Genomic DNA, 57,671 nt, shown 5'->3' on the forward strand with positions numbered 1-57,671 from the left:
GTGCTGTAGATATTACACCACTAAGTACACTGAACAAACGTCAAGTTCGTCAGTTAGCTACACATATGGCTGTTCCTCAATCGATTCTGGATAAAGCTCCTTCTGCTGGGTTGTGGGAAGATCAGACAGACGAAGACGAACTAGGTATTACGTACAACGACAATAGTGACTATCTAGAAGGTAAAAGTATTGATCCAGCAGCAGCAGAGCGTCTTGAAAGTTATTACAAACGTACTGCTCACAAACGTGATCCAATTCCAGGAATCTAAATCATTATTAATATCTAATCAAGCCCCAACATAAGTATAGATTTTTTAAATATACATTAAAAACAGCGTTCTTTTACCTTAATCAAAGGTGGAAAGAACGCTGTTTTGTAGTTTTTTAGAGGAAGAACCAAATATCTGTATAGATCAATCCAAACGGCTACCGATCACGCTACGAATAAATGTACTGCTAGCTTCTAACGCTTGATCCAATTGAGCCGTCGAGCCAACAAATGGATGTTGTGTATTAAACATATGGTTACCGCCCTCAATAGCAACATAATTAATCGAAGGATTCGCATTTAATAACGTTTGCGAACCTTCCAGTAAGTGAGGATGATCTTCGGTTCCTTGTACAAGCATAATAGGCAAAGCGGCTTCTGTGATACGATGCAGTAGATCGTATTGTTCACGATGTTGTTCGATATCATCAATAATACTGCGATCCAGTGGCATCTGTTGACCTGTACGCGCATTGGTAATATAGCTTCTGCCCGCAGTGAGCATTTCTTTTTTCTGTTCGGTGGTAAAAAGACTTGGCAGATCGCTGATCCCGTTCCATGATAATACACCTGCAATCTGATCTGGATGATCCAGTGCATGAATCAGACTGGTTCCACCTCCACGACTATGTCCAAGTACAAATAAAGGCAATTCTTGATATTGTGGTTGTTCTTTTATATAATTCGTCAAGTTCGATAAATCTTCCAGTTCAAAACCATACGTATTATGAGCAAATAATTCAAGTTCTGTAAACTCTTCGGGTTGTTCGCCGATACCGTTATGTGAAAAGTTAAATGTAATCACATCACCAATACTGCTCAATTGCTGGGCAACATAAGGGAACATCCCCCAATCTTTAAATCCTTTATAACCATGAGCGATCAGAATAACAGCTCGTACTTCATGTTTAGCAGGGTAGCGAGTACAACGAATGACTGCCCCGTCTGCTCCGGGGATTGTGAATGAATTAGACATCATCATTACCTCCTTCTAATGATTACTTACCCAAAGAACTTGATCCTCAAAGCGCTTGGCAGTCAAAGTGTAAGCAATGGTACAATAGAAGTATGCGAAATTAGAATGTGCAGGAGGTACGTATTTTGATTTATGGTATAGGACATGATGTTCTTGAAATCAAACGAGTGACTACGATTGTTAGTGGTGCACATGGGCAAAAATTTATAGATCGTATTCTCACACCAGCCGAACGTCAGATTGCTCAGACCAAAGGAGCCAAATTATACGAATTTGTAGCTGGTCGGTTTGCTCTCAAAGAAGCGATTTCTAAAGCATTTGGCTGTGGAATTGGCGCTGTATTGAGTTTTGTTGATATTGAAATTGTACCGGATGCTACAGGCAAGCCTACGGTAACACTATCAGCTCAAGCATGGGAACGATTAGGGTTAAAAGATGAAGCTGACTATTACCAGATGCATGTCAGTATTTCTCATCAGACAGAACTTGCTTCTGCTTTTGCAGTGATTGAGAAAAGATAAAAAGATACAAAAGATCAATATACATTGAATATTATATAGCATCATATAAACAACACGATTCTACATCATATCTGGTCGAGTCAATATTCGATCACTGAAGGAGAGTATTATGTCTAATCTAGCATTACAACAAGAAGCCAAAATTTATTTTAGTCGTGAGTTGTTAGTGTGGTACGACGAGCACAAGCGTGATTTACCGTGGAGACGAAGCCGCAATCCTTACCATATCTGGATATCTGAAATTATGTTGCAACAGACGCGTGTTGAAACAGTGATTCCTTATTTCACTCGCTTTATTGAGAAATTCCCTACAGTAGAAGCATTGGCGACTGCACCGGAAGAAGAAGTGCTCAAAAGCTGGGAAGGGCTCGGTTATTACTCGCGTGCACGCAACCTACAAGCAGCAGCGCAACAAGTAGTAGAGCGCCATGAAGGCATTGTACCGAATACACCGGAAGAAATATCTGCACTTAAAGGAATAGGGCCTTACACAGCAGGTGCAGTCCTTAGTATCGCTTACGGTGTGCCTGTTCCAGCAGTCGATGGAAATGTGATGCGTGTCTTATCCAGATATTTCTGCTTGGAAGATGATATTGCCAAAGGGCCTACTAGAGTCAAAATGGAAGTGCTCGCTAAAGAGTTAATTCCACGTGGTCGTGCTTCGGATTTCAATCAAGCGTTAATGGAACTGGGTGCGATGGTATGTACGCCCAAATCACCAGGTTGTCTAACTTGTCCGGTGATGAAGCATTGTGAAGGTCGAATGAATGGTATGGAACTTATTTTGCCGATCAAAACCAAATCCAAACCACCACGCCCTGAACATCGCTTACTTGCTCTAATCGAAGGTACAGGCGAACGTGCAGGACAGGTATTGATTCGCCAGCGCCCTTCTACCGGCTTACTTGCACGTATGTGGGAATTACCTCATATTCTTGCTGACGATTCCAAAAAAGCAGGTGCAGGCGCTGACTTACCAGATACAGAAGCGATGAAACGTTTGACACATGGTATTCATAATGAAGGTGTAGATATTCAGCCGTTAGAACCCTGGATTACAGAAGAACATACATTTAGCCATATCCATTGGACGATGCGTGTATTCCGCTGTCATGAAGCTGGATTGCAGGCTACAGGTCAACATTCCGAAGAGACTGCTAACGATACAAGTTCTACAACACCGCCATTAGAAGCGACTCAAGGGTCTTTGAAAGAGATCGATCCTTTAGAATATGAACAAGCGACATTAGAACTCAAATTATCAGGTTCTACACCGGATAGCTTACAGAAGATCAAAAAACAACTTCAACTAGATGATACATTGATAGTGGAACATCAAGACGCAGTTGCCGAACATCCTGAAGTGTATCAAGCTGTTCCAAGCACGCTAGTCGGTGAAGCTTTTGCTTATGATTATCGCTGGATTACCGCAGACGATATGAAGAATTATGCTTTTCCTAATCTATTTCTCAAAATTCTACAACAGCATTTTGCCAAGTAAAAAGGAGCGATATAGCCATGATATCGTTAGAGGAAAGTGAACAATCATTAACCGAGCAAGAATGGCAGACCTTTGCTCAAAAGATAGAATATCCGTTACCCGAGTCATTCAAAGACTTTTATCTACAACATAATGGCGGTTATTTAGAAACGCTATTTGTAGATGGAGAAGAATACGCTCCGTTGATTCATGGATTTATGCCGATTACGCATGGTTCGTTTACGATAGAGCAGTTGATGATCGATATGCAGTATGCGTGGGATATATTGCAGGAGGTCTGTATTCCATTTGCTTCTGATCCCGGAGGAAATTCTTTTTTGTTAAGACTTTCTCCTAAACATTACGGCGAAGTGGTAGTCTGGTTAGAAGAAGATCAATCTATTATTTCTTGTCGCCCTTCCTTTGCTGAATTGCTGGATGATCTGCCTTATTATTAAGCGGGATCGCTTTGGTCATAGGAGACACTAGCGCTGTAATATGAATGTTTCAACGAGAAGATAACGTACAGTACCGATTTAGTGTTGTACGTTATTTTTGTTGTATCTATATGTATACTGATTTGGGTTAGCAGATGGACAGAGCAAATATAAAAGCAAGAAAGTGAAAGTTTTAGGCGAGAGTGTATTTTATAGTAAAGACAGATGGATTGTAATCAAGAAAAGAATACAGGAATTACATAGTACACAGAGAGATAACATTTTGGAGAAGATGGAGGTACACTATTATGAATCCCAAAGAGTTAGGAGCTTTATTGTTATTGGGTGCGTTGTGGGGAGCATCCTTTTTATTTATTCGTATAGCGGCTCCTGTATTGGGGCCGGTCTGGCTTATTGATCTGCGCGTATTGATTGCAGGTATCGTCTTGCTAATCTACGCGATAATTGTGCGCAAAATGCCGAATTTCCGAAAACAATGGAAATCGTATCTGATGTTGGGATTATTAAATGCAGTGATTCCATTTACTTTGATTGCTTATTCAGCGATTCATCTTAATGCGTCATTAACAGCGATTTTGAATGCAACAACACCGCTATTTACAGCAATTGTAGCGCGCTTTTGGCTAAATGAATTGTTATCTGTACGCAAAGTGATAGGTATTCTGGTCGGGCTTACAGGTGTGTGTGTTTTGATGGGGTGGAGTTCAGTTCCATTTACGGTTGAAGTCTGGTTATCGATTGGAGCTTCGTTAATGGCGGCTTTATTTTATGGGATTGGTGGAGTGTATACCAAGCTTACTTTTACCGGAACACCTCCGCTTGCTTTATCTATCGGACAGCAATTAAGTGCAGGCCTTATTCTTATTCCTTTTAGTATCGTTAGTGTACCGACAGCGCCTATTTCTTTGACGGTTATTCTAGCTGTCCTGGGACTAGCTGTATTATCGACTTCTATCGGATATTTATTATACTTTTATCTGGTCGAACGTGTAGGCCCTACCAAGACAGTGAGTGTTACGTTTTTAGTTCCATTGTTCGGTATTCTGTGGGGCGTATTGTTATTAAATGAACAGATAACAGTAGGAACGATTATAGGATTACTCGTGATTTTGGCAGGGATTATCTTAATGAATGGTATTCAGAAGCAGAAGAAAGTAGTCTAAATCAAAAAAAGACCTCATTGATTATAAACCAATCAAGAGGTCTTTTTGTCATGCTTATATAATCAAAAGATTAATTCTTATTTAGCAGCAGCGTAACGTTTGTTTACTGCATCCCAGTTGATTACATTCCAGAAAGCTGCAATGTAGTCAGGGCGTTTGTTTTGATATTTAAGGTAGTATGCATGTTCCCATACATCGATACCAAGCAATGGAGTAGCACCTTCCATAACCGGGCTATCTTGGTTAGGAGTACTTGTTACTGCCAATTTGCCATCTTTAACAACTAGCCAAGCCCAACCGCTACCAAAACGAGTAGTTGCTGCTTTAGCGAAGTCTTCTTTGAATTTTTCAAATCCACCTAGTTCACTATCGATTGCTGCTGCGATATCACCAGTAGGTGCGCCGCCAGCGTCAGGTCCGATAATTTCCCAGAAAAGACTGTGGTTGTAGTGTCCGCCACCATGGTTACGAACTGCTGTACGAATACCTTCAGGTACACTGTCCAGGTTGCTGATCAATTCTTCCAAGCTTTTGCTTTGCAATTCAGGAGCACTTTCCAAAGCGGTATTCAGACTAGTTACATATGTGTTGTGATGACGGTCATGGTGAATCATCATCGTTTGTTCGTCGATGTGTGGTTCCAGAGCGTTGTTAGGGTACGGTAATGCTGGTAATTCGAATGCCATTGTAAAATACCTCCCAGAATTTAGAATTCAGAAACGAAAGATAGCAGATAGAATAAGAAAAATGCAACTTACTAATCACTGCTAAAAACGGTTCCCTATGTAAATAAACATATTACACTCTATATTAAACCGTATATTTTTGACTAAATCAACTTTTATGTTTAGAAAGTTGATGTGGCGAGGGTTGAGAGCGATTTATTTTATTTGTCTACCCTTCCATTTTAACTCGCAGACGAGTCGAAAACACACGAAATATGACAAAAACTATAGTTAGGTTGCTTAGGTAGTGGTATACTAGATCTTGTGCTGCATATAACTTGAAATTGAGAGATAATAATTTGTATGAATATTTATAAGTGTTTATCTATAAATATGTTTGCTTATCCTTCCATTACCAAATTATGTTTAAGTTGGAATCGATAGGTGAAATACAGCGAAATTAAGCGCTTTCAAAAGAAAAATGGTGTAATCTGGCGAAAAATGTGGTTTAATTATCGTTGAGGTTATATTCTGCACATTTTTGCAGTTTTTTGTTGTCTTTTGGGCTATTTGTATTATTAGGATTTTATGCAATCCTTTACTGTTGGACGCATCGCTTTTATAAGCGGGTGTGCTTCTTTTTGTTTTTTTATAAGGGTGTACTTAATCAAGCTGATGAAAAGGGAGTTTGGAGTATGAATGTTCGTTCCTTTAAATTAAGTGATTTGAGTCTCGTTACAGAACTTTTGAAGGTAGCTTTATCGGAAGAATGTTACGAGAACACGATGGGACCATTCGCCACACAATTATCATGGGATTCCGAGCTAATCGTAGTAGCGGAACAAGGCGAAGAAATTGTAGGTCTATTAATCGGTACAATCGATCGGAATTTTGGTTGTTATTACCGCATCGCTGTACATCCTGATGTTAGACGCAGAGGTGTAGGTACAGCACTTGTCAAAGCTATGGAACAACGTTTTGAGCAACGCAATGTCAGTGGAATTATGGTCGCTGGCGATGAGCACAACAAGGCTGTATTACCACTTTACGAAGCAATGGGATATGGAGAAAATAAAGTCCTGAAGACTTTTGACAAACTCAGTATCGTTGCTGTTCATGCGTAAAGGTTAGAGAGAAGAATTTTATGTAATATCCACATATGAGCACATCTTGCCCTCCGAAACACGGATGGGAATAAAGATGTGCTTTTCTATATTTAGGGAGAATGTAAGGTATAATAAACATAGAACAGGATCAGATTTTAAATGAGGTGTATTATGTATTGGCGGGAATGGCTCAAGACGATGGTCTGGGCATTAATCATACTCGGAATATTAAATAGTTGGGTATTCAATATTTCAACAGTCAAAGGACAATCGATGCAACCTACACTTGTTCAACAAGAACGGTTGTTTATCAATAAATTAATTTATAAATTTCATTCACCTGCGCGTGGAGATGTTATTATTTTGCATGATCCGGTACTCGGTGCACAGCCTACATCCAAATTATTAGTTAAGCGAGTTGTAGCGATAGGTGGAGATACGATTGAGATACGTGATCATCAGGTCTATATCAATCAGATCAAGCAACAGGAACCTTATACAGATACTATAGTAGGCGATGCAGATTTGGCACCTATGACTGTGCGCGAAGGACAATATTATGTGATGGGTGATAATCGTCATCAAGGAATGAGCAAAGACAGCCGGATTTTTGGTACGATAGGATTGACGCAGATTGTCGGACGAGCAGATTTTATTATATGGCCGTTATCCCAAACGGCATTGTTATAGAGAGTATTAAAGGAGGTGACAGTGTATGACGCAGCAAGAAGTATTGCAACAATCAACAACCAGATGGGAACAGCTCAAGCTTGAAATTAAGCAGGCTGCGCCATCGCTGGGAATAGATGATGTAGGCTTTACGACAGCCGATCCTTTTTTGTATCTAAAAGGAGTCTTAGAAGAGCATCGTCGTAAAGGGCATGAATCTGGATTTGAAGAACCGGATATCGAGAAGCGGATTAATCCAAGTCTGGCACTAGAGGGAGCAAAGTCGATTATAGCGATCTCGGTCACCTATCATTCCAAAATGGAAAATCCACCAAAGTCAGAACCTGGACAATATCGGGGCATTATGGCACGTTCCGCTTGGGGCAGAGATTACCATTATGTTCTTCGTGATCGGATGCAGCGATTAGAAGATTTTATTCGTGAAAAAGTACCGGAAGCTCGTATTGAAAGTATGGTAGATACAGGTGTGTTATCCGACCGTGCAGTCGCTCAGCGTGCAGGGATCGGCTTTTACGGTAAAAATTGTGCAGTGATTTCACCTACATTGGGCTCATGGATATTTCTCGGTGATATGATCACTGATATTCCGTTTCCACCAGATACGCCGGTAACCGAAGATTGTGGGACATGCACCAAATGTATTGATGCTTGTCCAACAGGAGCACTGGTTGGGCCGGGACAATTGAACTCGCAAATCTGCGTTTCTTTTTTAACACAGACCAAAGGGATGTTGTCAGATGAACATATGCGCAAAATCGGCAATCGCTTATATGGTTGTGATACCTGTCAGATCGTGTGTCCTAAGAACAAAGGTAAGAACTGGAACCATCAAGAAGAACTCCGTCCTGATCCAGAAAAAGCCAAGCCGTTATTGTTACCGATGCTTGATCTTAGTAATCGTGAGTTCAAAGAACAATTTGGCGATACATCAGCCGCCTGGCGTGGCAAAAAGCCAATTCAACGTAATGTAGTGATTGCACTCGGCAATTTTCGCGATAAATCTGCTGTTCCCAAATTGACTGAATTACTGCATCGTGATCCCAGACCGGAGCTACGAGGAACTATTGCGTGGGCACTGAGCCGAATCGGTGGAGAATATGCGCTACAAGCTGTAACTCATGCATTAGCCAAAGAAACAGATCCAGAAGTGACAGCACGCTTGCTGACTGCTAAAGAAATACTGGAAGGAGAGGACAGATGATATCATCTCAACCAATAACGGGTGGTACAAACGCAATCACTCCTTTGTATTATGATGAAATTCAAGCGCCTACAGGGGTGATCACAATCACGACATCACTGAAAGGTATCTGTCGTTTAGATTTTAAAGCGTATGCCGATAATAAAGATAAGATGACACTCTGGGCCAATCGTTGGTATGGAGAACACCAGTATATTCACTCGCCTGTTCATTTACAGACAGCCGTCCAGCAATTGCATCAATATTTCGCCGAAAAGCGAGAGGTGTTTGATCTGTCGTTTGATTTGCAAGGTACAGAATTTCAACGTCGGGTATGGGAAGGTTTGTTAATGATCCCTTATGGAAAAGCTGTTTCTTATAAATGGATAGCAGAGCAGATCGGTCAACCTACAGCCGTACGAGCAGTAGGTGGGGCTAATAATCGCAATCCTATTCCACTGATTATTCCATGTCATCGTGTGATTGGGATGAATGGGCAGATGGTCGGCTATGGTAGTGGTCTGCCACTCAAAGAATGGTTGTTGCGTCTGGAAGGATATCATATTGAACCTGTACTTTTCTAATCCTATACAGCTCATATCCTAATATCGGTAAAGGAGACTTCCCATGAGGTACGTAAACATCGATAAAGTAGAGACAGGGCAATATTTAGGCAAAGCGATCTATTCCGGCAATGGAGCTATTTTGTTGTCTGCTGGCGTACAATTAACTGTCTATATGATCAATACGCTCAATCGTATCGGAGTCACTATGTTGTATATTCAAGACGAGAACTTTGCAGATGTAGAAATGGAAGAAGTACTCAGTGAAGCAACCAAACAGATGATGATTCGTGAAATGAGTGATACATTCGACGCTGTGCGTTCTGGCAAAGAATGGAGTCCTAACAAAGTTACGTTTAGTATAGAACAATTGCTTGAAGATATTACGGGCATGCGTGAAGTACAGATTCAACTAACCGATATCAAAACGCGTGATAATGTGCAGTATGTACATGCGATGAATGTCTGTTTATTATCAGCGATGATAGGTATGAATATGGGACTGAATCAGCATCAACTAAAAGATTTGGCAACCGGAGCGTTACTGCATGATGTAGGCAAATTTTCTAATCTGGCTGAAGATGATCTGGATATCGATTCCAAAAACCATCATACATGGCGCGGATTCGAATGGATCAAAACCAAACGGGAATTCAATCTAATGATCGCTCATATTGCGCTTCAACATCATGAACGAATTGATGGTAAAGGCAAGCCTCGCGGATTGAGTGAAGAAGAAATTCATATGTATGCCCGGATTGTAGCAGTAGCGAATATATACGATAACCTCATCACATCCAAAGAAAATGGTGGACAAGGGTTGCTACCGCATCAAGCGTGTGAAGAAATGATGGCTCAATCTGATCGGATGCTAGATCATGATGTGTTAGTGGAATTTACACGTATTATCTCGGTATATCCTAATGGTACAGGTGTACGATTATCGAACAAAGAAACAGGCGTTATCGTAAGACAGCATCGCGGATTACCGGGTCGCCCTGTAGTTCGCATTGTTAGCGGTAGTGGTGGCGATCTGGATGTCAAAGAAATTGATCTAGCAAATGCGACAACAACATTTATTGAAGCAGTAATGATGTAGCAAATAACGATTGAAAATGTTTGCTAAGCCGATAATGGAAATGTTATGATAAATGCTGTTCCTGCCTTTAATGGTAAAGGGAGTAGTGTACCCTTTATGAAGGAACTTCACACTATAATTCATCTACAGGGGTGGCAGTTATGACGTGGTTAAACTGGGTCATTCCAATCGTGACTTTAATTGTCGGTCTGATTGGCGGCTTTTTTATTGGTGCATATTATTTGCGCAAACAGATGGAAAAAATGCAAAACGATCCAGCCGCTTTGCAAAAAATGGCGAAGCAAATGGGTTACAACCTGAATGGTAAGCAGATGCAACAAGCACAACAAATGATGAAAAACAATACACAAGGTGGCAAAGCGCCTAAAGCTAAAATGCCTCCTATGGGTCGCGGCAATACAGGCAAACGTAGAAGATAACGAAGTCATCAGGTCCATAAAGACCTTGTAATGGAAAAAGGAGGTCACTATGGCTGGTATCAAAGATTATACCAATCTCGAAGTCGGTGAGAACCGCGCACAGATTGAAGACCATATCCGTCAGATTTTGAAATTGATCGGAGAAGATACAGAGCGTGAAGGATTGCTTGATACCCCTGCACGTGTCACTCGTATGTATGAAGAAATTTTTGCCGGTTATAGCGTAGATCCTAGAGAAGCGCTAGGTGTTACTTTTAACGAAAATCACGAAGAAATGGTTATCGTAAAAGACATTGTCTATTACAGTCAATGTGAACATCATATGGCTCCTTTTTTCGGCAAAGTTCATATCGGTTATGTACCAAGTGGCAAAATCGCTGGCTTGAGTAAATTCGCTCGTCTGGTTGAAGCAGTCAGTCGTCGTCTTCAAGTACAAGAACGTATTACTTCTCAAATCGCTGATATATTAGTGGAAGTACTTGATCCAACAGGCGTTATGGTTGTTGTGGAAGGTGAACATCTGTGCATGTGTGCACGAGGTGTCAAAAAGCCAGGTAGCAAAACGATCACTTCCGCAGTTCGTGGTGGATTCCGCACAGATGCTCCATTACGTGCCGAGTTTTTATCGTTGATTAAAGAATAAATGATTGTTTAAAAATGGTAGGGATGATGCTATTTGGCATTGTTCCTGCCATTTTTTTATGTAGAGGATAGACATAAACTGTTATAATACAATCATCAGAATCGACGAAATGAAGCGGAGGAATCATTGTGTCAGCAGAAAATCATCGACTTGCTATCCCTACATTAGTAGATCGCCCGATAGGTTTGGAACATGCGGTATGGATGGAGCGACCTTTGGTAGAGCAAGGGAATTCAATATTAGCACCGTTAGCATGGGAAGAATTGATGTGCCGTCAGGTGGGACAAGGGCATCCTCCTGTCGTACATATTTGGAGACATACCGATGGGATGGCGATTGGGCTACGTGATCGACGATTGACTTATGCGACACAAGCGATGGAACAATTTCGTCAAAAAGGAACTTCCGTCTGTGTACGTCCTTCCGGTGGAGCAGCTGTGCCTTTACATCCGGGTATTGTGAATTTGTCAATTATTTTGCCTAATCCTAAGCGTGATATTAGTATTCATCGCGATTTTCGCTTTATGGCGGATTGGATTAGCAGAGCAGTTGATCCATGGAATAATCAATCGTATGTAGGCGAGATTGAAGGTGCTTTTTGCCCGGGAGATTATGATGTCAGTATTGATGGACGCAAATTCTGTGGAATTGCTCAACGTAGACAAGCCAAAGCGTATATTATTACTGCTTTTATTATTGTAGAAGGCAGTGGAGATGAATTATCAGCAGGTATTCGAAGCTTTTATGATCAGGCAGTAGGAGAGCAAGATAAAGGATATCCTGTGGTAAACCAAGGGACGATGGGAAGTCTTGCTGAATTAGCGCAGGTACCAGATGTTGCATCTTATACCGAGCAATTGCAATATATATTGAGTGAAGGTCAGTCGATTCAGAATATAAATGAGCAAGCGTTATTTGCTGAAGACGAGATCAAGCAGATGGAAACGTACTTGATCGAGAGATATGATAACTAATTAAAGACAGTGCAATCGTAAAGAAGCAACAGGTTGGACTAGAAAAGAGGTCTATAATGCAACTTCGCAAAGTCAAAATAGTAGGCACTGGAAAATATCTACCCAAACGTACAGTAACCGATGAGGAATTGGATCAGAAATTAGGCGTACCAGCAGGTTGGACGCACAAAGCTACAAATGTAGGTGTACGACATTATGTGAGTGAAGGCGAGACAGCTTCCAGTATGGGTGCGAAGGCGGCGCAAGATGCTCTGGATGCAGCCGGGCTTACCTTTGCAGATATCGATTGTCTGGTATGTACAAGTGGAACCAAAGAGCAACCGTTACCCAGTACGGCTGTATTTATCCAACAAGCAATGGGGCAAGAAGATTCAGGTGTGCCTGCTTTTGATATTGATGCGACCTGTCTTAGCTTTCTTGTAGGGTTAGATACTATGTCTTATTTGGTTGCGGCAGGACGGTATCGTCATGTTTTGTTAGTGTCTACAGAGATCGCATCAGCCGGGTTGAATTGGAAGGAAAAAGAAAGTGCAGCGTTATTCGGAGATGGTGCAGCAGCAGTAATTATTGGTGCATCGACGTCAGACGAGCCTGCTAGCATTATACATACATCGCTTCAAACGTATAGCAAAGGGGCGCGCTATTCTGAAATTCAAGGGGGAGGTACCCGATTACCTGCTCATATGCAAAAGGAACTCGCCGATTCTTTTTTATTTTTTATGGATGGACAGAAAATATTTCGTATGGCTTCGCGTTTATTGCCTGATTTTATCGATCAACTATTAGAGCAATCTCATACCAAAATGGATGATATCAAATTGGTTATTCCTCATCAGGGAAGTGCTATGGCGATGCGTCTAATACACAAAAAGTTAGGTATTCATGAGCAGCAATTTCTCGATATTACACCTCATCATGGTAATACGATAGCAGCTTCGATTCCAATGGGGATTCACGAAGCGATTGTGCAGGGGCAGATTCAGCGTGGAGATCGCATACTACTGATGGGAACAGCCGCGGGTCTATCTCTAGGAGGAATGGTTCTTGATTACTGAGCCAGCTCAAGCACCACAACGGATACTGATAACAGGTGGACGTGCTCCAGTAGCGCTTGAATGGGCGCGTCTTTTGCATCGTAACGGTCATCAGGTCTATGTAGCTGAAAGTAGTCGTTATCATCTCTGTCGTGTGTCTAGCGCTGTTCTGGAAAGCTTTGAAGTGCCACCGCCTCGTCAACAACCGCAAGCTTATCTCACTGCATTGAAGCAGTTGATTATACAGTATCAGATATATCTTCTTATACCTACGTGTGAGGAGATTTTCTATATTGCCGAAGGGTTAGAAGAGTTACAGTCTTATTGTCGTGTGCTGACACCGAATATCAATACACTTCATGATCTGCATCACAAAGGAAAATTTATAGAGCAAGTGATCGCTAGCCATCTCGCTGTACCGCTTACTTTTCCAGTGGAAGATCCATCTATCGATTTCTATGATTATGCGATGCCTGATCAAGCAGGGAATACATTTGTACGAAAGCCTGTCTATTCAAGATTTGCATCGAAAGTTATCATGCCCTGGGAGTCCAGACGTAGCACAGCTCAAACCAAACAAGATACTAAAACAACTATATCTACAACAACCGAAATAACAGCAATCAATAACAGCTCTGAATCATCCGGTTGGATTGCGCAACAGTATATTAAAGGCAAAGCAATTTGCACCTATAGTATCGTTCATCAAGGAATCGTTATCGCTCATGCGACATATACAAGTCACTACAGAACATCACGTACAGGAGCGAGTGTCTACTTTGAAGCGATAGAACATCAGCAAGCTTATAAGTGGGTATGCCAATTTGTACAACATCTAAGCGTAGATGATCCAAAGCAGTCAGATGAAGCATTTAGCGGTCAGATTAGCTTTGATTTTATAGAAGAAGCGTCTACAGGTCTGTTATATCCGATCGAATGTAATCCACGAGCCACAAGCGGTATTCATCTATTTCAGCAACAAGATGTATTGGTGCAAGCAGTCATCGATCCCGATTCTTTTGTACAGCGTGGACAAGTGATTATGCCGGAACCCGGAACAGCTAGAGTACTGACATTACCGATGTGGGTAGCAGGATTTAAATACAATCGTAGACGACAAGACTGGCGCGACTGGTGGAAAAGTCTACAACAAGCGACTGATGTCGTGTATCACAAAGATGATCGTAAGCCATTGTGGGAACAATTTCGGCTGGTGATTCAAGCGTATCTAACCAGTCGTACACAGCGAATATCGATTACAGAAGCATTTACCTATGATATCGAATGGAACGGAAAGGAGAACGTATGACCAGAGCATTGATTACCGGCGCTACAGGATTTCTAGGCGGACATATGGCAAGACGATTGGTGGAATTAGGCTGGGAAGTGAGTGGAACCGGACGAGATCATAGTCGTGGTCGAGCTTTAGAGCAACTAGGTGTACAGATGAAATATTACGATCTATGCGATGCAGAGCAGACAATACAAGCTTGTAAAGGGCAAAATGTGGTATTTCATTGTGCGGCATTATCTTCACCCTGGGGCACTTATTCCTCTTTTTATCGAAGCAATGTAGAAGCTACTGCTCATATTGTAGAGGGTTGTATTCAGCATCATGTTGAGCGCTTGATTCATGTCTCTACACCAAGTGTGTATTTTGATGGCAAAGCTCACTACGGAATTGCCGAATCTGATCCTTTACCTCGCAAATCTGTGAATCATTATGCGAGTACCAAATTATTAGCCGAACAGATTGTACAACAGGCATATCAAAAGCAACGATTACCATCGATTATCATTCGTCCGCGCGCTATTTTTGGACCGATGGATCAGACACTATTTCCACGTCTATTAGAAGCTAATCGTCAATCCGGCGTACCTTTATTGCAAGGTGGACGTGCTCCGATTGATCTGACGTATGTCGATAATGTGGTGGATGCTATGTTATTAGGTGTACAGGCTCCTGAATATGCCCTGGGTCAAGCTTACAATATATCCAACGGCGAGCCGATTCCTTTTATCGAATTGTTGTCTCGTTTATTTCAACGTTTGGATATTCCTTTACATACTCGTCATGTGCCTTATCCTGTTGCTTATCTGGTAGCTGGAACGATGGAAATGATTTATCGGTTTATACCTGCGTTAGGTGAGCCTCCATTGACTCGTTATAGTGTCGGTTCAATCGCTGTACCGCATACATTGGATATTTCGTTAGCGCAAAAGCAACTGGGTTATATGCCACGTATTAGTGTAGATGAAGGGTTAGAACGATTTGCAGATTGGTGGTGTAGACAGTGATCACTTCAACAGCAGTTCGATTATGGATAGGTGCGGCTGGATATTGTACACATCCTGAATGGTTAACGTTGCGTGGTGGTTCATTGCGAGCAGTGTCATTTCCAGCAGGGTTTGCTTGTATTCAGCATCCAGAACATGGTTATATATTGTTCGATACAGGATATAGTGCGCGTTTTTTTGACGAAACCGCTACATTACCGCAATCGTTGTATCGTTATATTACACCTGTCTTATATCAACCCAAAGATTCGGTAGTTGCTCAGTTAGAACAGCAAGGTATAAGTAGCGATCAGATTACATATGTGATCTTGTCACATTTTCATGGAGATCATATCGGCGGTGCCAGAGATTTTCCACAAGCGACATTTATATATCTGTCAGAATCGTATCAAGCGGTCAAAGATTTGAGTCCTATACGTGCTGTCAAAGCAGGATTTCTTGCCGGGTTATTACCGGATGATCTAGTCGAGCGCTCACGTTCATGGAGTCGATCAGAAGCGACACCTTTATCATCGCTGATACATAGCGATCTCTCTTTATCTGTAGATCCGCTATTGACGAATTTCCCCTGGCAATATGGTTATGATCTATTAGGAGACAAAAGTCTAATAGCGATTGAATTGTCAGGTCATGCAGAAGGAATGATCGGGATTCTGTTATCGACAGCGACAGCCGATTATTTGCTCTGTGCAGATACCGTATGGTCAAGCAGAGCATTTACCGAAAATCGACCACCGCACAAGTTAGCAGGCATGATTATGTCTGATCGTCAGCAATATATGATCAATCTGAACAAATTACGTCAGATGCATACTGACTATCCATCTATTCGAATAGTACCTAGTCATTGTAATCAGGTATTACAACATTGGGGAGGACGATGGTTGTGAACAGACTAAGCGAACTGCTCCACACGCTTCGCATACTGTATTATTATTGGCGCACTCGCCACCGGGCACAATGGACAAGCAGAACACAACTTATGCACTGGCAAGAAAAGAAAATCGTCAAGCATATGCGTCGTATACGTAAGCAATCTCCTTTTTATCGTCAATGGTGGCAGGGAGTACCTGATCATCAGTGGCGAGACTTTCCGTTAATCGATAAGTCGATTATGATGGAACATTTTGATCTATTGAATACACTCGGAATTTCCAAACAGGAAGCGATGCAGATTGCTGATCAAGCCGAGCAGACACGAGATTTTGAGCCTACTTTGCAAGGGGTGACGATCGGTCTATCCTCAGGCACATCAGGTAATCGGGGAATATTTCTAGTCAGTCCGCAAGAGCAAGCGCAATGGACAGGGACAGTACTCGCCAAGTTGTTACCCGGTGGTATTCGGCAACAACAGAAGATCGCTTTCTTTTTAAGAGCGAATAGTAATCTATATGAGTCAGTGCAAAAAGGAAAATTGCAATTTTGCTATTTCGATCTATTATTACCGATCTCAGACCATATTCAGCAACTGGAAAGCTATCGCTCGAGTCTGTTAATAGCACCTGCATCGATGTTACGTTTATTAGCCGAGCAGAAGCTAAATGGTCTATTAACGATCCAACCGCAAAAAATAATTTCAGTAGCAGAAGTGCTTGATCCGCTAGATCGTCAGTATATAGAGTCTGTATTTGCACAGACTGTACATCAAGTCTATCAATGTACCGAAGGGTTTCTGGCGGCGACTTGTGCATATGGTCATCTGCATCTGAATGAAGATATTGTACATATTCAAAAAGAAATAGTAGATCAACAGAGCCGGCGCTTTGTACCGATTGTGACTGATTTCTCGCGGGTATCCCAGCCGATTATTCGATACCGTCTAAATGATATATTAACCGAATCCGCAGAGCCTTGTCCTTGCGGATCGCCGATGCTCCGAATCGAACGAATTGAAGGACGTAGCGATGATATTATCTATATGGCTCATCAGACGCAAGAAGAATTAGTACCGCTATTTCCTGATCTTGTTACCAGAGCGATTATAGGTGCTTCATCAGCAATAGAACATTATCGTGTGATCCAGTATGCTCGCAATCAATTGGAAATAAGTTATCAGCTCACTGGAAAATCAGATCAGGTGCAACAAGACTCGGCAGTAGAAGCGCAGATTGAACAACGGATCAAGCAAATCTGTGATTCATTGCAAGCCGTTACACCAACGATTACATTTACAACATATCAATTCACGCCGGGAATCGTAAAGTTACGACGAGTCGAACGACGATGGAAGCTGTAAACAACCAGATCAACCACTATACATCTAGTTCGTATTTGAAAATTCAGTTACAAAGGGAGCCGATGATGTCATGTCCAACGTAGAATCCACACCTTTGACACGCCAACGTATCGCTTTGGTGACAGGGACATCTAGCGGATTTGGATTGTTAATTGCGGTATTATTAGCGGAAAAAGGAATCACTGTTATTGCTACTATGCGCGATCTGACACGTCAGGCAGAGCTAGCACGTATCGCAGAACAGAAAGGAATTGCCGATCGGATTCATTATTTGCAATTAGATGTGACGGACACAGTATCGATCTCAACAGCGATAGAAAAGATTCAGGCGCAATATGGAACGATCGATATTTTGGTCAATAATGCAGGTTATGCTGTTGGTGGATTTATCGAACATGTTCCGATGGAGACGTGGCGAGCGCAACTGGAAACGAATGTATTTGGACTGATTGCTGTCACGCGCGCTGTTCTTCCGATCATGCGTGAGCAAAAGCAAGGTTATATTATTAATATGAGCAGTGTGAGCGGATTGTCTGCTTTTCCTGGATATGCGCCATATGCAACATCCAAATTTGCTATCGAAGGATTCAGTGAAAGTTTGCGTCATGAGATGGCTAATTTTAATGTGAAAGTGGTCTTGGTAGAACCGGGTTCTTATCGTACCTCGATCTGGGAAAAAGGGCTGGCAGATATCCATACCGTTCCCGATTCACCTTATCAATCTCGCTTAGAAGCTGTATTACGCTATTCTCGCAAATCTGCATCTTCTGCACCTGACCCACAAGAAGTTGCTGATCTAATCGGCAAAATTGTAGATCGTCGCTCTCCCAAGTTAAGATATGCTATTGGAGAAGGTTCTCAGATTATGATTTGGGCACGCAAATTTGTACCCTGGCGTGTGCTTGAATGGGTGATAGGACGTGCTTTGAAGTCTTAAAGAGAATATGGAAATGTATTTCGTATAGTATTGAAAGATTGAGTTGGTCTGACGTATGATTGGAATATAAAGCAATAACGATCAAAATGCAGTGAGCGATTATTTTGTCGAATCCGCTAGATGCCTTGTGTAGTAAGGGATTGAAGCGTTTTTAGACAAGTGTCTATTTTCCTTATTGGAGGTTCAATGCAAAACGCAAAAAACAAATTGGACAAAACGTTGATGTAGTGCGGGTTTAGAGGTGTAAAAGTTCGGGGTTTTATATGAACGTAGTCGGATTTAAAGAGTTATTACGTATGGGCCCGATCCGCCTGATATCTGAACGTTTTATATGAACGTAGTGGGATTTAAAGATAGAAAAGGAAGTCGACAGAGTGGAACATGATGTTTCGGTTTTATATGAACGTAGTGGGATTTAAAGGTATGAGCACATGCTTAGATGCCAGCAACACGGAGCCGTTTTATATGAACGCAGTGGGATTAAAACATGACTACATTATTCGCATCGGATTCACCAAAATCTTTTTTATATGAAAGAGGAGACATTATAACGCTTTATGTACGTAATCGTATTAACGAGCAAGTACGCATGTTTTGCGCGAAATGGGTATAGATTCTTCTCGAATAGTAATAGATGTTGATCCTAGTATGACTGCTGAACCAATATTTATTTTAAAAAGTACATAGTACATAAATGCAGTAAGAGTAATTAATACATATCAAAAGCCCAATCTATCTCTTCAAAAGAGAATACATTGGGCTTTTCGAGTTATAGCTATTTCATATGTTATTTACTATTCGCATCCTTGGTAGTAGCAGTTGATGCATTGGAAGTCGAAGAAGTGCTGTCAGAAGCTCCATCATTTAAAAGAGGCTCCTTATTTACATCATCTTCTTCAGCCAGATTCAGACTACTCAGGAAATCCGAAACTTTCCGCAAATACTCGCGTGGATGTTCGCGGAACTCAAGTTCATGATGAGCTCCTTGAATCACCCAACTTCCTGAATTGGGATTGGTCTGATTCGCTGCAAGTTGCTCTGCAATCTGGTAAGGTGCTTTGTCATCATTGGTTCCATGTATAAAGAAAATTGGGAACGGATAATCTTCCTTTTTCACCTGTTGATATGGAATCTGATTCAAGCTTGTCCCGTTAACGATCGGCAGTAGAAATTCCAGAATTTCCAGTGATGGATGTCGTGGAAGATCTAACTGTTGCTGAATATTATAATAAAGCGTATCCGGTTCTAACAAAAAAGTACTATCTAAAATCATCGCAGTTACATCTTTGGTTTTGAGTCCAGCTTGTAAGGCTGTACCTGCCCCCATCGAAAAGCCCCAGACTACAATTTCTTGAGATCCTTTTTGCTTGGCAAGTTGAATCGCTCCAAGTAATTGTTGAGATTCTTTTTTACCACCGGTGGCGACTTCTTTATTCGTTTTGGCGGCAAATCCATAATCGAACATAATGACATTAAAATTAAGCTTATGTGCGTAATGAGCGAGATCATACATAGGAATCCATGTTTCTTCTCGATTGGCACCATATCCATGACTGAAAATAATCGTTTTGGACGACTTTTGTTCTGCTGGAATGTACCAGCCCTGCATCATCCGGCTATCATCTGCCGCTGGAAATGTAATATCTTCGTACGCCATTCCTTTTGCCTGCATCGGATTAGAATAGACACTTGCTACTGTCGGATTAGACAGCACCCAAGCAATATAGGCATGCAGTGCCACAAAGCAAAACAGGAAAAAAAACACTATGGATAACAGGAAAGCTACCACAACATGCTTTATTCGAATCTGTCTTGGTGAAACTACAGGAGGTGTCTCTTCTAGCTCAGATGAATGGGGCTTTGCATTTTCTTGCAAAGTAGTGGACATCTTGCTCCTCCTAGAAGTGAGAATGTATTGTTTGTTCTAGCATCCATTGTTCCATGAACCGATTTGATTCGACATTATCTACTTATGGTAAAAGTCTATGAAAGCAAAGTCAATGTCAGCTCAATGTCTTCTTCATTATTATCGACGTATTTCTCTTTACGATTAGAGCTAGCTTCGATATAATTTATGTAACCAAGTTTCATTGGGTGAAACTTACAAAATTAGACAGTTTGCTTATGAATAGATTCAAATGCGGAGGCGACAACAATGGAAGATCGCAAGTTAACTGTACGAGCAGTAGAACGTGCGTTAGACATATTACTGTGTTTTACCCGAACAAGCGACCTTGGACTCACCGAGATTGCAACCGAGATCGGATTACACAAAAGTACAGTACATCGGCTATTAGCGACTTTAGAGGAAAAAGGGTTTGTGATTCGCAACAGCAGTACAGATAAATACCGTCTGGGTATCAAAATATGGGAGTTATCGACCCACCTTTCACAAAACGATGATCCTGCGTTGTTGTTACTTGCAGATATGGAAGAATTACGCGAACAATTGGGAGAAACGATCAGTCTGTACTTGCGAGATGGAGACGAGCGCTTGCGGATTCAGGCGGTGCAAAGTAATCAGGCTGTACGACGTGTTGCGCCTGTCGGAGCGAGATTGCCTTTGACTGTTGGAGCATCGAGTAAAGTTCTTGTTGCATTTTCCAGTAGCGAACAGCAAGAGGAATTGTTAAATAGTCCTGATTGGCCAAATACTGTAGATGTAACACATTATCGTGAGCAGATCGCAGAAGTACAACGTAACGGCTATTCGACCAGTTATGAAGAGCGTGAACCTGGAGCCGCCGCAGTCGCTGTACCGATTTTTGATCGGACAGGGGCATTACGAGCTTCGTTGTCGTTATCAGGGCCTGTCAGTCGCCTGTCGATGGACAAATTGCATGAGTATGCGCCTGTATTGATCCAAGCAGCGCAAGAGATGGGCTTTAAATTAAGATAAGCAAGTTTTATTCATACGCATAGTACAGTAAAGTCATAGTTGAGCTACATTTGTAGTTATTTTTTATGGATATCGTTATGTATTACTGTTCAGATTAGGCAGTAGTGATATATAATATCTTAACCTGTTGATTAATCAGCAGGTTTTTTGCTATAGCTATGATCGGTTTGAAGCATTTGAAAAGTCGAAAGATCATGTCATTTCAAAAAAATGAGATAACTACCATGTATTCCAATATTAAGTATGTAGAGCATCCATATATGATACAATCAGAACAACATTTATGATTAAGTTCTCTATTGAACACGATTAGAATATTTAAATAAATGTCTATTAAGAATAAGGAGGAATTCAAAGCATGTATGCTTACCCTTCTTCAAAAACGGATCATACGTCCAAAAAACTTCCACATCCCAAAGCCCATTTGTATACCTCCAACACGTCTACACCGATCCAATTACAAGCCGTGACACAACAGATGCTTACTCAAGAGGCAACACATTCTATGTCTACGTACCCTTCAGTTCTACCTCATTTGCAAAAACAAATAGGTAATCAAGCCGTTGCTCAAATGATGTTAATATCGACTCTTCGTACAGATCAATCGCTTCAACCTGCGGTTATTCAACGTAAGCTTCGTATAGATGGTCAAAAAACAACACCTGCTGATTTGATGATTGCTTTTGGCAAAGTAGGGATTAAAGAAAAAATAACGACTGCTCGTCAGCAATATGGATTAGATATTGCATTATTTACAGCCATCTTGCAACAAGAGATTGACGAATACGACCAAGCTATTTCTTTTATCGAAAATAAAGAATTAGCTCATGAGCAACTGAAACAAATAGCAAGTAACATATTACAAAAATTTTCTTTACATGCTGTAATGGATAAAGAGGATGGAGAAACAACTATTTTTTATGATAGCGTAGAACAACATGTCACCAAAGAAGAAGTGAAGTCCCGTTTAAAAGTACTTAAATTTCAGTGGGCTATTTTTCCGAAATCTATGCAGACCACGTTATTAGCCTATAATCAGATGAGTTCTTTATCCCGAGCCAATGAACCAATGGCAATAGATATGACACCGATTGATGCTATGGAACAGTATCTTCAACAGTATCTCGACCAAACGAAGAATCAACTGGATGCGACAGATGCTAGAATTCAGGCAGATTCGATGCTAGTAGTAGTCGCTCCTCAACTTTCAGAATATTTGAATGGATTTAAATATTTATCAAAGGAACATTTATTGAATTGTTTATTAAAAAATCTAAACGATAACTTGCTATTTCTAAATCGCCGTTTAGATGGCTTGTATTCAGAGAGGAGTGAAACGAACACTAGCCCTGTTGTATATCTTCATCCTACAGCAGTAGGAACTCCGAATGATTATATTTCGATGGTGCATAAGAATTGGAATGCAGGTAGAGGAAATCCAAAGGCAGCTACTTCTGCCAAACATATTCATGTAAATGGTTATAGTGAAAATGTTATCTATACGATGCAAAGAGGTAATCAAGATCTGTATATTCACGGCCATGTTACTTGGCATTTGGATAAGGATATGAAAGGTTCTGAAGTAACAGCTACTCAAAAAATAGAGAATTATAGTCAGAATTTAGTTCCATTTTCTATATATATGAAAGATTATGATAATCAATGGATTCCAGAATTAACATGGTATCAACAAGCCGCTCATAAATATATAAATATAGATCATTTTTTATAAGATAAATAATAGGGCTATATTTTAAGCAGTCTTAGCTATATTCAGTAATTTCCCCTATATAAATAGAAACTAAAAAGAATCCTCTTGCGCCATATGAAATGGACAAGAGGATTCTTTTTATGAATAAAGGTGTATTATACTGTTTCACCTTTGTTAGTGTTTTGCATCATTTGACGAAGTACTGTTTGCAAGATACCACTGTTATGGTAGTAATCTACGTCTACAGCACTATCCAGACGAGCAGTTACTTGGAATTCAAATGTTGTACCATCTTCACGAGTACCTTTGACAGTAACTTGTTGACCTGGTTTCACATCGTTGCTCAATCCTACGATATCAAATGTCTCTGTACCTTTAAGTCCCATACTGCTCCAACCGTAACCTTCTTGGAATTGTAGTGGCAATACGCCCATACCTACCAAGTTACTACGGTGAATACGTTCAAAGCTTTCAGCGATAACAGCTTTGACGCCTAGCAAGAATGTACCTTTTGCTGCCCAGTCACGAGAACTACCTGTACCGTATTCTTTACCAGCAATAACGATCAAGTTTTGACCTTCTTCTTGATAACGCATCGATGCATCATAGATCGACATCACTTCGTTAGTAGGAAGGTAAGTCGTTACGCCACCTTCTGTACCTGGAGCAACCTGATTACGAATACGGATATTAGCAAACGTACCGCGCATCATTACTTGGTGATTACCACGACGGGAACCATAAGAGTTGAAGTCTTTACGCTCAACACCGTTTTCTTTCAAGTATTCGCCTGCTGGTGAAGAAGGAGAAATATTACCTGCTGGTGAGATATGATCGGTTGTTACCGAATCGCCAAGCAATGCAAGCACGCGTGCACTGCGAATATCTTCGATATCTTTGATACCATCAGCCAGTTTTTCAAAGAATGGTGGATTTTGGATATAAGTAGATTTGTCATCCCACTCATACAATTCACCTTCTGGAACAGGAATCTCATTCCAACGTTTGTTCGCTGTAAATACATGCTCATAACGGCTACGGAACATTTCTGGAGAAATGGATAAGCCGATCGCATCGCGAATTTCTTTCGCTGTAGGCCAGATATCTTTCAAGTATACAGCTTCACCTGTAGGATCATAACCGATTGGATCATTTTGTAGATCAATATCGACTGTTCCTGCAAGCGCGTAAGCTACAACAAGTGGAGGAGAAGCTAGATAGTTCATTTTCACTTGAGCATGAATACGTCCTTCAAAGTTACGGTTACCAGACAATACAGAAGCAACAGTTAGATCATTGTCTGCAATTGCTTGTCCCACTTCGTCTGGCAATGGACCGGAGTTACCGATACATGTTGCACAACCATAGCCTGCTAGGTAGAAACCAAGCGCTTCTAGATCTTTATCCACGCCAGCTTTTTGTAGATATTCTGTAACGATCAATGAACCAGGGGTTAAGCTTGTTTTCACATAGCTAGGTACTTTCAATCCGCGAGCAACCGCTTTTTGTGCAAGTAATCCAGCACCAAGCATAACGCTAGGGTTAGATGTATTTGTACAACTTGTGATTGCAGCGATAACGACTGCACCTGCACCCATTTGAGTGGTTTTACCGTTTGGATGATTTACTGTGATTTTCTCAGCAATTTTCTCATCCGACAATCCGTAACCGCCTGCATCTACAGGAGTACGTACTGCATTTTGGTAGCTAGATTGCATATTAGTAAGTTCGATACGATCCTGTGGACGTTTTGGTCCAGCAAGACTCGGTACGACAGAAGCTAGATCCAATTCAATGGTGTCAGAGAATACTGGATCAGGTGTTTCTGCTGTACGGAACATGTTTTGTGCTTTGTAGTAAGCTTCAACCAATTCAACTTGCTCATCAGCACGTCCTGTGTTGCGAAGATAGAACAATGTCTCATCATCAACAGGGAAGAAACCGATTGTTGCGCCATACTCAGGAGCCATATTTGCTACAGTTGCGCGGTCAGCCAGACTGATATTGCTTAGACCTGGGCCGTAGAATTCTACGAATTTACCAACTACGCCTTTTTTACGAAGCATTTGAGTTACAGTAAGCGCTAAGTCTGTTGCTGTTGCGCCTTCACTCAAGCTACCTGTTAATTTGAAACCAACCACTTCTGGCATAACGAAGTATAGCGGTTGTCCAAGCATACCTGCTTCAGCTTCGATACCACCAACACCCCAACCAACAACACCTAGACCGTTGATCATTGTTGTATGTGAATCTGTACCTACTAAAGAATCAGGGAATACTTGTAGTTCGCCATCAACCGTACGAGTTGCTGCTACAGAAGCAAGATACTCCAAGTTTACTTGGTGAACAATACCTGTAGCTGGTGGAACAGCACGGAAATTATCAAATGCTGTTTGCGCCCAACGCAAGAAACGGTAACGCTCTTCATTACGTTCAAATTCAATATTCATATTATATTCAAGTGCATCAGGCGTACCGAATGCGTCTACCATAACAGAGTGGTCAATAACAAGGTCAACCGGTACAAGCGGATTGATCTGTTTTGGATCGCCACCGGATTTTTTAACAAAATCACGCATAGCAGCTAAATCAACAACTACAGGGACACCGGTAAAATCCTGAAGCACGATACGTGCAGGGATAAATGGAATTTCTTTCTCTTCGCGACCTTCACTCCAGTTCGCAAGTTGATTCACATGTTCTTCAGTAATCGCGCGTCCATCGTATTGACGAACAGCAGCTTCAAGAAGCACACGAATCGAGAAAGGAAGTTTGGAAATGTGTTCAAAACCTTGTTCAGCTAAAGCATTAAGGCTGTAATAACGGTAAGACTGGTCTCTCACTTTCAGTTCTCGGCCAACAGAAAATGAATCTTTTGGTGACATAGATGCCCCTCCTCAAATAAAATACGGCTTACTTTTTGGATTTTGCGTTACAGGGAAAAATCCTCTACATTTTGGCAAATGATCTTCAAACGCTTGCTGGATAAAATTAGAAATGAAAACGGTTCAATTCATTACTATTCTATACTATTAAGCAACTAAAATCGAATTATTCAAAATGGAGAAAGGTAAAAAGTTTTATAGTTTCATACAGTGAAACACAATTTCAAAAAGTAATTCTTGTATTAAGTATACCGTTTACATGGTAGGTAGTAAAGATGTTTTTGGAAGAAATTTGATTACATTACAATCTTGAAAAGGACTATATTCTAGTTCGGTAACATCTTTTTAAGTAAACGAAAAATTTTCTGAATCGTATTCTTCCTTAATAGTAGAAATTCGATTCAAATCGTATAAACATAATGAGTTACTTTATGACTTTATATTTATTCTTTATTGTTATATTTTGTTTATTGATTTTGCGAAAATAAAGGAAATAATCATATAATTTAGTTCCTTTTTATTGGATGATGATAGGTTAGTATTAGATTAAGAACGTATTTTATAATTAATTTCATTTTTACAATTAAAACAAATATTGTAATTGAATACGTTTGATGATAATTTACAAGGGACATGTCGAATAGTTGGCTCATTTCCCAAATAACAAAGGAGGCTTTATATGTTGTTGAGAAAAAGCTTAATGATGGTGCTAGTAACAATGTTGGTATTCGTCACGATCGGGGTATCGAAATCGTCTGCTGCTACTGGATTTTATGTAAGCGGTACCAAATTATATGATTCAACAGGCAAGCCTTTTGTCATGAGAGGAGTGAACCATTCTCATACATGGTTCAAAAATGACCTGAACGCTGCTATTCCAGCTATCGCCAAAACAGGTGCAAACACTGTACGAATCGTATTATCTGACGGAACTCAATATACTAAAGACGATATCAACTCGGTAAAAAATATTCTGGCACTGGTTAATCAATATAAAATGATCGCTGTTCTAGAAGTACATGATGCTACAGGAAGCGATGATGTAGCCAAGTTAAATAATGCTGTTAACTATTGGATCAGTATCAAAGATGCGTTAGTTGGCAAAGAAGATCGAGTGATTATCAATATCGCTAATGAGTGGTACGGTACATGGAATAGTGAAGGATGGGCGAATGGCTACAAACAAGCTATTCCTAAATTAAGAAATGCTGGACTAAATCACACACTAATCGTAGACGCTGCTGGGTGGGGACAATATCCGCAATCGATTGTAGATTACGGGCAGTCTGTGTTAGCAGCCGATTCTAAAAAGAATACGGTATTCTCTATTCATATGTATCAATATGCAGGGAAAGACGATGCTACAGTCAAAGCCAATATGGAAAATGTACTCAATAAAGGTCTAGCGCTGATCATCGGCGAATTTGGTGGATTCCATCAAGGGGAAGATGTAGATGAGTATGCCATCATGAAATACGGTCAACAAAAAGGAGTCGGCTGGTTAGCATGGTCTTGGTATGGTAATAGCTCTGATCTATCGTACCTTGATCTCAACAATGGCCCCGCAGGTAGCTTAACAAGCGCAGGTAACATTATTGTAAATGATCCGAATGGGATCAAAGCCACTTCTAAAAAAGCAGGAATTTATCAGTAAAACGATATCTAATAGCAAATCACAAGAAGGCAACTGGATACTTCAGTTGTCTTTTTTTGTTGGCTTTGTATTGGGTAATTTAAAGAAGACATTTATAATAGAACGAAATAAGATTTAGAAATGATCTAGCAAGCAAATGATAGAGGAGATGAGCAGAGATGAGAGATTGTCAGAATTTAGATGAGGTAAGAGAAAGTATCGATCAGTTAGATGAACAAATTATTCAATTGTTAAGTGAACGGAGTCAGTATGTAAAACAAGCGGCCGCTTTTAAAAAAGATAAAGATGCTGTACAAGCACCTGCAAGAGTTGAGTCGGTGATCGCTAAAGTTCGTCAGCTTGCTGTAGAACACACATTAAATCCATCGATCGCAGAAAAGGTCTACCGAGCAATGATTACAGGTTTTATTGAAGATGAACTACAAGAACATGAGCGAATCAATTCAAGCAATAGATAAGTAGACAAAGTTTTTTTGCAGTGTTTTTGTACAAGCTTTATACTGAATACAGGTTATATAATAACGATCATTTACAATAGCATCTATGGTGATGCTTTCATAATGTACAATAACTAACGGGGGTTCTCAAATGACAGCAACAAAATTAACAGTAGGTTTGATTTATGGTGGTAAATCTGGCGAACATGAAGTTTCTTTGCAGACCGGCTTCTCAGTACTTAACGCAATTGATTACAACAAATATAAGGTAATGCCGATCTATATCGATCCTCAAGGACGCTGGAATATGGGAGAAGCGTATCATGGAGCACCTGCTCAATTAAGCGATCTACAGATCGATGGTGGAGTAGAAGCGACTTCACAGGCGATGAGTATCCTCTGGAAAAAGTTAAGCGGACAAACGAGTGAAATCGACGTATTGTTCCCGCTTCTTCATGGTACATATGGTGAAGATGGTACGATTCAGGGTCTTTTTGAAATGATGGATATGCCTTATGTCGGTGCCGGTGTGTTGGCTTCTTCGACAGGGATGGATAAAGCGATTATGAAAAAATTATTCGCTCAAGCTCATTTGCCACAGTGTAAATATGAAACGTTTATCTCGAAAGAATGGGAAACTCAACAATACGATATTTTAACAACGATCGAAACCAATCTAGGCTACCCTTGTTTCGTCAAACCGGCTAATCTGGGTTCTAGCGTAGGTATTTCCAAAGCTAAAGATCGTGATGAATTAGAAAAAGCGATTGCTTATGCACTACGCTATGATCTGAAAGTGATTGTAGAAGAAGCGGTAGACGCGCGCGAAATCGAAGTCGGTGTACTTGGTAACGAATTACCACAAGCTTCGGTTCCCGGTGAAGTGGTATCCAATAGCGATTATTATGACTACGAAGCGAAATACATCGACGGAACATCTCAAATGGTGATCCCTGCTGAAATTGATAGCGAACTTGCTGAAAACCTACGTGAACTGGCTATCCGCGCATTCCGCGCAATCGACGGAAACGGACTATGTCGTGCCGACTTCTTTGTTCGCCGTAGCGATGGCGAAATCTTTATCAATGAAGTTAACACCATGCCAGGATTTACTGCATACAGCATGTATCCACTACTATGGCGCGAAACCGGTACAGCTTATCCAGACTTACTAGATCAATTGATTACGTTAGGGATAGATCGCTATAACCAACGTCATGAACTCAAGTACGGAAGAGAATAGTTCCAACGATAACTATTCCACATCAGACCAGATGGATAGTGCGATCTACACATAGAATAAGGTAGATAAAAGATTATTCTTTTTACTATTCATCACATTATTCTCCAAGCCTGACCATCTTTACAACCGTAAATGCTAAAGTACCAAACATCTAAGTACCAAACATCAAAGCATTTAAAGGTTCTAAGTGTTTAAAGATTTAAGGTGTTAGGATATTCAAGATATTAATGTACTAAACCGCGTGGAAAAAGTGTAGGTACCTCTAGCGGAGGGGATAGAATGTTCTGAAAGAGCTACAAGCTTTCGTGCAAAGCTACTTCGGAAGCATCAACCGCAATCGCCTTTAAGACTCGGATATCGACTGCTTGCAATCTAATTTAGATATCTGATCTTAACAGCGACGGGAAGAACATCTATCCCCGAAGCGTCCGTACCTCACCTCAACCACCGCCTACTCGAAAGGAGCAATGATCATGGGATTTCAAACCGAATTTAACTCTGTATGCAAATTCAAAAACGAACAAGAACTGCTCGAACTTTTAGAATACGGCAAAGGTAAAATGCTGAAAAGCGGATTCCGCGTCTATCCAACCGGACAAAAAGTGATTGCCTATACACCGAACAATGTAGCGATCGCCATCGTCAAAATCACAGCCTCTATCGCTGAAATCAATTTTCAAGGTCGAGAAGTGACCGCAGTAGAATTGGAATTGGTTCGCAAATTAACAGACGAAGAAGCACGAGTACAGACTGATCTCGCACATGAAATGTTTTTCGGAGAGCAAGAATCGGTTTAATCATACACATACAGAATCATATGAAATCGAATGCTTTTCTTCTGTATACACCATTGCTAACAACTCTAGAGGAGGCACTTGAACGATATGATTGTACGATTCGGCTATGTGGCGATGTCACTTGAAATCGCAGATTCTTCCCCTTCCAAAACGATGACTATGGCTAGATTCAGCAAACTGCCTGATCGCGAAGCAGGATTGCGTTCGTTAGAACAAATCGCAACAACTAACTTACACAATACCTTGCGTTTATTACGCCATAATGTAGCAGAAGGTATTCAGATGTACCGCTTTTCCTCCAAATTAATTCCGCTGGCGACTCATACTGATTTGCACGATTGGAATCCGTTTGAAGCATTAGCAGAACCGTTTGCAGAGGTCGGCGAGTATGTGCGTAAGCATGATCTAAGGGTATCTTTTCATCCAGATCATTATACAGTGCTCAGTACACCAAGACCGGAAGTGCTGATCTCTTCGATTCGTGATCTGCAATATCATGTGAATATGCTCAAAGCAATGGGACTGGATGCTCGCTCAAAAAACAATATTCATATCGGCGGTGCTTATGGTGATAAGCCAACGTCTGCGGCACGTTTTGTAGAGCATTTTGGTCGTCTGAGTGCAGAGATCCAGTGCCGGATTACGCTTGAAAATGATGACAAAACATACACAACAGGTGAAACGCTTGCTGTTGCGCAACAAACGGGATTACCGATGGTGCTAGATATCCATCATCATATGGTGAATTGTCATGGAGAACCAGCTTCAGATTGGTGGGAAGAAGTAGCCAAAACATGGGAATCTCCATTAGCACGCACCGATGTGCCTGATGGCGTACATTTACCGCCCAAAATTCATGCGTCTAGTCCAAAAAGTGAAACCGATCGTCGTAGTCATGCAGATGGTGTAGAAGCAGGGCCTTTACTTGATTTTTTAAGAGTAGCCGCGCGTACTTCTTCTCATCTCGATGTGATGCTGGAAGCGAAGCACAAAGACCATGCATTATTTCAATTGATGCGCGACTTGACAATGTACCAAAACGATGGAGTACGGATCATAGACGGTGGAAGTATCGAAGTGTTCTCATGATATAATGTAGGTAGATGTCAATTCCAGAAATCAGGGGGAATGAAATGATGGAAGAACAACAAAAAGTACCTTATGTAGTGAGCGGAAAAAGTAAAGTAGCGGTAGCGATTAATGCGGCTTCCAAAACGGGAGAATGGATCAAAAGCAAATTAGGTGATTACAAACAGTTAAACACCAAAGTATCTTCACAAGATTTGGTAACAGAAGTCGATAAAGGTGCAGAACAAATGATTCGCAAATTGATTCTAACGTACTGCCCGGACGATGAATTTTTGGGAGAAGAAAGTGTAGGAGCAGGTGCTGCGGCTTCCGCTCAAGCGATTAATGCTGTCAAAGATTCAGAATATGTATGGATCGTTGATCCAATCGATGGCACGACTAACTTTGTGCATGGTTTCCCATACTATTGTGTATCGATTGCGTTAGCACACAAAGGGGAAGTGATTATCGGTGTGATCTATGATCCTTCTCATGATGAATTATTTGTAGCTGAAAAAGGCAAAGGCGCTTATGTGCATGGTAATCTGATGAAAGTTTCACAAGAAGCTACACTTGGCGAAAGTCTAGTAGCTACTGGATTCCCGGCAGATCGCGGCGAATCGTTACGTCTGAATATGAGCGGGCTCAATGCGATTGTACCGAAAGTACGTAGTATTCGTAACGGCGGTTCAGCAGCGCTACATTTAGCTTATGTGGCAGCAGGACGACTTAGCGCATATTGGGAAATCGGATTAAACGCATGGGATCTGGCAGCAGGTTCACTGTTAGTTACAGAATCCGGTGGACGTATTGGAGATATCTCAGGTGAAGATTATCATCTAGCAGTACGTAATGTATTAGCAACCAACGGTCATATTCATCAAGAATTGATGACTGAATTACATGAGGCAGGTCTACAAGATATTCCTGCGCAAAAGTAATCGATAATATATCAACAAATGGCTTATCCTACGATTATACGATTAGTATCTCTACTTTATTGGGTAATAAGAGGATAGAAGTAATGATACAACGCATAAAGTCCTTATGGCGAATCTATTATTATCGTTAAAGGAGTGAATAACGATGAGTTCATCTGAGAAATCAGCAGAAGAATTGGAACGTGAATTGACTGAGCGTCTAACAGAAGGTCTGATGCAAGAAGAAGATCGTGAAGCCAGAGAGCGACGTATGATCCCTTCAAAGTATGAGATTCGGATTCAGACAACACTTGATCCAATTGCTGAAGAAACGATGCAGTATCGCAAAATGGCTAAAGAAATTGATGGACGTTACGACGATTATCTGAACAAAATCAAGCGCCCAGAGTCAACAGATGATACAGAATCTCGTTGATCATAGAATACAGGGTACAGAGCTGTTATCTATCGCCCTCTAAGGGAAAATAGATAACAGCTTTTTTGGTGTGCATACCCATACAAAGAAAATAGAGATACACATACACAGAAAGGATGAAGCATCGAATGAAAAGCAATCATAAAGGCATAGTGTATTTCCTCATAGTTATGCTTGGTCTGGTTAGTAGTAGTGCAGGCATAGGAATCTCATCGGTGCATGCAGCGACAACAAGTCAGAATCCAGATCCTAAGCAGGCTTTTGCACATATGGTCTTTTTAGGAGATTCGATAACAGCAGGATATGAACCAGGTGTGAAAGCGGCTAATTATGATGGTTTTGCGCCACGAGTAGCAGAGCAGGGATTATTCCGCGCCAGCGTACAATCAGATAACCACAGTATACTTGGACTGACAAGTACAGGGTTGGACAATTATCTACGTGCAATCACAGCAGGATCAAAGATCACTACTAATGATGTTCAAACGAATTTGCCAGGAGCTGTCTATACTCTAGATACAACTCAAGCGAAAAAAGATATTGCGCAAGCAGATCTGATCACAATCACGATTGGTGGAAATGATTTTCTGAATGCGCTCGGTTCTTTAAGCGCATTACCGCAAGATATTTCCACTCTTAATCTGGATCAAGTAGGCACAAAGTACAACATAAATATCGATAATATTATCAAGCAAGTTACAGCGCTGAACCCCAAAGCTACGATTGTAGTAGCAGATCAATATCAACCGATGCCTGCTCAAGTCGGTACCAAATTATACGCGGGACTAAATACAGTCGCAGATCAATTTAGCCAGATTGTAGATCAAACTGCAAAATCATATGTAGCTAAAGGATATGATGTGCGTGTAGCTCATATTTCTAAAGATTTCCCTGGTAAAGAATTAGCGATGACTCATATCGCCGAAGGAGATATCCATCCGAATCAGACCGGATATGATGCAATAGCGCGTACATTTATACAAACGATCTGGGGAAGTAAAGGCTATCTGACTCCATTTACAAAAGGACAATCTAGCGCTTCTACAACACCTGCGATCGTAACCAAAGGTCAACCATTGTCCACAACGTACAAGCCTGTTATTCGAAATGGAAAAACGTATGTGACTTTGCGAGATGTAACAACAGCTTTGGGTGCAACAGTCAATTGGTCAAATGCTTCTCAAACGGCTACGATCAAAAATGGTAAAAATAATATTAGTATTCCGGTAAATAGTCAAAAGATCAAAGTAAATGGTGCAACCCAAACGATTGCTAATCCTGCTTTTGTCCAAACGAATAAAGGGATCAGCAAAGTCTATGTTCCTTTGACTGTACTTACACAGGCGTTTGATTATGATGTGCAGTATGTCGCCCGCTGGAAAGCTGTGTTTATCAGATAATTCATAACGATACACGATGATATATTCAAATGATGAGCAAGCTAGAACAACAAAATACAGTAGTCTAAAAAGACATTCCTATCATAAGGGATGTCTTTTTCTGTAGATACTCTAAATATATTTGTGACCCTATTTATAAACATATACTGAAATTTCTGCTTGTTCACGCTATAATAAACATACAGGAAATGGAATTTAATTAATAAAAATGTAAACGTTATCATGTGGAGAGTACAGAATAACGGATTGCAAAGGTGGAGACCATTCTTATGTTTACCAGAATTAAAAGCGCTTACAATAATTTAGGTATTCATCGTAAAATGTTGTTATTGATCTCTGCACTGTTGTTAGGAAGCTTTGCTTTTTACGCATTGGTATTAAGCAATCTGTATGAAACGTATGATAGCCAAATGTATGAAAAGACATCTGAATTGCTAAATATGTCTTCTGTCGGTATTGAAAATCAACTGAAAGATATGGAACACTTATCATTTAAAGTTGTGACTGACGAACAATTGCAACGATACTTAACAGAATTAGAACAGACTGATTCGGTTTATCAAAAAAATGTATTACGCAAAAAGCTAACCAATCGGCTGATCGCGTTTGCAGGTTCTGAGCCTTTTGTCTATTCGATGATGGTGATCGATAAAGAAGGAGAAGTGATGTCGGCAGGCAATCGAGAAGGAATACCGGCTGAATTGCGAACCGATCTTACAACCTTAGCAGATCAGAATAATGGAGCCAATGCCTGGTATGTTGGTGGTAAATCTTCATTGTTGGCTGTTCGTCAATTTAAAGCTTTTACTGGATCAACATTTACACTGAAAAATCTAGGTACAGTCATTATACGGATTCGGATTGATCGAATTGTTGATAAACAGGTTCATCAATCTGCTGGTAGTACACTGGTGATCGCAGATCATCAACAGATTGTCTATCCTGAAAAGGTATCGTTTAGCGAAACAGAGATTAATCAAGAATTAAGTCGCAATCAGCCTTATGGTGTAGTGAATTTGCCGGAAGGTGGTTATTTTTCTGCGCGGATTCAATCGCCATATACCGGCTGGACATATTTGCATATGACTCCTTTTGATCCAATGTTTGAACGAATAACATGGATGAAGCGTCTGGTTACGATTATTTTTGTTGCTATTTTTTTATTAGGATTGGCTTTTGGCACACGATTATCTCGTAGTATTACTAGACCGATGGAACGTTTATTACAGAAAATGAGAACAGTAGAGACAGGTAATCTGGATCGTCTGGAAGAATTAACATTAGGCCCTGTACCTGAAGGATCACAGACTGAAGTGGGATTACTACACCGCACATTTAACCGAATGTTACGACGAATCAGTGAATTGATCGATGAAAATTATGCCAAACAACTTATTATTCGCGAAACCGAACTCAAAGCGCTACAAGCACAGATTAATCCTCATTTTCTCTATAACACGTTAGAATCTATCAACTGGATGGCGAAAGTAAACAAACAATCCAAAATCTCAGAAATGGTCGAAGCGTTAGGCTTTCTGTTACGCAGTTCTGTCAATATGAGCGAAAAGTTAATTCCATTAGGGCGCGAACTTGATATTGTCTATAGCTATGTGACTATTCAGCAGATGAGATTTGAAGAACGTTTGCATTTTGAAGTGGATGTTCCTGACGATCTCAAAGATGCTCTTATTCCCAAATTAACATTACAACCGCTGATTGAAAATGCAATTCATTATGCTTTGGAGCCTAGTGTTAACGTGTGCCATATTCGAATTGTAGTAAAACATGAAGAAGATATGCTCTATATTAGTGTTGAAGATGATGGGCCGGGTATGACGGCTGAATTTTTAGAACGTCTGCATAGCGGACAAGTACAGACGCGTGGTGAAGGGATTGGACTGAGCAATATAACCGAACGTATTCGACTTACATTTGGCTCGGATTACGGCATGGAGATCGAAAGTTTGCCTGGTGTAATTACTACTTTTCATATTCGGATTCCTTATGAGAGAGGGGAAGCGCACGATGTATAAAGTACTGTTAGTCGATGATGAACGGATGATCTTAGAAGGGATATCACAGGTCGTGAACTGGCAGGAAAGCGGAACCGAATTGATCGGTACAGCACGTAATGGATTGGAAGCATACGAGCGTATTCAAGAAAATTGCCCTGATATTGTTATAAGCGATATCTCCATGCCCGGACTCGACGGAATTGGACTTGTAGCGAAGACGCATGCTTCCTTTCCAGATGTGCGCTTTATTATGCTGTCCGGTTATAAAGATTTTGATTATGCACGTAGAGCGATGCAGTACGGGGTGAAGCATTATCTGGTAAAACCTTGTAACGAACGGCAGATTCAAGAAGCAATCAGCGAATTATTATCAGAACGTGAAGTTGAGCATGAACGTGATCAATTTGTAAATAGTATGAAAGAGCAATTTACCCGTATGTTGCCACAGGTGAAAGAACAATTTCTGAAAGAATTTATCGCTAACAAAATGTACGGAGTACGTGATCTTGATTATTATGAGCAATTATTTCATCTAAATCTGCGCGATCGTCCGGTACGTATGGCATTGATGCGTGTTGAAGAATCGCATGAATATGAACATCTTTTTGCACTTCAAAATATCGCTGACGATCTATTAGATGGTGTCTTGATGGGGACAACGATTCATATGCAAGATGAATTGCTTCTTTTACTAGATGATCCTGAATCGATTACAAAGCTGATCGGTGATCTGGAACATGTACAAAACATTTTTGCAGGCTTTTACAAATTAGATGTGACGATTGCGCTGAGTGAACCTGATTATATCATCTCGTTGCGGCGCATGTATCGGGATACACAGCAATGTATGAATCATCGCTTCTATGTAGGAGAAGGCAGTATTATCACCAAGTCGGATCTAGCATTAGCGGATCAGAAAGATAATACTTCTTTTGAACTGGATGAAGAAGCATTTACATTGTTAATAAAATCAGGGCAAATGGAAGAAGTCACCGCCGAAATCGACCGTTTATTTGTGACATTAGCGGAATGGCGACATGATATTGGCGTGACGCGCTCGTATGTACTGCAATTATATGCAGTAATGATTCGTCTGTGTCTGCCAGAAGAACGTTCTTTATTTACCAGCCGAATGGCAGAACTGGCAATGGTGGATACATTGACTGGATTGCATGAATTCGTGCAGGAAGCCGCCGCTTACTTAACGATGAGTTACTACAAAAGCAATGTGAATCGCCAATCTTCTGTTGTGAATAAAATGATCCAGATTATCGAACAAAACTACACCAGTGCTGAATTATCGCTTAATGGAGTGGCTAATCAGATGCTCTATATGAATCCAGATTACCTCGGTAAGATTTTCAAAAAAGTGACCGGCGATAATTTCTCTCATTATGTCAATCGTTATCGAATCGAACGCTCCACCGATCATATCCGCCGTAGCGGTGATGTAAAAGTATTCGAACTCGCTGAACTGTTCGGATTCGGAGGCAACTCTCAATATTTCAGTCAGGTATTCAAAAAATGGACAGGCATGACCCCAACCGAGTATCGGAAAAGTGAAGAGTAAAGCAGAAGTAAATGCAGAATGAACTATTGTTAAATATAACTGATTATGTAGCGTTGTTTTTTGAGTCCACTTGATAGCTATTATGTTGTGATTTTAAATGAATGGCTGCGAATAATACTACATTTCAACAAACAATGAATAAAAGCGACAACACACAGTCGCTTTTTATTTTGACCTAAATCAAATCTACTGTACCTCAACGCACAAGCGAATAACATCATCATATTCTGAAAGAGCGAAGCGCTCGCCTTTGTACTAAACTCTCTACCGCATAGTAGTTATTCAAGGGAGTTCAGTACAACAAGCGACGACAAGAATATGATGATGATCGTAGCAAAAGCCACTTGATACAATAAAACCAAATCATTTTTATACAAATATCCGTCTTAGTAGAAATTCAGACTACTCTGTTTTTTACACGATCACATCGGATTTGTGTATTCATTTGTGATCATTCATCTGCGAAAATGAAGTTATCACTTAAATGTAAGCGTTAACAAAAAAGAGGAGCGTCACTTCACTCAACATACTTAACTGTAGCAATCACAACAGAAACGATCCGTTTGATTAACGAAAGGGGAGAATATAATGAGAAAAAAAACAGCACTGGTATTGATGGTTACGATTCTACTTTTTATTACAGCCTGTGGTAATTCAGGTAGCGGCGGAAGTAACGCGAGTGGAGGCACAGACGGCAAAACACTTCGTATCGCATGGTGGGGGTCAGATACCCGACATGAATATACTCAGAAAATTATCGATATGTACAAAGAACAAAATCCAGGCGTGAATATCGATATCGAATATGCTTCTTTTGATGATTATTGGAAAAAGCTAGCACCACAAGCAGCGGCTAATCAATTACCGGACATTATGCAAATGGATGTCTCCTATATTAGCCAGTACGCTAAAAACGGACAGTTGGAAGACCTTACCCCATACTTAGGAAGCAAAATCAAAGTCGATGATGTGACTGAAAATGTACTTAAAACAGGTGTGATTGGTGGCGTACAATACGGTATGCCAACAGGGGTGAACGTTTTGGGATTCCAATACGATCCAGCAATTTTGAAAAAAGCAGGCATCAATGAAATTCCAGACAACTGGACGTGGGATCAATACAAAGAGCTCGCTTTAAAAGCAAAAGACAAAGGCATTTATTTTGATAGCTCGATGGCAGCAGATATTTTCTTTAACTACTTTTTACGTACCAAAGGGCAATCCCTTTACAATGCAGAAGGAACAGCGCTTGGATATGAAGATGATGCGCTATTCACTGAATTTTTCGGAATGTTAGCTGAACTGATCAAAGAAGGCGCAGTGCCTTCTCAAGAAAAATTGAACCAGACCAAAGGAATTTTGGAAGAATCGGATATTGTAAAAGGTACAGGAATTGGAATCTGGCAATGGTCGAACCAATTCGTAGCGTTACAACGTGTAGTCAATCGTCCGATGGAACTTGCTCCGATGGTAGGGCCTGATATGGAAAAAGGGATTTATATGCAACCAAGTATGTACTGGGCTGTAGCAAAAAGCTCACAATCCAAAGACGAAGCAGCTAAATTTATCGACTTCTGGATCAACAACCAAGATGCTAATAAATTGATCAAAGGCGAACGCGGTGTACCGATCTCTGCGGCTGTAAAAGAAGCTGTAGCACCAGAATTAAGTGAAACGGAGAAACAAGTATTTGATTTTGTCGCTAAAATGGAACCGATCAGTTCACCAATGAGTCCACCACCACCTGTAGGATCGGCTGAGATTATTGCAGCGTTGACCGATTATGTAGAGCAGATTAACTTTGGACAAGCAACTGCTGCTGAAGTCGCACCGAAATTCCGGGCAGATGCCAATGCGATCTTGTCGAACAATCAACCGTAACGAACTCGTTAGCAGATAGACATAGAGAACGTGAACCGATCGCTGGAAAGGTATAATCCACTCGGTTCACGATTATTTCTCAAAATCTCAACGATCTGAGGAGGTGCGAACGCTTATGGCTATACGTAATGAGTCTTTAAAAACCAATTTGACTGGATATGCTTTTATCAGCCCTTTTATTATTGGATTTCTGGCTTTCACTTTGATCCCGATGTTTATCTCGTTGTATCTTTCGTTTACAAGCTATAACTTGTTTACTTCGCCGCGCTGGATAGGACTTGGTAATTTTGAAAAAATGTTTACCAATGATCCGAAGTATTGGAACTCGGTTAGAGTCACGATTTATTATGTATTTGTAGGTGTTCCGTTACGATTAGCTTTTGCTTTATTTGTAGCGATGGTACTCAATACAGCATCGCGGATGGTAGGTACATATCGAACGATTTATTATTTGCCATCCATTATTGGTGGTAGTGTAGCTGTATCTATTATGTGGCGTAATATTTTTAGTGAGCAAGGGATCGTCAACCATTTCTTAATGGCTTTCGGTGCTGCACCTGTTAACTGGTTTGGTAATGCGACGGCTGCACTCGGCATGCTGATTACATTATCGGTGTGGCAGTTTGGTTCATCGATGTTGATTTTCCTTGCTGGCTTGAAAAATATTTCACCTGAAATGTACGAAGCCGCCAGTGTTGATGGTGCTTCACCTGTACGCAAATTTATGAATATTACTTTACCGCTACTTAGTCCGGTAATTTTATTTAATCTAATTATGCAGACCATTAGTGCATTTATGACGTTTGTACCTGCATATGTAATTTCCAAAGGAGAAGGCGGCCCTCTGGACGGAACGATGTTGTATTCGCTCTACTTATTCCGCCAAGCATTTATGTTCAACAATATGGGTTATGCGGCTGCTATGGCATGGGTGATGTTGATCTTTATCGGTATTCTAACATTTGTATTATTCAAAACATCTAAAATGTGGGTGTTCTATGAATCAGAAGGAGGACGTTAATAATGGCTGAACGTAAAGCGTCTATCCCTGAATACAATGTAATGAGTAGTAGCCGAGCACAAAAAGGCTGGTTCTGGCGCAAAATCAAATGGCCGATCTATCACATTTTTGTCGGCTTGCTCGCCATCTTAATGATGTATCCGATTGCATGGATGTTACTCAGTTCGTTCAAAGAAAGTCGTACGATCTTTGCGACAGCCAATACATTATTACCTGCTCAATGGATGTGGGATAACTACATTACCGGTTGGAAAGGTGTCGGCGGTTATTCTTTCGGGCATTATATGTGGAATTCGTTAGTGATCGTTGTGATCTCGACAATCGGTGTAGTGTTATCCTCAGCAGTGATTGCTTTTGGATTCGCTCGTTTGAATTTTAAAGGTCGGAACTTCTGGTTTGCGATTATGATGGTCACCTTGATGTTGCCACATGATGTTGTACTGGTTCCGCAATATATTATTTTTACCAAATTAGGATGGCTGAACAGTATCTATCCGATAGTCGTTCCACAATTTTTCGGAGCACCATTCTTTATTTTCTTGATGGTACAGTTTATCCGTACGATTCCGAAAGATTTGGATGAAGCGGCGACGATAGATGGTTGCGGGAAATTCCGTTTGTTTCTACAGATTATTTTGCCATTGATCAAGTCTTCGCTGGCGACAGCAGCGATATTCTCTTTTTACTGGCGCTGGGAAGATCTACTGGGGCCGGTACTGTACTTGAATTCACCGGATAAATATACAGTCTCGATGGGACTGAAAATGTTTTTGGATAGCGAATCTTCTTCCAACTGGGGAGCAATGTTCGCGATGTCGATTGTAAGTCTCTTGCCTGTTGTAGCAATCTTCTTCGCTTTCCAAAGACATATTGTCGAAGGGATCAGTTCTAGCGGGATCAAAGGATAATTGTAACGACAACAAGTATTGTACAATCTGGTAATAATTTAGGATCAAAGCGATCTATGCAAGGATGGTGGAGCCAATGAATCATCAATCAGCCACTCAGACTTCTACAGACCAATGGCGGATCACAGAAGGTGGCGATGACAGCGCAGCATTGGGTGAATCGTCATCTACACCTATTGCATCTATGTCTAATCTTTCAGCGTATGAACCGTTATTGTCACCATTGCGATATGATTTTGGACCGGGAGAAGTCACTCCCGGTTATATCGCTGTGTCTCCTGATGATCGATATGAGAAGAATACCGAAACAGGATTGTCTTATGGATTTGCACATCCAGAAAGAGTATATGGACGAGAGCGAAGCGCTATGTACAGTCATATTAACCGTACAGACCAGATCGTAACGGCTACCGATCATTTACAAAGTAGCTTCTGTATTCCACTCGGTACGTCATTTATAACCGATCTGCCTAATGGTACATATCAGATCCAGATGACAATTGGAGATGAACAAGCAGCCACTCACACGATTATCAAATGTGGAGCAGGGAAGCTAATGTTACCACCTGTAGACACCTTGCCCGGTCAATTTGTGAGCAAATTATTTACAGTTCCTGTGATTGAACATCAACTGCAATTGCATATCAGTGGCAAAGCTCCACGTCTAAATGCAGTAGAGATTACAGCCGTACCGCAAGCACTCACACTATTTATCGCAGGCGATTCAACGGTAACCGATCAGAAGCAAGGCGGAGCACCTTATGCTGGGTGGGGACAGATGTTGCCTGCAAGGTTCAAGCATGATGTCTGTGTCAATAACTATGCGGTATCCGGTCGCAGTTCCAAAAGCTTTATAGATGAAGGCAGATTGGCTGTGATCGCAGATCAGATCAAAGCAGGCGATTTTCTATGTATTCAATTCGGTCATAACGATGAAAAGCATGATCCTGCGCGGGGTACAGAACCATTTACGACATTCAAAGAATACTTATTGCAATATATCGAAGTCGCTCGTACCAAAGGGGCTACTCCAATTTTGATAACTCCGGTTAGTCGGCGTTACTTTGATGCAGATGGAGTCCTTATAGATACTCATGGCGACTATATTGTAGCGATTAAAGAGTTAGCAACAGAGCAACAGATTCCCTTGATCGATCTAGCTCAGCAGACCAAAGTATTGTTCGAGTCACTGGGTGAAGAACAAAGTAAATCGTTATTTGTATGGTTACATCCGGGCGAGTATCTCAACTTTCCTGATGGAATGGAAGACAATACTCATTTTCAAGAACAAGGTGCTATTGAGGTAGCAGGGCTTGTGGCTGAAAGTATTCGTGCGTTGGCGATTCAGCCGTTAGTAATGTATTTGCGCTAAGATCGCTATATTTCTATAAAGGGATCATTGTTATATTTCAAGTTCTATTCAGAATCCAATACGCGATAAGGAAAGGATGATTAGGTATGCCTGCTTTACAATTTGATGAACAGCATATTCGCGATGTGATAGATCGTGTTGTTGAACGTACATTTAATATGGATTTTCGTTGGGATTGGCCGGGTGGTGTTGCTTTTTACGGAATCTGTGAAGCTTATGAAGCGACAGGGAAAAAGGAATATCTAGACAAGCTCAAAATCTGGATCGATGAGCAGATCGAAGAAGGATTACCACAACTATCTGTAAACGGTGTATCGATCGGTCATTGTCTGCTGACTTTATATGAAGCAACAGGCGAAGAAAAGTATTTGGATATTGCCAAAGAAATGGCAGAGTTTCTAGATAGCAAAGCAGAGCGTTTTGCCGATGGCATTTTCCAGCATACCGTTAATTCGTTAACCGATGTATTTCCACAACAAGCATGGGTAGATACGATGTTTATGGCGGGCTACTATTTGCTACGAATCGGTCATTTGTTAGGCAATGAGAAGTATATTGAAGATGGCTTGAAGCAATATCATGGACATGAAGAATTTTTACAAGATAACGATACGAATCTGTATTATCATGGTTGGGATCATGTGAATCAGCATCATATGTCAGGCATGTACTGGGCGCGTGGTAACTCATGGGCAGCACTCACAATGGCAAAAGCACTCAAATTTATTCCGGTGCAACATCCATCGTATATGATTATCGATGGTTCTTTGCGAGATCAATTAAGTGCTCTGGTGCGTCTACAATCACCAGAAGGATTGTGGCACACAGTTCTTACCGATGAAACTTCGTATCTGGAAACATCCGGTTCTGCTGGTATTGCGACAGCGTTATTGTTACAAGGCAGGCTGTATAATAAATATACGCAAAAAGCGATAGATGGCATTTTGTCGAAAATCAAAGAAGATGGCACTGTTACAGGTGTGTCCGCAGGTACAGCCGTCATGAACGATATCGACGGCTACCGCAAAGTTCCTGCCAAACGTATTCAAGGGTGGGGTCAAGGATTAGGTTTGGCTTTTCTAGCTCAATTGGTACGTACCAAAGAAGACGTATTTGGTTGATTATCATGAAGCGATCATATCGATCGTTATTTTGAAAAAATATAGTATAGTATTATTCCTGGACATTTTAATTCAGCAAATAAGATATAAAAAAACACGCTGTTCTTATTCAAAGAGCAGCGTGTTTTCTTTAGGTTACATGCAGTGAAACGACAAATTTCTAGCTGCTTTGTCTTACCGTAACATTCGTTACTTTTTCATCAGAACTTTTAGTAATAAATAAAGTATAATGCTTAGAATCTTTCTCAATAGATAACACTTTGTTACTTTCGATAGGTTGAACGTTCCACTTATCCTGTTTTAATTTCGCAATATAGTCTGTAGTTAATGTACCAAATGTTTCCGGTACTTTGTAATTTTTTAGATCATTATCAGAAATCGTAGCTACTTCTGTAGCACTTGAAGGAACAGGCAAGTTATTTAATTCAGCCACATAAGAGAACGTATCCTTTGATGGTTGAGAAGCTGTAGAATTTGAGCAAGATGCAAGTAGAAAAACAAAACAGATTAACAAAAAACGCATATCTTTCCCCCTTCTCTAGACAGGTGAATTGTATAAGTTTAGAGCAGAGGTTGCTTCACAATCGAGAACTGATGATCTAGATTTTCAACGATCATATAGAGTAGACCATTCTCGTATTTAATAAATTTGGATACGGTGTTGTCAGATGTTTTGGACATTTGCCAGATTTCTTTGCCGTTACGATCGTATAAATAATTTTTCTGCTCATTATCGTCTATAAGAAAGACTTGATTGTTATTATAATCGGTTGTCCATTCTGCATCACGATCAGCTAATGTACGGATCATTTCATAAGTAGGTTGACCTGTAGCTAGATTGTAACGTGCATAGATTGGAAAAGGTTTGTCCGTATTTGCGCCTAACGCATTGCCTTTAATATTGGTAGTGTAAAGAACCAGTTCATTATTTTGCAATTGAAAATCAGCATCGATATTCCATGGAATCGTAATGGTTTTGCCTTTAGCTGTAGGATGAGTGATATCCCAGATATAAAAGACCATTTGCGTTTGCATCAAGCTACCACCATGATATTGAGCGACTACATAATGCGAGAATGTTTTTACTTGAGACGGATTAGCACTTTCGTAATTAAATGTATGCTGAATATTGGGTATTGTGCTTAGAACAGCTTTTGTCCAGGGTGCTTGATAGACAGATAACTGCTTGCTCGATTGAACAACAATTTGTTCTTTGCTGGTAGACGTAGGAGCAGACCATGCTAACTGTGAACCATTTCCCGAAATGGCTTGATACAGATGAGCAGGTAACGTAACAGTAGAAAGCACTTTGCCTAACGTACCTGTAGCTGTCGATAATGTGATTTTTTGTAGAGATTGTTTGTGCTCTACAAGCAATACTAATTTGTTAGAACTGGTTAATACATCATAGCTAAAAATGCGTTCGTACGATTTTTTCCAGAGTGACTTGGATGTATTCAGATCCACGATTTCTATACGTTTATTTGCCATATCTGCCAGTACCGACTGATTATTTGGTAAATTGACAATCTGTGTATCGATCCGAAAATCATCGGGAAAAGATAAGTGATCATCTGTAGGATTAGCAGCAAATGCTTGTACCGGTAATAATAGCAATAGTGTTAATGTTAAAATCCATTTTTTCATAGCAGGTAATCCTTTCTGCACATCCTTTATTTTATATAGCATACCTATATATATTATAACGTATATTTGAAGCATGTGTACTATTTAGATTTGACGAGGAAAATAATAGGCTTTATGGTAATAATATAAATAACGATTGGGAAAAGGGGTTGCTTTTATGGCTAGCGAACATATCGTACTCAATCAAGGACAAAATACCAATCTAGCGCAAGGTCAATCATTACAAGTCATGATTCAATGTGATGCTTCACCATCACCGCTGGATATCAGTTGCTTTATGGTGAATGAAGCAGGCAAAGTACCTTCAGATGATTATTTTATTTTTTACAATCAAAATGTCGATCCACATCAATCGGTAAATTTGACACAAGCGACAGAGCGGAGTACGCAATTTTTATTAGATATGAATAAATTGCAAAATGCTCCTATTGCCAAATGTGTATTTACAGCTACTTTGGAAGGAGCAGGCACATTTGCAGAAGTGCAAGGATGCAAAGCTGTGCTTACAATCGGCGAACAAGAGATTACATATACGGTTACAGAAGCGACAGCAGAGACAGCACTTATTTTTATAGAAGTGTATCGTTATCAACAAGGATTCAAAGTACGGGCGATTGGACGTGGATTTTTTGGCGGATTACAGCCTTTAGCAGAGTCGTTTGGTGTAGAGATTGATGATAGTCCTGAAGAAACGGTTTCTTCGCAAACAAGTTCAACTGAGCCGACACCTGCTCCGGTTATTTCTGAACCGTTATCTACACCTGAACCTGCAACACCACCGTCTAATCCATCAATGGGCAAAATCGATCTTCTTAAACGTAAAGTGACCTTATCATTGGAAAAGAAACAGGTACCACCGATTCAAGCGAGAGTGGCTGTAGTGTTCGATGCTTCCGGTTCTATGTATTCGTTATACAAAAAAGGGATTGTCCAAGAAGCGTTTGAACGTATTTTGGCGATTGCAGCAGCATTTGATGATAATGGAGAATTGGACGTATGGTTTTTTGCAAAAGAATTTTTACGTGCTCCAAGTGTACGTGCCGAAGATTACAAAGATTATGTCGCACGCACTTATAAATTAGGAAGCAAAGGTGGAACGAACAACGAACCGCCTGTGATGGAAGATGTGATTCGCAGATATACAGTCGAAGAACCGAATGTACGTATTCCGACATATATTATCTTTTTTAGCGATGGTGGAGTTAGTAGTAAAAGCAAAATTACCAAGTTAATTACCGAAAGTTCTCATCAGAATCTATTCTGGCAGTTTGTTGGACTGGGCAATGCCAATTACGGTATTTTGCGTCAGTTGGATGAGCTGAAAGGACGATTTATCGATAACGCCAGCTTTTTTGAATTAGACGATATTTCTAAAGTTAGCGATGAAGAGCTATATGATCGCCTATTTAACGAATTTCCAAGCTGGATTGTAGAAGCAAGACGTAAAGGAATTTTGGCATAATTGAACAAGAGTGAAGAGTGAAGAGTGAAGAGTGAAGAGTGAAGAGTGAAGAGTGAAGAAGCCAGAAGGTAGTAAAGCATCTTGTATAATGCAGAGATGATTTTGACTACCTTTTGGCTCTTTTTTGATTTGGTAGAAGGAACAGAGAGATGTAAACTAATTTATTTAGATAGAGAAAGATGATATTGCTATTAATATAGCAGTGATGCGTAACATCTGATTTTTCGTGTTTACATATCAACTTTCTATTTAAATAAAATAAAAATTTTACAACAACGATTAGAGAAGCTTTCCTTTTGAAAAGAGTACTTTATAGCGTTTCACCTTTTTGCTGTTATCATCTGCTTGGATCGATATTGTGTATGTTTGCCCCAATTGGTTCCCAACACGCCGAGAATAATTAAGGTTGTACCGATGATATGGTAATACATCAACTGTTCATGCAAAAATACACTACCTGCAATCATCGACGTAATTGTCGCAAAATTGCTAAATACGCTCATTTTGGTTGCTTCCAGATGAGATAGCGCATAACTGGATAGCAGAGTCGTTCCAAGCGAAGACAATATTCCTAAGTAAAGCAAAGCGAATCCGTAATGTGGTTCTGCGAACGGTTGAACATATTCTACCATAGTCCCGAGTACCAGATGGCGACCAAGTGCTACAACATTAAATAATACACAAGCGGTAATCATCGTTACCCATGTTAATTGAAGAGGATTGTACTCTTTTGTTAGTGGACGAGCCAGTACCCCATACCCTGCAAAACAAAGCGCAGACCCGACCAACAACAAGATTCCCCCCAGATTACTAAGCGAAAAGTTCGTACCGCCTTTCATGACAAAAATAAACACAACCCCTATTACAGACAGTAACAGTGATCCTTTTTGTATCCATGACGATTGTTCTTTAAGAAAATAAGTTGCTAAAATCAATGTAAAAATAGGTGCTGTTGCTTGTATAATGCCAGCTTCAGCCGAAGAAGCATACAATAATCCGAACGCTTGAAAAGCAAAAAATAAAATCGGCGATAACATCGCTAATGGCAAGATGCGCCAGATATCTCGCCATGTGCAGGTGACTTTGATCCAACCTAGCAGAATAGGAATCCCCAAGACGATAGTAGATAACAAAAATCGATGAGCCAGTACGTCCAATGGATGTGCTGTATCGATCGTCATTTTCATAAATAAAAATGAAAATCCAATAATCAGTGCATAAGCTAGAGCAGCCAGATAAGCGGGCAGACGCTGTGAATCTGTAGACATCGGTATGACCTCCAAGCGATAATTTACTATAGGATAAGATCGCTTATTCACTATAACGTGGCTACCAAATCGGTCACAATAACGATAAAATTCATCTGTACCGATACAGATGTAACAGAGGATGATAGAAGAATAGATTTAAAATATGTCATACTGATCATAGAAAAAGTAATAAGCGTATTGTGCAAAAAAACGAGTATATAAATAATTAGATACTGTTATTTTTCCAATTTAAGAATGAAAAGATCAATAAGGAGTAGACTGATGAACAAACAACAACAGTTAGTGGCGCAGATCAAACAGGAGATTCAAGCAAGCACTTTACTATCCGGTCAGAAGCTACCTTCGATTCGATCTATGTCGCAGACCAACTCTTGCAGTCCATCGACTGTGATAGGAGCATATGAACAATTAGCGCGTGAACGCTGGATATATGCTATCGATCGGAGCGGATATTATGTTGCGCAACAAGGATATGATCAACAGCGTTATCCTGTACGTGAAGTGGTTGATTTATCATCGGCAGCGCCAGCACCTGAATTGTTTCCTTATGATGATTTTCAAAGTTGTCTGAATCAAGCGACTCATGTTTATCGAGATCAATTATTTTCGTATGGGATGCCGCAAGGATTACCTCCATTATTGTGTGAAGTGAGACAACAGTTAGAAGAAGTGCAAGTATTTGCGCGGGAATCTCAATTATTTGTGACATCAGGAATACAGCGTGCTTTGTCGATTCTGACAATGATGCCTTTTCCAAATGGTCGGCAGACGATTATGATCGAGCAACCAAGTTACCATTTATTGATTGAATTACTGGGAGCATTGCATGTGCCGGTAGAAGGAGTAGAACGCACAGTTAATGGACTGGATTGGGAGCGAATCGAAACTCTTTTCCAGAGTGGAGAGATCAAGTTCTTTTATGTGATTCCACGATTTCATAATCCATTAGGAACATCGTTATCGATAGTAGATAAGAAGCGATTAGTCGCATTAGCAGCAAAGTACGATGTGTATATCGTCGAAGATGATTATTTGTCCGATCTAGAACATGCTGTCTCGAATGATCCGATGTATGCGTATGACACGTCAGAGCATATCATTTATCTCAAAAGCTATTCTAAAATTCTTTTTCCTGGTCTGCGGATCGGTGTAGCGGTTTTGCCTCAAGCATTAATCGATACCTTTTCTCAATATAAACGATTGCTCGATATTGATAGTTCTGTGCTTTCTCAAGCGGCTCTACATATGTATATCAAAAATGGAATGTTTACCCGTTATCGGCGGTATCTACTGGAAGGGTACGATCGCCGGATTACTCAATTACATCGTACATTGGATGCTTTATCTGCTGATCCTATTTTTGCTAATGCTCCGCGTAATCAGGCAGTGCATACATTTTTGCGCTTACCTGATAATTTCCCGACTTCAGTCTTAATCAAGCGCTTAGCAGAACAGAAAATCATCGTAGGCGATGGTAGTCAGCACTTTTTGCCAGACAGTCCGTATACGATCAGTCTATTACGGATGAATGTATCCAATGTACCTGAAGAACAGATAGATTCTACGTTGAACATTATCGCTACAGAAATTCGCAAGCTATCGATTACACCCAAGCTAAAAAAGTAATATAGTCATCGACTAATGATAATCGTTCTACAGTGGATGCAGTTCAGGCAAAAGAAAAGCGACCTGTGATATATTCACAAGTCGCTTGCTTGACGTTAACGATCAGTATTCTATTTGGATACTGTGCATCATATTGAGCACTTTAACCTTATTTTCCTGCGGCAACCAATTTCAATGCTTCATCAGCCGCTTGCAATGTCTGATCAATATCAGCATCCACATGAGCAGTTGTTAAGAACCACGCTTCATATTTGGAAGGAGCCAGACACACACCACGATCTAGCATATGACGGAAGAATGCTGCGAATTTCTCGCCATCGGTATCTTGAGCTTGATCATAATCGGTCACTGGATGATCGCAGAAATGCGTTGAAAATGCACCACGAATCCGGTTAATGGTCATCGCTACGCCATGACGATCCGCAGACTCACGCAATCCATCGGTTAAGCGAATCGCTAGACGTTCCATTTCTTCATAGACACCTTCGCCTTGCAACACTTCCAGACAAGCAATCCCTGAAGCAACAGATGCCGGATTACCTGCCATTGTGCCTGCTTGATAAGCAGGGCCTAACGGAGCCACTTGTTCCATAATATGTTTGCGACCACCATAAGCACCGATCGGCAGTCCACCACCAATAATTTTACCAAGTGCTGTTAAGTCAGGCATGATCTGATCATGATTATCTAAGCCTGCATATGTCTGACTGGAACCATAATGGAAACGGAAAGCTGTGATCACTTCATCGTAAATCACTAAAGCGCCATAATCATGAGCTAACTTACATAATCCTTCTAGAAAACCAGGAGCAGGCATGACCATACCAAAGTTACCGACAATCGGCTCTACCATTACGGCTGCAATCTGATCGCTCCAGTGCTCTAGTGCTTCGCGTAATGCTTCTAGATTGTTAAATGGTACAGTGATCACTTCTTGCGCGATACTGGTTGGAATCCCTGCACTATCTGGAATCCCTAGTGTTGAAGGGCCAGAACCTGCTGCCACCAAGACTAGATCGGAGTGACCATGATAACAGCCTGCGAATTTGATAATTTTGTTGCGTTTGGTATACGCACGCGCGACACGAATCGTAGACATTACCGCTTCGGTACCGGAGTTAACGAAGCGTACTTTATCCAGAGAAGGAATACTGTCTTTAAGCATCATCGCTAATTGGATTTCAAGTTCTGTCGGTGTACCGTACAGGATGCCATTTTGCGCGGCTTTGGTAATCGCTTCAGTAATATGTGGATGCGCATGCCCGGTAATGATCGGCCCATATGCTGCTAGATAATCGATATATTTATTGCCATCAACATCTGTAAAATGAGCGCCTTTAGCGTTAGCCATAAATACAGGTGCACCGCCACCGACAGCTTTAAATGAGCGAGACGGGCTATTTACACCGCCTACAATATGTTCTAGTGCTTGTTCATATAATTGGGAAGAACGTGTTCGTGGATTCAATACAATCGCTCCTTATTCAAAATAACAGCAACCACCATCCAGACAAGAAAAAAGCGCCCTTTATATGGGCGCTATACCTACAGAGGTGACGATGATTGAACTGCGCTACTTCTAGTTTACCATTGTTGCTACAGAATGTTGAGTGATTATCTTAACAGGTTTACTGAACCGAAGAACTTGAGCTATTTGATGTTGAGCTTGAAGAAGAGGAACCACCTGTATTCGTTGGACTTGAACTTTCTGTACTTGAGCTTGAATTGGAACTGCCTGAAGAACTATCCGAACTTGTACCGCTTTTATTAGTACCTGTAGATACCGGTGTTGGTTCTACGGCTGATTTATTCAAAGCTTCTTGTACATACTTTTGTAACTCTTCGCTACTCTTAATACCGATCACATCAGCGCCGCCTACTTTTTTCTCGGCTAGTAGATCGTCTGGAGGCAGTTGGTCACTACCATTCATTTTACTATCGTAAGCAACCGAAGCTAGTTTCCATAGATCGTCAGTGCTCAAGTTCGTATCAATATACGGATTCACCTGTTCCAAAATCGTTGGCAGATTCATAATCGAAGTCGTTGATTTCATTTTCTCGCCAACCGCTGTTAAGAAAGCACGTTGTCTTTCGGTACGGGAAAAGTCAGACATCGCATCATGACGGAAACGTACATATTGTAGAGCTGTTTTGCCGTCTAAATGTTGCATACCTGCTTTGAGATCGATATCATACATGTGTTTGTCTGCGGCACTGGTATAATGCATATCTTTTTCAACATTAAAGTCGATACCGCCTACAGCGTCAACCAGTTTGATAAAGCCTTGAAAGTCAGTATAGACATAATATTGAATCGGAATACCTAGCAAGTCACTAACGGTTTTCATAGCTGTATTCGGGCCATGGGTAATCGCACTATTGATTCGGTTCTCGCCATAACCAGAGATCGGAATATACGTATCACGCAGGATCGAGAACAAATGAATTGTTTTTTTGACAGGATCAAGTGAAGCGACAAGCATGGTGTCTGAACGTGGAATCTCACCATCGTCTGCACTACGTGAATCAACACCCATTAAAAGAATATTGACCGGTTCCGTTCCTTCCCATACAGGAGGCTGAGTGACGGCTACGTTGGTCGGTTGGACATTTTTGAACGGGGATGCATCGCCTGTTTTTTGTAATGCATCAATTTGGTTATATACTGCTGTGAAGTAATAAATCGCATAGCCTATAACCGCAACTACAATAATCGCTACGGTCCAAAGCAGCGTTCGCTTTGTTTTTACATTCATGATCTTTCTTCCTTTCGAGGGTGAGGTCTATACTATGTTTTCAGAATCTTAATGCCAATTTGAAAAATTGTTTATCACTTTTGATTGCTCTTCATGACACCCGTACATTATAATTTTTTTTTAGGCAACAATCAATTACAGCGAATTGACAAGATTGTTATAAATAGCGCCCTATTTAGCGCATATCTAACATGAACATCAATCAAGCATAAAGGAGATACTCATGCAGGCGATCGAAGTACAAGATTTACGCAAAACGTTTCAGATTCAGAAGAGCCGCGGAGGATTAACCGGAGCACTCAAAGACTTATTCGCAAGGCAATATAATGAAGTTGCTGCGGTGAACGATATTACCTTTTCAATCCCACAAGGAGAAATCTGTGGGTATATCGGGGAAAATGGTGCTGGCAAATCGACCACGATCAAAATGCTTACTGGTATTCTTGTCCCTACATCCGGTCAGATTAAGGTTAACGGGTATGTGCCTTATCAAGAACGGGAAAAGTTCGTGCAGGGAATCGGTGTTGTGTTCGGACAAAGAAGTCAGTTGTGGTGGGATATAGGAGTGATTGAATCTTTTCAATTGCTTCGTAAAGTATATCAGGTATCTGAATCAGATTACAAAAAACGCCTCGACGAGCTGGTCGAACGTCTACAATTACAAGACTTGTTAAGCCGTCCAGTGCGTAAGCTGAGTCTGGGTCAGCGGATGCGTTGTGAATTAGTTGCAGCATTGTTACACAATCCATCGATTATTTTTTTGGATGAGCCTACGATTGGTCTCGATATTGTCGTAAAGTCCGAAATTCGTGAATTTCTCAAAGACCTTAACCGTACGCAAGGGACAACGATTCTACTGACAACTCATGATTTGCAAGATATCGAAGCATTGTGCTCACGCGTCATTATGTTAGACGCAGGAAACGTTATTTATGATGGCGGCTTGGATGATCTCAAGACTCGCTGGGGCAAAGGCAAAGAAGTACGCTTCCAGTTCGGCAAAGCAGTCACTGCTTCTCAGCTCCAATTATGGACAGCTAGTCTACCGGTACAATGGACACAAGAAGGTGAACTTGTTGCTACTGCATTGGTGACCGCAGATACAGCCGTATCCGATGTGCTGACAGCAGTACTTAGTCAGGTCGAAATTCTGGATATTCAGATTTCCGAGACCAGTACCGATGAAATTGTACGTCAGATTTACAGTTCCGGTTCAGCAGAAAAGCCGGAGGTTAAGATTCATGTCTAGTCTGTATTGGGATTTTATTCGTATTCGTTTTTTGACGATGCTTGCTTATCGAGTCAATTATTACTCAGGTATTCTGGTATATACGCTCAATATCGGTGTGTATTATTTTACATGGCAAGCGATCTATGGTGGTAAAGAACAGATTGCAGGCTTTACAGCAGCACAGATGACCACCTATGTTGCTGTTTCGTGGATGGCACGTTCGTTTTATTTTAACAATCTAGATCGGGAGATAGCGACCGAGATCCGAGACGGTACGATAGCGATTCAGTTTATCCGCCCTTATAACTATTTGATGGTCAAAATGATGCAAGGATTCGGTGAAGGATTGTTCCGTTTCTTATTATTTATGATCCCAGGGATGTTAATCGCTTTACTGCTATTTCCTGTGCAATTGCCGACAAGTATCACTTCTTGGATCGGTTTTCTGATCATGTTATTTTTTAGCTTTTTGATCAATTCACAGATTAATATTATTATCGGAATGCTTGCCTTTTTTGTTGAAAATAACGAAGGAATGATGCGGATGAAACGCATTGTTGTCGATCTATTTTCAGGATTGCTGATTCCGATTAGCTTTTTCCCGGGTTGGTTGGTATCGATTATGAATTTTTTACCTTTTCAAGCGATCACGTATTTGCCAGGTTCGGTATTTACAGGACGTGTCAAAGGAACAGGAATTTTGGAAGTGTTAGGGATTCAGGTAGTATGGTTTGTTCTATTATTAATTCCAATTTATTTTATATGGCGTGCTGCTCGTGTGCGGCTGTTCGTACAGGGGGGCTAAGCAGATGAAATATTATCTTGGATTGGTATGGGAATACTTTCTGAATTATGCGAAGACCCGTTTAACATATCGTGCTGACTTCTGGGTAGAAGTCATCTCTGATTTGCTTTTTCAAGCGACGAACTTAATCTTTATTTTTGTTGTGTTTGCACATACAGATACACTGGGTGGATTTACCGAAGCAGAAGTGGTATTTGTGTATGGATACTTTATGATTCCGTACGGATTGTACAGTTGCTTTGTGAATCTATGGAACTTTGGCGATCGTTATATTGTCAAAGGTGAAATGGATCGTATTCTAACCCGTCCTGCCCATAATTTATTTCAGATTTTTCTAGAAAATCTTGATCCACCGTCATTAATCGGTTCACTGATCGGTGTGATTATTATGATCTGGAGTGGAGGACAGTTAGGAATTGAGCTATTATGGTGGCATATTCCTGCACTGATTGTGATGGTACTCGGCTCGACACTGATCTATACAGGAATCTATACGATTCTCACATCGATTTCTTTTTACTCGGATTCACCAACAGGGATTATTCCGTTAATGTACAATATTCAGACATACGGACGTTATCCGATCACGATCTACAATCGTATTATTCAAATTTTGCTAACATGGATATTGCCATTTGCATTTGTCGGTATCTATCCAGCCGCACTGTTTTTAGATCGACCTGAAATGATTCGCATGGCATGGGTTACTCCTGTAATGGGGATTGTCTTTTTCACCTTAGGCTTGTTATTCTGGAATGGTGGAATCAAGCGTTATCGTGGAGCAGGATCATAAAGTTGAATATCATTTAAGAAGGAATATGCTTATATTTTGAAAATGAACTCTGTATATGCCACATCGAATATACAGAGTATCAGTTCGCTGAAGGAGGCAAAACGATGAGTGAATTACAAGTAGGGCAACAGGTACCTGAATTTACATTAGAAGCATCTGGAGGTCAGGAAATCTCGTTAAGTGATTATCGTGGCAAAAAGATCGTGTTATATTTTTATCCGAAAGACAGCACGCCGGGTTGTACCCAAGAAGCTTGCGATTTCCGCGATAGTTCAGCAGCCTATGAGCAAAAAGGTGCAGTTGTGTTGGGCATTAGCCCCGATCCGGTCAAATCTCATGATAAATTTGCGCAAAAGTATGAACTGTCTTTTCCGTTATTATCCGATCCTGATCATGCAGTTGCAGAAGCATTTGGAGTATGGCAATTGAAGAAAATGTATGGCAAAGAATACGAAGGTATTGTACGTTCTACATTTCTGATCGATGAAGAAGGCATCTTAATCAAAGCTTGGTATAAAGTAAAAGTCAAAGGGCATACAGAAGAAGTATTTGCTGCCCTGTAAGAAGAGATAGTTATAGAATAAAGGTAATGCTCTACAAATCAATACTGCTCTATGATAGCTCTACCAAAGCAACGTCCTTCCAAAGACGTTGCTTTTTTAATGGATAAAAATAGCGCTTACCTGTGTCATCTTGTTGATAGCAATCTATACCAAAGGAGAGGATAATGACCTATGAATTTCTACACAATTGCTTATTTAGAAAATCAATCGACTTTTAATGTATATCTCAAGTATATCTTTATTTTTGTCGCATTAATCTTATTGCTGGTGTTGTTTTCATTGTATATGCGCAAACGGATCGAAACGAAATATCGCGATCTGAGTATTATTTTACTACTTATTATTGTGTTTATGATCGGCGTACAGTATTCCGATTATACGCAAGATCAAAGCACCTATTCCAAATACTCGCAGATGGTGCAATTTGTTCATCAATTAGCCAAAGATCAACAGCTTGATGAAACTCAGATCAGTGTCAATTCCACGACGCTAGTAGACGAAGTGATTATCAAAACACCTACAGCTTACTATACTGCTCATTTTAATAATGATATGAGTGCTTATACATTAGAGACGGTCTATCTAGTGAATCCAGATATTAAAGTCATCAATCAATAAATTAGTAGAGAAAAAGGAGACAACCTATGGAAGCCTATTATCCTGTTATTATCAAATTAGCGCTCGGTATTCTTTGTCTGGTATTACAGATTAACCTGATGGGCAAAGGTAATCTAGCACCTACATCGGCAATCGATCAAGTGCAGAACTATGTACTCGGGGGTATTATTGGTGGCGTGATCTATAATGAAGCCGTAAAGCCATTACAGTTTTTTCTGGTGCTACTGATCTGGACATTACTGGTGTTTATGATCAAATTCCTCAAACAACATAATCCGTATATTAAGGGTATTGTGGATGGCAAGCCGATCAATTTAGTGGTGAACGGTGAAGTTAATGTTGGCGAATGTCTACGCTGTGGAATATCAGCAAATGAATTAATGTTTAAGCTACGGGCAATAGGCATATATGAGATTAAAAATGTAAAACGGGCGATTTTGGAGCAAAATGGACAATTAACAGTGATCCAATATGGCGATGAAAATATCCGCTATCCGATTATTGTCGATGGACAGGTCAATCAAGATGTACTCGATCTGATTCATAAAGATATCAAGTGGCTGGAAGGTCGGGTCAAGCAAGAAACTCAACATCAGATATCACAAATTTATCTGGGGGAATATATTTCGGGTGAATTGCGTCTGCATGCGTATAAAAAGTAAATCAAAACCTAATTTCATCACTGAATTTTATATGGTAAATTTGACATAAAGAGTGAGCTATGTTAGTTTGGAGTCATTGGCTTTTTCTAAATAATGGAATATTTAGAGGTGGATTCACACTATACAAGGAGGCACACAATAATGGCAAAACAACAATGGATACAAGCAATCGAAGCACAATTTGAGCAA

52 protein-coding genes and 1 pseudogene (2 of these 53 cut by a window edge) are annotated in these 57,671 nt (G+C 40.5%); 44 read left to right on the forward strand and 9 right to left on the reverse strand.

The window, feature by feature from the left end:
- Positions 1–269 carry the end of an ammonia-dependent NAD(+) synthetase gene (gene nadE, locus ACFSGI_RS01310; protein WP_204826582.1) on the forward strand. The gene continues 541 nt to the left of window position 1, outside the view, so 269 of the gene's 810 nt are visible here — the last part of the coding sequence; its start codon lies beyond the left edge, outside the window; it ends in the stop codon at positions 267–269.
- A gap of 144 nt (positions 270–413) precedes the next feature.
- Here the strand turns inward: nadE and ACFSGI_RS01315 are convergent, their stop codons facing one another.
- A complete protein-coding gene (locus ACFSGI_RS01315; RefSeq protein ID WP_204826583.1) occupies positions 414–1,244 on the reverse strand; it encodes an alpha/beta hydrolase family protein in 831 nt (276 codons plus the stop codon).
- Positions 1,245–1,369: 125 nt separating this feature from the next.
- Here ACFSGI_RS01315 and acpS point away from each other — a divergent pair, with 125 nt between their 5' ends.
- From acpS to ACFSGI_RS01335, 4 genes are all read left to right on the forward strand, one after another.
- Positions 1,370–1,765, forward strand: a complete 396-nt coding sequence (gene acpS / locus ACFSGI_RS01320) for a holo-ACP synthase (RefSeq protein ID WP_204826584.1) — start codon at positions 1,370–1,372, stop codon at positions 1,763–1,765.
- A 109-nt stretch (positions 1,766–1,874) separates the two neighbouring features.
- Complete coding sequence (gene mutY / locus ACFSGI_RS01325; RefSeq protein ID WP_204826585.1) at positions 1,875–3,266, forward strand: A/G-specific adenine glycosylase; 1,392 nt, start codon at positions 1,875–1,877, stop codon at positions 3,264–3,266.
- A 17-nt stretch (positions 3,267–3,283) separates the two neighbouring features.
- The gene (locus ACFSGI_RS01330; RefSeq protein ID WP_204826586.1) at positions 3,284–3,703 is read left to right on the forward strand and encodes an SMI1/KNR4 family protein; all 420 of its coding nucleotides are present in this window, start codon (positions 3,284–3,286) and stop codon (positions 3,701–3,703) included.
- 287 nt (positions 3,704–3,990) lie between these two features.
- Positions 3,991–4,866, forward strand: coding sequence for a DMT family transporter (locus ACFSGI_RS01335; protein WP_204826587.1), 876 nt, complete (start codon positions 3,991–3,993; stop codon positions 4,864–4,866).
- Between the two features lie 77 nt (positions 4,867–4,943).
- Here ACFSGI_RS01335 and ACFSGI_RS01340 read toward each other — a convergent pair whose 3' ends face one another.
- Positions 4,944–5,552, reverse strand: a complete 609-nt coding sequence (locus tag ACFSGI_RS01340; protein ID WP_069329434.1) for a superoxide dismutase — start codon at positions 5,550–5,552, stop codon at positions 4,944–4,946.
- Positions 5,553–6,226: 674 nt separating this feature from the next.
- On the opposite strand from ACFSGI_RS01340, the gene ACFSGI_RS01345 reads away from it, so the two are divergent.
- From ACFSGI_RS01345 to ACFSGI_RS01405, 13 genes and pseudogenes are all read left to right on the forward strand, one after another.
- Complete coding sequence (locus ACFSGI_RS01345) at positions 6,227–6,655, forward strand: GNAT family N-acetyltransferase (protein WP_204826588.1); 429 nt, start codon at positions 6,227–6,229, stop codon at positions 6,653–6,655.
- Between the two features lie 153 nt (positions 6,656–6,808).
- Positions 6,809–7,327: a signal peptidase I gene (gene lepB, locus ACFSGI_RS01350; RefSeq protein WP_204826589.1), complete on the forward strand. Its 519-nt coding sequence runs from the start codon at positions 6,809–6,811 to the stop codon at positions 7,325–7,327.
- A gap of 25 nt (positions 7,328–7,352) precedes the next feature.
- Positions 7,353–9,091: pseudogene (gene queG / locus ACFSGI_RS01355) on the forward strand (tRNA epoxyqueuosine(34) reductase QueG).
- A gap of 43 nt (positions 9,092–9,134) precedes the next feature.
- Positions 9,135–10,169, forward strand: a complete 1,035-nt coding sequence (locus tag ACFSGI_RS01360) for an HD-GYP domain-containing protein (protein WP_204826592.1) — start codon at positions 9,135–9,137, stop codon at positions 10,167–10,169.
- Between the two features lie 140 nt (positions 10,170–10,309).
- Positions 10,310–10,588, forward strand: a complete 279-nt coding sequence (locus ACFSGI_RS01365; protein WP_204826593.1) for a YneF family protein — start codon at positions 10,310–10,312, stop codon at positions 10,586–10,588.
- 49 nt (positions 10,589–10,637) lie between these two features.
- The gene (folE, locus tag ACFSGI_RS01370) at positions 10,638–11,231 is read left to right on the forward strand and encodes a GTP cyclohydrolase I FolE (protein WP_204826594.1); all 594 of its coding nucleotides are present in this window, start codon (positions 10,638–10,640) and stop codon (positions 11,229–11,231) included.
- 128 nt (positions 11,232–11,359) lie between these two features.
- Positions 11,360–12,205 (forward strand): lipoate--protein ligase family protein, encoded by an 846-nt coding sequence (locus tag ACFSGI_RS01375; protein ID WP_379282223.1) that lies wholly within the window; start codon positions 11,360–11,362, stop codon positions 12,203–12,205.
- Positions 12,206–12,261: 56 nt separating this feature from the next.
- Positions 12,262–13,260 carry a beta-ketoacyl-ACP synthase III gene (locus ACFSGI_RS01380; RefSeq protein WP_204826595.1) on the forward strand — a complete coding sequence of 333 codons (999 nt, stop codon included), beginning with the start codon at positions 12,262–12,264 and terminating at the stop codon, positions 13,258–13,260.
- A complete protein-coding gene (locus ACFSGI_RS01385) occupies positions 13,250–14,548 on the forward strand; it encodes an ATP-grasp domain-containing protein (RefSeq protein ID WP_204826596.1) in 1,299 nt (432 codons plus the stop codon). The genes ACFSGI_RS01380 and ACFSGI_RS01385 overlap by 11 nt, the downstream gene beginning before the upstream one ends.
- Entirely contained in the window at positions 14,545–15,537 is a 993-nt protein-coding gene (locus ACFSGI_RS01390; protein WP_204826597.1) for an NAD-dependent epimerase/dehydratase family protein, read from the forward strand. Before ACFSGI_RS01385 ends, ACFSGI_RS01390 begins: the two co-directional genes overlap by 4 nt.
- Entirely contained in the window at positions 15,534–16,427 is an 894-nt protein-coding gene (locus ACFSGI_RS01395; protein ID WP_204826598.1) for an MBL fold metallo-hydrolase, read from the forward strand. The genes ACFSGI_RS01390 and ACFSGI_RS01395 overlap by 4 nt, the downstream gene beginning before the upstream one ends.
- Entirely contained in the window at positions 16,418–17,773 is a 1,356-nt protein-coding gene (locus ACFSGI_RS01400) for a F390 synthetase-related protein (RefSeq protein WP_204826599.1), read from the forward strand. The genes ACFSGI_RS01395 and ACFSGI_RS01400 overlap by 10 nt, the downstream gene beginning before the upstream one ends.
- Positions 17,774–17,843: 70 nt before the next feature.
- Positions 17,844–18,710 (forward strand): SDR family oxidoreductase, encoded by an 867-nt coding sequence (locus tag ACFSGI_RS01405; protein WP_204826600.1) that lies wholly within the window; start codon positions 17,844–17,846, stop codon positions 18,708–18,710.
- A gap of 787 nt (positions 18,711–19,497) precedes the next feature.
- On the opposite strand, the gene ACFSGI_RS01410 is transcribed toward ACFSGI_RS01405, so the two are convergent.
- Positions 19,498–20,598, reverse strand: a complete 1,101-nt coding sequence (locus tag ACFSGI_RS01410; RefSeq protein WP_204826601.1) for an alpha/beta hydrolase — start codon at positions 20,596–20,598, stop codon at positions 19,498–19,500.
- Positions 20,599–20,865: 267 nt separating this feature from the next.
- Here ACFSGI_RS01410 and ACFSGI_RS01415 point away from each other — a divergent pair, with 267 nt between their 5' ends.
- Together ACFSGI_RS01415 and ACFSGI_RS01420 are read left to right on the forward strand one after the other, a co-directional pair.
- Positions 20,866–21,609, forward strand: coding sequence for an IclR family transcriptional regulator (locus ACFSGI_RS01415; RefSeq protein ID WP_204826602.1), 744 nt, complete (start codon positions 20,866–20,868; stop codon positions 21,607–21,609).
- A gap of 358 nt (positions 21,610–21,967) precedes the next feature.
- On the forward strand, positions 21,968–23,341 hold the full coding sequence (locus ACFSGI_RS01420) for a hypothetical protein (RefSeq protein WP_204826603.1): 1,374 nt from the start codon (positions 21,968–21,970) through the stop codon (positions 23,339–23,341).
- Positions 23,342–23,475: 134 nt separating this feature from the next.
- Here ACFSGI_RS01420 and acnA read toward each other — a convergent pair whose 3' ends face one another.
- Positions 23,476–26,205: an aconitate hydratase AcnA gene (gene acnA / locus ACFSGI_RS01425; protein ID WP_204826604.1), complete on the reverse strand. Its 2,730-nt coding sequence runs from the start codon at positions 26,203–26,205 to the stop codon at positions 23,476–23,478.
- 679 nt (positions 26,206–26,884) lie between these two features.
- Between acnA and ACFSGI_RS01430 the strand changes: the two genes are divergently transcribed.
- The 15 genes from ACFSGI_RS01430 (at position 26,885) to ACFSGI_RS01500 (ending at position 44,048) form a co-directional block, all read left to right on the forward strand.
- A complete protein-coding gene (locus ACFSGI_RS01430; protein ID WP_204826605.1) occupies positions 26,885–27,859 on the forward strand; it encodes a glycoside hydrolase family 5 protein in 975 nt (324 codons plus the stop codon).
- A gap of 158 nt (positions 27,860–28,017) precedes the next feature.
- A complete protein-coding gene (locus tag ACFSGI_RS01435; RefSeq protein ID WP_204826606.1) occupies positions 28,018–28,317 on the forward strand; it encodes a chorismate mutase in 300 nt (99 codons plus the stop codon).
- A 130-nt stretch (positions 28,318–28,447) separates the two neighbouring features.
- Entirely contained in the window at positions 28,448–29,539 is a 1,092-nt protein-coding gene (locus ACFSGI_RS01440; RefSeq protein ID WP_204826607.1) for a D-alanine--D-alanine ligase, read from the forward strand.
- Between the two features lie 473 nt (positions 29,540–30,012).
- Positions 30,013–30,336 (forward strand): hypothetical protein, encoded by a 324-nt coding sequence (locus ACFSGI_RS01445; protein WP_204826608.1) that lies wholly within the window; start codon positions 30,013–30,015, stop codon positions 30,334–30,336.
- An 87-nt stretch (positions 30,337–30,423) separates the two neighbouring features.
- Positions 30,424–31,425 (forward strand): UV DNA damage repair endonuclease UvsE, encoded by a 1,002-nt coding sequence (gene uvsE / locus ACFSGI_RS01450; RefSeq protein WP_204826609.1) that lies wholly within the window; start codon positions 30,424–30,426, stop codon positions 31,423–31,425.
- 47 nt (positions 31,426–31,472) lie between these two features.
- Positions 31,473–32,345: an inositol monophosphatase family protein gene (locus ACFSGI_RS01455; protein WP_204826674.1), complete on the forward strand. Its 873-nt coding sequence runs from the start codon at positions 31,473–31,475 to the stop codon at positions 32,343–32,345.
- Positions 32,346–32,490: 145 nt separating this feature from the next.
- On the forward strand, positions 32,491–32,760 hold the full coding sequence (locus ACFSGI_RS01460) for a hypothetical protein (protein WP_204826610.1): 270 nt from the start codon (positions 32,491–32,493) through the stop codon (positions 32,758–32,760).
- A gap of 128 nt (positions 32,761–32,888) precedes the next feature.
- Entirely contained in the window at positions 32,889–34,160 is a 1,272-nt protein-coding gene (locus tag ACFSGI_RS01465; protein WP_204826611.1) for a stalk domain-containing protein, read from the forward strand.
- Between the two features lie 269 nt (positions 34,161–34,429).
- Entirely contained in the window at positions 34,430–36,193 is a 1,764-nt protein-coding gene (locus ACFSGI_RS01470) for a sensor histidine kinase (RefSeq protein ID WP_204826612.1), read from the forward strand.
- A complete protein-coding gene (locus tag ACFSGI_RS01475; RefSeq protein ID WP_204826613.1) occupies positions 36,186–37,745 on the forward strand; it encodes a response regulator transcription factor in 1,560 nt (519 codons plus the stop codon). Before ACFSGI_RS01470 ends, ACFSGI_RS01475 begins: the two co-directional genes overlap by 8 nt.
- A 588-nt stretch (positions 37,746–38,333) precedes the next feature.
- Positions 38,334–39,626, forward strand: a complete 1,293-nt coding sequence (locus tag ACFSGI_RS01480) for an ABC transporter substrate-binding protein (protein WP_204826614.1) — start codon at positions 38,334–38,336, stop codon at positions 39,624–39,626.
- Positions 39,627–39,741: 115 nt separating this feature from the next.
- Positions 39,742–40,647: a carbohydrate ABC transporter permease gene (locus ACFSGI_RS01485; protein WP_204826615.1), complete on the forward strand. Its 906-nt coding sequence runs from the start codon at positions 39,742–39,744 to the stop codon at positions 40,645–40,647.
- Between the two features lie 41 nt (positions 40,648–40,688).
- Entirely contained in the window at positions 40,689–41,555 is an 867-nt protein-coding gene (locus tag ACFSGI_RS01490) for a carbohydrate ABC transporter permease (RefSeq protein ID WP_379282260.1), read from the forward strand.
- Positions 41,556–41,739: 184 nt separating this feature from the next.
- Positions 41,740–42,927, forward strand: a complete 1,188-nt coding sequence (locus tag ACFSGI_RS01495; RefSeq protein WP_204826675.1) for a rhamnogalacturonan acetylesterase — start codon at positions 41,740–41,742, stop codon at positions 42,925–42,927.
- A gap of 86 nt (positions 42,928–43,013) precedes the next feature.
- Positions 43,014–44,048 carry a glycoside hydrolase family 88/105 protein gene (locus ACFSGI_RS01500; protein ID WP_204826617.1) on the forward strand — a complete coding sequence of 345 codons (1,035 nt, stop codon included), beginning with the start codon at positions 43,014–43,016 and terminating at the stop codon, positions 44,046–44,048.
- 160 nt (positions 44,049–44,208) lie between these two features.
- Here the strand turns inward: ACFSGI_RS01500 and ACFSGI_RS01505 are convergent, their stop codons facing one another.
- Both ACFSGI_RS01505 and ACFSGI_RS01510 read right to left on the reverse strand, forming a co-directional pair.
- A complete protein-coding gene (locus ACFSGI_RS01505) occupies positions 44,209–44,571 on the reverse strand; it encodes a hypothetical protein (protein ID WP_204826618.1) in 363 nt (120 codons plus the stop codon).
- A 38-nt stretch (positions 44,572–44,609) separates the two neighbouring features.
- Positions 44,610–45,695 (reverse strand): hypothetical protein, encoded by a 1,086-nt coding sequence (locus tag ACFSGI_RS01510; RefSeq protein WP_204826619.1) that lies wholly within the window; start codon positions 45,693–45,695, stop codon positions 44,610–44,612.
- 157 nt (positions 45,696–45,852) lie between these two features.
- Here ACFSGI_RS01510 and ACFSGI_RS01515 point away from each other — a divergent pair, with 157 nt between their 5' ends.
- Positions 45,853–47,157 carry a vWA domain-containing protein gene (locus tag ACFSGI_RS01515; protein WP_204826620.1) on the forward strand — a complete coding sequence of 435 codons (1,305 nt, stop codon included), beginning with the start codon at positions 45,853–45,855 and terminating at the stop codon, positions 47,155–47,157.
- Positions 47,158–47,477: 320 nt separating this feature from the next.
- Here ACFSGI_RS01515 and ACFSGI_RS01520 read toward each other — a convergent pair whose 3' ends face one another.
- Entirely contained in the window at positions 47,478–48,425 is a 948-nt protein-coding gene (locus ACFSGI_RS01520) for a DMT family transporter (RefSeq protein WP_204826621.1), read from the reverse strand.
- A 264-nt stretch (positions 48,426–48,689) separates the two neighbouring features.
- Between ACFSGI_RS01520 and ACFSGI_RS01525 the strand changes: the two genes are divergently transcribed.
- On the forward strand, positions 48,690–50,054 hold the full coding sequence (locus ACFSGI_RS01525; protein WP_204826622.1) for an aminotransferase-like domain-containing protein: 1,365 nt from the start codon (positions 48,690–48,692) through the stop codon (positions 50,052–50,054).
- A 148-nt stretch (positions 50,055–50,202) separates the two neighbouring features.
- Here ACFSGI_RS01525 and ACFSGI_RS01530 read toward each other — a convergent pair whose 3' ends face one another.
- Together ACFSGI_RS01530 and ACFSGI_RS01535 are read right to left on the reverse strand one after the other, a co-directional pair.
- A complete protein-coding gene (locus ACFSGI_RS01530; protein WP_204826623.1) occupies positions 50,203–51,522 on the reverse strand; it encodes a glutamate-1-semialdehyde 2,1-aminomutase in 1,320 nt (439 codons plus the stop codon).
- A 160-nt stretch (positions 51,523–51,682) separates the two neighbouring features.
- Complete coding sequence (locus ACFSGI_RS01535) at positions 51,683–52,810, reverse strand: LCP family protein (protein WP_204826624.1); 1,128 nt, start codon at positions 52,808–52,810, stop codon at positions 51,683–51,685.
- A gap of 223 nt (positions 52,811–53,033) precedes the next feature.
- Here ACFSGI_RS01535 and ACFSGI_RS01540 point away from each other — a divergent pair, with 223 nt between their 5' ends.
- The 7 genes from ACFSGI_RS01540 to ACFSGI_RS01570 all read left to right on the forward strand — a co-directional run.
- A complete protein-coding gene (locus ACFSGI_RS01540) occupies positions 53,034–54,059 on the forward strand; it encodes an ABC transporter ATP-binding protein (RefSeq protein ID WP_204826625.1) in 1,026 nt (341 codons plus the stop codon).
- Positions 54,052–54,846, forward strand: coding sequence for an ABC transporter permease (locus tag ACFSGI_RS01545; protein WP_204826626.1), 795 nt, complete (start codon positions 54,052–54,054; stop codon positions 54,844–54,846). Before ACFSGI_RS01540 ends, ACFSGI_RS01545 begins: the two co-directional genes overlap by 8 nt.
- Positions 54,847–54,850: 4 nt before the next feature.
- On the forward strand, positions 54,851–55,639 hold the full coding sequence (locus ACFSGI_RS01550; RefSeq protein ID WP_204826627.1) for an ABC transporter permease: 789 nt from the start codon (positions 54,851–54,853) through the stop codon (positions 55,637–55,639).
- A gap of 104 nt (positions 55,640–55,743) precedes the next feature.
- Positions 55,744–56,202 (forward strand): thioredoxin-dependent thiol peroxidase, encoded by a 459-nt coding sequence (gene bcp / locus ACFSGI_RS01555; RefSeq protein WP_204826628.1) that lies wholly within the window; start codon positions 55,744–55,746, stop codon positions 56,200–56,202.
- A gap of 171 nt (positions 56,203–56,373) precedes the next feature.
- Positions 56,374–56,820, forward strand: coding sequence for a DUF3290 domain-containing protein (locus ACFSGI_RS01560; protein WP_204826629.1), 447 nt, complete (start codon positions 56,374–56,376; stop codon positions 56,818–56,820).
- A 26-nt stretch (positions 56,821–56,846) separates the two neighbouring features.
- Positions 56,847–57,482, forward strand: coding sequence for a DUF421 domain-containing protein (locus ACFSGI_RS01565; RefSeq protein WP_204826630.1), 636 nt, complete (start codon positions 56,847–56,849; stop codon positions 57,480–57,482).
- 141 nt (positions 57,483–57,623) lie between these two features.
- Positions 57,624–57,671: the start of a M20 metallopeptidase family protein gene (locus tag ACFSGI_RS01570; protein WP_204826631.1), read on the forward strand. 1,128 nt of this gene lie beyond the right edge of the window; only the first 48 of its 1,176 coding nucleotides appear in the window; it begins with the start codon at positions 57,624–57,626; the stop codon falls past the right edge of the window.

The organism is Paenibacillus nicotianae (genome assembly GCF_042681745.1).
Classification (GTDB): Bacteria; Bacillota; Bacilli; order Paenibacillales; family Paenibacillaceae; genus Saccharibacillus; species Saccharibacillus nicotianae.

What these genes read in the sequence shown, in the direction of transcription:
- ACFSGI_RS01315 (WP_204826583.1), bottom strand. Translation starts at nt 1,244, where the DNA reads ATGTCTAATTCATTCACAATCCCCGGAGCAGACGGGGCAGTCATTCGT.
- mutY (WP_204826585.1), top strand. Translation starts at nt 1,875, where the DNA reads ATGTCTAATCTAGCATTACAACAAGAAGCCAAAATTTATTTTAGTCGT.
- ACFSGI_RS01330 (WP_204826586.1), top strand. Translation starts at nt 3,284, where the DNA reads ATGATATCGTTAGAGGAAAGTGAACAATCATTAACCGAGCAAGAATGG.
- ACFSGI_RS01335 (WP_204826587.1), top strand. Translation starts at nt 3,991, where the DNA reads ATGAATCCCAAAGAGTTAGGAGCTTTATTGTTATTGGGTGCGTTGTGG.
- ACFSGI_RS01340 (WP_069329434.1), bottom strand. Translation starts at nt 5,552, where the DNA reads ATGGCATTCGAATTACCAGCATTACCGTACCCTAACAACGCTCTGGAA.
- ACFSGI_RS01345 (WP_204826588.1), top strand. Translation starts at nt 6,227, where the DNA reads ATGAATGTTCGTTCCTTTAAATTAAGTGATTTGAGTCTCGTTACAGAA.
- lepB (WP_204826589.1), top strand. Translation starts at nt 6,809, where the DNA reads ATGTATTGGCGGGAATGGCTCAAGACGATGGTCTGGGCATTAATCATA.
- ACFSGI_RS01360 (WP_204826592.1), top strand. Translation starts at nt 9,135, where the DNA reads ATGAGGTACGTAAACATCGATAAAGTAGAGACAGGGCAATATTTAGGC.
- ACFSGI_RS01365 (WP_204826593.1), top strand. Translation starts at nt 10,310, where the DNA reads ATGACGTGGTTAAACTGGGTCATTCCAATCGTGACTTTAATTGTCGGT.
- folE (WP_204826594.1), top strand. Translation starts at nt 10,638, where the DNA reads ATGGCTGGTATCAAAGATTATACCAATCTCGAAGTCGGTGAGAACCGC.
- ACFSGI_RS01380 (WP_204826595.1), top strand. Translation starts at nt 12,262, where the DNA reads ATGCAACTTCGCAAAGTCAAAATAGTAGGCACTGGAAAATATCTACCC.
- ACFSGI_RS01390 (WP_204826597.1), top strand. Translation starts at nt 14,545, where the DNA reads ATGACCAGAGCATTGATTACCGGCGCTACAGGATTTCTAGGCGGACAT.
- ACFSGI_RS01400 (WP_204826599.1), top strand. Translation starts at nt 16,418, where the DNA reads ATGGTTGTGAACAGACTAAGCGAACTGCTCCACACGCTTCGCATACTG.
- ACFSGI_RS01405 (WP_204826600.1), top strand. Translation starts at nt 17,844, where the DNA reads ATGTCCAACGTAGAATCCACACCTTTGACACGCCAACGTATCGCTTTG.
- ACFSGI_RS01410 (WP_204826601.1), bottom strand. Translation starts at nt 20,598, where the DNA reads ATGTCCACTACTTTGCAAGAAAATGCAAAGCCCCATTCATCTGAGCTA.
- ACFSGI_RS01415 (WP_204826602.1), top strand. Translation starts at nt 20,866, where the DNA reads ATGGAAGATCGCAAGTTAACTGTACGAGCAGTAGAACGTGCGTTAGAC.
- ACFSGI_RS01420 (WP_204826603.1), top strand. Translation starts at nt 21,968, where the DNA reads ATGTATGCTTACCCTTCTTCAAAAACGGATCATACGTCCAAAAAACTT.
- acnA (WP_204826604.1), bottom strand. Translation starts at nt 26,205, where the DNA reads ATGTCACCAAAAGATTCATTTTCTGTTGGCCGAGAACTGAAAGTGAGA.
- ACFSGI_RS01430 (WP_204826605.1), top strand. Translation starts at nt 26,885, where the DNA reads ATGTTGTTGAGAAAAAGCTTAATGATGGTGCTAGTAACAATGTTGGTA.
- ACFSGI_RS01435 (WP_204826606.1), top strand. Translation starts at nt 28,018, where the DNA reads ATGAGAGATTGTCAGAATTTAGATGAGGTAAGAGAAAGTATCGATCAG.
- ACFSGI_RS01440 (WP_204826607.1), top strand. Translation starts at nt 28,448, where the DNA reads ATGACAGCAACAAAATTAACAGTAGGTTTGATTTATGGTGGTAAATCT.
- ACFSGI_RS01445 (WP_204826608.1), top strand. Translation starts at nt 30,013, where the DNA reads ATGGGATTTCAAACCGAATTTAACTCTGTATGCAAATTCAAAAACGAA.
- uvsE (WP_204826609.1), top strand. Translation starts at nt 30,424, where the DNA reads ATGATTGTACGATTCGGCTATGTGGCGATGTCACTTGAAATCGCAGAT.
- ACFSGI_RS01455 (WP_204826674.1), top strand. Translation starts at nt 31,473, where the DNA reads ATGGAAGAACAACAAAAAGTACCTTATGTAGTGAGCGGAAAAAGTAAA.
- ACFSGI_RS01460 (WP_204826610.1), top strand. Translation starts at nt 32,491, where the DNA reads ATGAGTTCATCTGAGAAATCAGCAGAAGAATTGGAACGTGAATTGACT.
- ACFSGI_RS01465 (WP_204826611.1), top strand. Translation starts at nt 32,889, where the DNA reads ATGAAAAGCAATCATAAAGGCATAGTGTATTTCCTCATAGTTATGCTT.
- ACFSGI_RS01470 (WP_204826612.1), top strand. Translation starts at nt 34,430, where the DNA reads ATGTTTACCAGAATTAAAAGCGCTTACAATAATTTAGGTATTCATCGT.
- ACFSGI_RS01475 (WP_204826613.1), top strand. Translation starts at nt 36,186, where the DNA reads ATGTATAAAGTACTGTTAGTCGATGATGAACGGATGATCTTAGAAGGG.
- ACFSGI_RS01480 (WP_204826614.1), top strand. Translation starts at nt 38,334, where the DNA reads ATGAGAAAAAAAACAGCACTGGTATTGATGGTTACGATTCTACTTTTT.
- ACFSGI_RS01485 (WP_204826615.1), top strand. Translation starts at nt 39,742, where the DNA reads ATGGCTATACGTAATGAGTCTTTAAAAACCAATTTGACTGGATATGCT.
- ACFSGI_RS01490 (WP_379282260.1), top strand. Translation starts at nt 40,689, where the DNA reads ATGAGTAGTAGCCGAGCACAAAAAGGCTGGTTCTGGCGCAAAATCAAA.
- ACFSGI_RS01495 (WP_204826675.1), top strand. Translation starts at nt 41,740, where the DNA reads ATGTCTAATCTTTCAGCGTATGAACCGTTATTGTCACCATTGCGATAT.
- ACFSGI_RS01500 (WP_204826617.1), top strand. Translation starts at nt 43,014, where the DNA reads ATGCCTGCTTTACAATTTGATGAACAGCATATTCGCGATGTGATAGAT.
- ACFSGI_RS01505 (WP_204826618.1), bottom strand. Translation starts at nt 44,571, where the DNA reads ATGCGTTTTTTGTTAATCTGTTTTGTTTTTCTACTTGCATCTTGCTCA.
- ACFSGI_RS01510 (WP_204826619.1), bottom strand. Translation starts at nt 45,695, where the DNA reads ATGAAAAAATGGATTTTAACATTAACACTATTGCTATTATTACCGGTA.
- ACFSGI_RS01515 (WP_204826620.1), top strand. Translation starts at nt 45,853, where the DNA reads ATGGCTAGCGAACATATCGTACTCAATCAAGGACAAAATACCAATCTA.
- ACFSGI_RS01520 (WP_204826621.1), bottom strand. Translation starts at nt 48,425, where the DNA reads ATGTCTACAGATTCACAGCGTCTGCCCGCTTATCTGGCTGCTCTAGCT.
- ACFSGI_RS01525 (WP_204826622.1), top strand. Translation starts at nt 48,690, where the DNA reads ATGAACAAACAACAACAGTTAGTGGCGCAGATCAAACAGGAGATTCAA.
- ACFSGI_RS01535 (WP_204826624.1), bottom strand. Translation starts at nt 52,810, where the DNA reads ATGAATGTAAAAACAAAGCGAACGCTGCTTTGGACCGTAGCGATTATT.
- ACFSGI_RS01540 (WP_204826625.1), top strand. Translation starts at nt 53,034, where the DNA reads ATGCAGGCGATCGAAGTACAAGATTTACGCAAAACGTTTCAGATTCAG.
- ACFSGI_RS01545 (WP_204826626.1), top strand. Translation starts at nt 54,052, where the DNA reads ATGTCTAGTCTGTATTGGGATTTTATTCGTATTCGTTTTTTGACGATG.
- ACFSGI_RS01550 (WP_204826627.1), top strand. Translation starts at nt 54,851, where the DNA reads ATGAAATATTATCTTGGATTGGTATGGGAATACTTTCTGAATTATGCG.
- bcp (WP_204826628.1), top strand. Translation starts at nt 55,744, where the DNA reads ATGAGTGAATTACAAGTAGGGCAACAGGTACCTGAATTTACATTAGAA.
- ACFSGI_RS01560 (WP_204826629.1), top strand. Translation starts at nt 56,374, where the DNA reads ATGAATTTCTACACAATTGCTTATTTAGAAAATCAATCGACTTTTAAT.
- ACFSGI_RS01565 (WP_204826630.1), top strand. Translation starts at nt 56,847, where the DNA reads ATGGAAGCCTATTATCCTGTTATTATCAAATTAGCGCTCGGTATTCTT.